Raw genomic sequence first — 49,313 nt, 5'->3', positions numbered from 1 at the left:
TCTGTTTTTGATTGTTGCAGTGCTAAAATTGTTGGTTGGCATATGTCTAAAACTATTGATGCTGATTTGGCTCTTCAGGCCGTAAAGAATGCTGTAAGCAATCAAGATCCAAATACTAAAGGACTTATAATTCATAGTGATTTAGGGTCACAATATACAAGCAATAAATTTGAGAAATATCTGGAGAAATTGTCTATAAAACATTCATATAGTAAAAAAGGCTATCCTTATGATAATGCACCAATGGAATCTTTTCATTCTTGCTTTAAAAAGGAAGATGAAAAAATGAATAAATATATTGATTTTAAAGATGCAAAGATATCAATATTTGAGTATATTGAAAGTTGGTATAACAGAAAAAGAATTCATAGCAGAATTGGTTATATGACTCCACAAGCTTATGAAGATCTTATTACACAATCTGCTTAAAAAACTAAAAAAATGTGTCTACTATATTGACATAGGTCCATTCTTATAAATGAATATTGCAAGCCTAAACACGTAAAGTCATGGTTAGAAGCTCAAAGAATAAATAAAATCTCTAAAGAAATGGTAGAAAATAAGGAAAGGAGCTATTTACATTATGGATACCAAAGAATTACTTGAAATGTTAAAGAATTTAAATAATAATTTTGATAATACTGCTAATCATTATGAAGAAATAAATGAATATAAATTTAACAATATAATTGAACACGGAAAATATGAAAAAATTAATAATAACAAAAATAAATTAAATAAATTAAATGAATTATTTAACTATTTATCAAAAGATGCAATAAAAGATTCTGAATTAAATGAAATAAATGAATTTTTTAGACATTATTCAGTACGAAAGAATTATGATTTTGATTTGATTTCAAAATTGTTTAGTTATGTTAGTGATATTATTGATGATTTGCTATGGGTAGATCAAGAAATAGAACCTTATCTTAAGGACCTAACTTGCTATTCAAATCTTGAATTAAAAAATAGATATACCAATGATATGTATTATAAAATAACTGTTAATTATGTTTATTCTGCTGTTTATGTCAAACTAGAAAGTTATGGAACTTATAATTGTTCTGTAAGAAATGGAACTATTAATATGAATAATTATTATTCTAATAACTTGGTTATGTATGGTTTTTATCCATTTATATTGACTAATCTGTTTGATTCAATATTTGATAGCTTTGCAAAACTCCACTGTATTTTTATAAGATACATTGAATATACTAAAAAAAGATTATTTAATAACTTAGATGATTGTTATAAATTTTTCTTGCAAGACAATGGATATTTAAATTTTTTAGCAGCTGCTCAATATATTAAAGAAACTTTAGATACAAGTAATAACTATTCATTTAAAAAAGCACTTGATTATGAAGAGATAGGTTATATGCTAGCAAAGATAGCTAATTTGGATATATTAAAAAACATCCCAATCTTTGGTTCTAGTTGGAATATAAAAAAAACAGTAGAAAGAGAATTTATTATGTGTGTTCAGGATGCATTAAAAACAAAATTATTTAATAAACTCAATAATTTAGATACTATAAGTAATGTTGCTAAAAAAACAAATAAAGTAGAAGGAACTATAAAGCATGCATGTCAAAAGCAACGACTTATAAATGTAAAAAAGATAGGCAATACTTGGCTGGTTGATCCTGATGAAGTTAGCAAAAAAATATATAATCATTATTCTACAGATAAAAAGCTTGAACGTTTAATGTTAAGTTGTAAAAAAACAAAAATATAGAAAAATTAAGTAATTAGCGTTTCTAAAAGATTATATTTTTTAATAATCAAACGTCCGTAAGAGGCCCTTTAAAAATTAATTGTCCTTTTACGGACTGAAGATTTTTTCGCTTTCACAAAAATCAAATGCAGTTATATCAATGGTTTCAAGGCAATTATATTAATAATATGTCCGATAAAGGCCAAAATCATTAAAAATTAAAATAATTAATATTCTATTTCATTTCTGTTAATATGTTGGTAATTCTATTGAATAATTTCCATAAAATGATATTCTAAAATTATAACTGTGAGATAAAAAGGGATGAGATTATTATGAGTAAAAATGTAAATAAATTAGTTGCTATTATGACTGTCGGAGCTGTATTAACAGCACCAATGATTGCTAGTGCTAAAACTGTTGCTAGAACAGAAGAAACTACAGTTGCTACTTCAACTCCTAGTGAAGAAAAAGGAATAATGACTTGCTATTTTGTAAATGATGTGGTATTATGCAAGAGTGTTGTTGATAATACAGTAAATCCTACTAAATTCTGGAACAATAAAACTGGAGAAGTATTTGAATCATATAGAGGTAAATCTATAAATGATTTAGTTCCTGAAGGATACAAATTTGTAAGATGGGAAGATACAACCCCAGATGCTCCAGAAGGTAAAGTACATCAAGTTAAAGCAATCCTAGAAAAAGACCAAGACTTTATAGACAAAATGGAAACTTCAATAGACTTCAGTTTAGATGATAGTGTTGATGAATCATATAGACCTGTTTGTGTAAAATACAATGATGCAGTTTCTAAACCAGTATCAATTAAAGTTTTAGTTACTTCAGATAATGGAATTTTTAAAGATGAATACACATTAACTTCTGATGAAAAGTATCGTAATGCATTTGATTCTGATTATAGCTTCAGGGAAGATTTAACTGGAGATGTTTGTGCTTTTTGCATTAGTGCAAAAGTACTACCAGGTAACTATACAGTAAAAGTTGAAGTAACAAATGATTTAGGAAAAGTAACAACTGCTGAAAAAACTTATGCTGCTGAAGAATTAACTAGTGAGGTAGATCCTAATTCTGTTTATCTTGCTGATGCTTCTAAAGAATATTACTTTGGTGATAAAGTTTACCTAACTAATGTTACTAAAGAAAATAGCTGGTTTATTGATAATTTACAACATGATGAAAATGGTTATTATCTAGTTGCAGATGCTAACTTTATTTCTAATTATGCTAATATCGCAACTATGAATTTAGTATTACACCCAGATATGTTTGACCCAGCAACTCAAGTTTGGACTCTTGAAGGAAACTTTGGAGCAGTTTGTACTAGAGACTTAAAAGTTCATAACATTTCTAGAGATGGTAAATCAGTAGCTTTCGGTGAATTACCTAAACAAGAAGAACCAGAAGTTCCAGTTGAACCAGCAACTAAAACTCCAGAAGAAGAAACTCCAGTTGAACCAGCAACAGAAACTCCAGCTGAAGAACAAGCAACTAAAACTCCAGAAGAAGTTAAACCAGTTGAACCTGCAACTAAAACTCCAGAAGAAGTTAAACCAGCTAAACCTTCTAATACTTCAGATGCATCTAATGTAGTAGTTGCTTTAGTAGGATTAACTCTAGCAGGAGCAGTTGTAGTTAAAACTAAAAAGAATGCTTAAAACATAGAGGATAGGAAACTAATCACAAGTGCTACGCACTAGTGTTTTAGATAAAGAGAAAGGATGATTAGGTATTGATAATATATCTAACCATCTTTTTTATTGAAAAGAATTCTTGATTTAGAAAAAAGATAAGTATATGGAGTAATTTGATTTTAAGCAATACAAATTTAGCCTATATTTTGTCAATTGGATTCTCACAAAAAAAATATTTTGAATTTATTTTAAAACTTACAAGTTATAGTTTTAACAAAAACTTAAAATATTTTTTTCTTTAAAATCGATGTTGTGTCTTTGACATATATATATTGATTAAAATTCCAATAATGAAAATAATACCTATGCAATTTTATATTATTTTTTTTCAATTAAAATCGTTCGTATTTTATTCAAAATGCGAACATAATTTATAAACCTATTGCAAATAGTGCATTTATAAGATATTATAAAATATATAATGCGAACACTTTTTTTAACTTTTCCGAACAAAATTAAATGTTGTTTTGTAATATTTATATCTTGTTAATAATCTTTATTAAATAATAGTAAGGAGTGACATATGTGAATGGTCAAAATTTTATGAATAATAATAACGATAATATAAAAAATTTATTTTCTGAATTTATGGATTTTTATAATAGTGTAAATAATCAGGGAAATGTAACAAAATCTGAAACTCCTAAAAAAAGCAAAAAAGTTAAAGGTATGGCAAAAAGACCTTTGGATGAAAATGAATATAATAAAATTATTGAAATGTTATGCACTGGATTCCAATACACTAAAAATGGGAAGAAGAAAACCTTCAGACCTAAAAAGAATGTCGCATTGGCATTAACCTTAGAAGCAACATGTGGATTTAGAATAAGTGATGTTGTTGCATTAAAAGTAAAAGATTTTATGTCAGATAAAATAGCAATTCATGAGAAGAAAACTAATAAACTTCAATATAGACAATTAAATAGTAATTTAAGAAATTTGATATTAAATTACACAATATCACATAACCTTGCTCCAAATGATTATTTAATTAATTGTACTGAAAGAAATATTCAGAAATGTTTAAAGATTGTAGTTGATGAACTAGGATTGATTAATATAGGCACCCATAGTTTCAGAAAATTCTTTTCTATGAAGGTATATAATGAAACAAAAGATTTATTATTATTACAAACTCTGCTAAATCATAGCAGTATAGCTGTAACCCAAAAATATCTTAGTATAGATCAGAAAAAGGTTGATGATATATCTTCATCAATTGACTTTACCAATACATTTACAAAGTTTGCTCAAAATTAATTGAAATGATATAATGAAAGTGGAATTTTAAAAAAGAAAATTTTTATAAAAAGAAGTATTTATCAATATTTTAAATATTGTAAGTACTTCTTTTTATTTTTCACTAACAATTTGATAAAATTAAATTTTAGTAAATAATCATAAATCTTATAAAAATCATTTAAAACTATGATATAATTATATGTGTTAAAGGATTTTATTTACAAAATCCAAAACCCTAAAAAGGCTCTAAATAGGGGGTAGGTTTTGAAAAAAGCTCTTAAGCCTTGATATTAGTAGGCTGAGCTACTTTTTTGACTTACAATTAAGTGCAAAATATTTAATAAAAAACATCAAAAAAAGCATCTTAAAGAATAGGTTTTGGAAATTGAAAAATCAACCCGCATGAATAGGGGCTTTGAGGGCGAAAAAAATGGTTGCTGTGGAAATGAGTATTGACCTGTTTAAGGGATTGTCACACTGCGTCATACCCATGTGTTAGAACATTATATCCTGTTGTGGAAATGAGTATTGACCTGTTTAAGGGATTGTCACAAAATTGATGTGCTAAAATTTTAATGTGTTATTTTTAGCACGTGGAAATGAGTATTGACCTGTTTAAGGGATTATAAATAATAATAAAGAAATATTTATTAAAAAATTAAGAATAGATATGTTTTTATTTTATAAAATCACTTACTTAGAAAAAAGCTTAGAGTAATCTAGGCCATTTTTATTATTCAAATTATAATTAGTGGTAATTTATGTTATACTAGAATTAATCTATTTTCAGGTGTTATCTATCACAGAAAAAGAAATAATTAATTCAACCCCTGAAGATATTTTATATGAATTTTATAATAGGAAAGGAGATGATATAAGGTGTATGATGAAATTTTAGAAATTATAGATAAGAAAGATAATCAATGTAAAAACATGCTAAATGAATTAGCTCAAGAAACTAAAAAAATAGAAATAAAATTAAGCGAGGATATTTAATTACATGAAGAAATCTACTATAACAAAATCTAATATTTATTTCTTGATTATTCTGATACTTGAAATAACTGTACCGTATATGGTTCTTTATATAAGCTCATTAGCAGGAATAAAAAACTATGCTGCTTTGTTAGCTATGTCTCATTTCTTTAGCTTTATAGTGCCAGCAATAATCTATTTTATTATTACAAAAGAAAATCTAAAAGACGTGTTAAAATTAAATAGAATATCAATAAAACAAATTCTATGTTTAATTCCAATCATATTAGGAAGTTTCTTAATAATGTCAGCTCTTTCTGGTTTATCATCAATGTTCTTTACTAATAATGTTCAAAATGCTTTTCAAAAACTTAATTCCACACCATTTATAGTACTATTTTTAGTATTTGCAGTAATGCCAGCTATTACTGAGGAAATAACAATGCGAGGAATAATTTTAAATGGATATAATAATATTTCAACATTTAAATCTTCTTTAATAGTGGGATTGTTCTTTGGAATATTTCATTTAAATATGCAACAATTTTTCTATACTGCAGTTATAGGATTTATATTTGCATATGTAGTAAGAATAACTAATAGCTTATTTTCTTCAATGATATTACATTGTGGAATTAATGGAATAACTGTAATTTTGCAAAAGCTTGTATATTCAAATAACACCAGTTTAAGCAGCACCACAACTTTTATTAATGGTCAAATAATAGTTCAATTAATTCTTATGTTAACCTTTGGAGCAATAATTACAATTTTATGTTTATTAATGCTGAAGCATTTGCAAGATATAAAAAAGGCTAAAAATAATTCTTTAAAATCATATTAAATAAGTATTGATTTCTTCAATACTTTCTTTTTAAAAAATATTGAAATTTATAGAATAAGCTTTATAATAATATATGTATTCGAGTCTTGAATACTATCTAAAATTCTAAAATTCATTTCAAATGATCTAAATTTATAATCTCAAAAAATATTAAAAATATTATTTAACCTAACCTATGTTCTTAATTTAACCACTTAATAACATGTAATTTCTTGATTATATCTTTATTTCTTTGTAACAGCAAAGTTCTAATATTATCTTACCTTAGAACATTTTGCCTGAATATATAATAAATCTTTATTGAAAAATCCTAAAATTATTTCAATGTAATAGAAATCAATAATGGTATAGTTGTTTTTATATAAATGATTTCATTATTTAAATTTGCAAATAATTTAGATAGTATAAAAGTATCTTGAATACAACATTTTATAAAAAAACAGATAAATTGTTCTACATAGAATAGCAAAAATGGAAAACACATATGAAAAATAAAAAGGTAGCTATATCAATTAAATTGCCAAAGAAAGACACACAAAATTACAAGCAATTTTCATCAAAGAAAAGTTTTATGTGTTGGAAGATTATTTATTTAAAAAATTAATGTAGCAATAGGCACTTCATTATATTTTAACAAAGTGTAAAAATAAATTGGCAAATATGAATATGGTAAATAATTAGTAAAACATAAGATAAAATTACAAAATAAAACAAATTTAGTATTATAATTTAATTGTGTAACATGCTTATTATTCAAGGAAATATTAAACAAAGGGTGAGGATAATGGGAAAAAAATTAAAAATACTTGTTTTAACTGCAACATTAACGTGTTTTGCTAGTAGCTTCGTAAGTGCTGAAACAATAGCTACAGATACTTTAATTCAAAGTGATACTAATGATAAAGTAGAGCAAGCTTCTTATTCAGATGAGTTGACTACTGAGGACGGGTTTAGATATAAAGTAAATAGTGATGAAACTATTACAATTACCGGATATCAAGGAAGTGAAACAGAAATCTCAATTCCAAATAAAATAGATGGCAAAAGTATTACATCAATAGGATTGCATGCTTTTTCTAATTGTAATAATTTAAAAGAAATAAATATTCCTAAAGGAGTAACATCAATAGGAGGATTTGCTTTTAATGGCTGTAGCAGTTTAAGTAAAATAAACATTCCTGAAGGAGTAATATCAATAGGTGGCTGGGCTTTTAATGGCTGTAGCAGTTTAAGTAAAATAAACATTCCTGAAGGAGTAATATCAATAGGTGGCTGGGCTTTTAATGGCTGTAGCAGTTTAAGTGAAATAAATATTCCAGAAAGTGTAACATTGATAGAATATGCTGTTTTCAGTGAATGTAGTAATTTATCAGAAATAACTGTAGATAAAAGAAATAGTAACTATTCATCAGAAGATGGTGTCTTATATAATAGAGAAAAAAGCAAATTGATAAGTTGCCCAGGAAGAAAAAAAGAAATGGCAATTCCAAAAGAAGTAACAGAAATAGAGGGATATGCTTTTTCTGGTTGTAATAATTTAAAAGAAATAAATATTCCTGAAGGAATAACATCAATAGGATTTGGAGCTTTTTCAAAATGTACCAACTTAATTGTGATAAACACAAATGAAAAAAACAAAAACTACTTATCAGAAAATGGTGTTCTATATAATAAAGAAAAAAAAGAATTGATAAGTTGTCCAGGAGGTAAAAAGGAAGTTATAATTCCAAAAGGAGTAACATCAATAAATTCTGTTGCTTTTTTAGGATGTAGTAATTTAAAAGAAATAAATATTCCAGAAGGAGTAACATCAATAGGATTGCATGCTTTTTCTAATTGTAATAATTTAAAAGAAATAAATATTCCAGAAGGAGTAACATTTATAGGAGATTATGCCTTTTCTAATTGTAGTAGTTTAAACAAAATAAATATTCCTAAAGGAATAGAAGAAATAGGAAGCTTTGCTTTTTCTGATTGTAGTAGTTTAAGTACAGTAACTATTCCCGAAGGTATAAAAGTAATAAACAATGGAATCTTCTTTAACTGTAGTGCTTTGAGAGAAATAGGTATTCCTGAAGGAGTAACATCAATAAAATGTTTGGCTTTTTGTCAATGCAGTAATTTAAAAGAAATAAATATTCCAGAAAGCTTAACAAAAATAGAAAGTGATGCTTTTAATGGCTGTATCAGTTTAAAAGAAGTAAAAATCCCAGAAGGAGCAACAACTATAGAAGATGCTGCTTTTAATGGATGTAGTAGTTTAAGTAAGGTAAAAATTCCAGAAGGAGTAAGGTCAATAGGAGAATACGTTTTTGTTGGAAGTGATAATTTAACAATTTATGGAGAAGAAAATTCATATGCACAAGAATATGCCAATAAAAATAACATTCCTTTCAAATTATCCTCAGAATATGATAAAGATGATACTAATACTAAGCCAGATGGCACAGTAACACCACCAAAAGATGATCAAGGTGATAGCAAACCAGAAACTCCTATAACTAAAAAATATACAGTTAAATTCTTAAATGAAGATGGAACTCAAATAGGTGATGTTCAAGAAATAGAAGAAGGTAAATCAGCAGTTGCTCCGGCAAATCCAACTAAAGAAGGATATACATTTAAAGGTTGGGATAAAGATTTTAGTAATATAACTTCTGATATGGAAGTAAAAGCAATATTTGAAAAGAATGCAGAACCGGGTAAAACTGATAAACCAGAAGAACCAGGCGGTATAGTAACACCACCAAAAGATGATCAAGGTGATAGCAAACCAGAAACTCCTATAACTAAAAAATATACAGTTAAATTCTTAAACGAAGATGGAATTCAAATAGGTGATGTTCAAGAAATAGAAGAAGGTAAATCAGCAGTTGCTCCAGCAAATCCAACTAAAGAAGGATATACATTTAAAGGTTGGGATAAAGATTTTAGCAACGTAACTTCTAATATGGAAGTAAAAGCAATATTTGAAAAGAATGCAGAACCGGGCAAAACTGATAAACCAGAAGAACCAAATGGCACAGCAACACCACCAAAAGATAATCAAGGTAGCAATGAACCAACAAATCCTAATCCACCTAAAGGTGATGATGGGACAAATAAAGATACCTCAGATGTTTCAAGTATGGCTGGAATATTTACAATGTTCGCTGGATTAATTGGAACAATTGGCTTTAAGAGAAAAAGAAAATAAATAGATGAAGTTTAAAATGGCCACTGCTTTATGAAAAGTAAAGTAGTGGTTATTTTTTTGCTTAAATTCAGGAACTTTATTTATTATTTTTACAATATACTGTACAATAAAATAAAGTAGTGTATTACAATACAAAGTAAACATATGTAATACGTGGTGTTGTAATGTATTAAAATGAATAAAAATAATAGAGAAAGAGGTGAATTGGCAGAAGTTACGGATGAATGGTACCATCTGCCACTGTATATGAATGAAAATAAGAAAATAATAGCTTCTATGAGATTATCAGAAGAAGATGTAGAAAAATTTAAGAAGTTTGCAGAAGAAAATGGATTTACTCAGCAACAAGCATTTAATAGTCTTATGGCAATAGCAGAATTAGAAAAAGCAAAGAATGTATTAAGTGACAGGGGTAAAGAAATAGATACATTCAGAGAACTAGCTACAAAACTAGTAAATATGTTTGCTAATTCACTAGAAATGAATGTAACAGCAGAAGATACAATAAGGGAAGAATTAAGCAAGGAACTTAAGAGTAAAGATGAAAGTATAATTGTAATGTCTGAACAGATAGAAAAATATAAGGAAGATCATGCTCAAATATCACAGAAAAATAAAGAAATGTCAGATAGAATTAATGAACTTAACAATGAGATAAAAAAACTTCTTAATGATATTAATAATAATGAAAAGCAGATAAATACATTAAATAGCAATAATGAAATGTTACAAGAGCAGTTACAAGAATTTAAACAGTATAAGGAAAGCTATAAGAACCAGCAGACACAAATAAGAGAGCTTACTTCAAAAGTAAATGCTCTTGAAAGTGAAAAGTTATCAATGAAGAATTCAATTGAACTTCTTGATAATATGGCAAAGGCCAATAAAGAACAAATAGAGTTTTATAGAAGTGAACTACAAGCAAAGAAAGGGGAAGTTGCTGAAATAAGAAAGGAAATGGCTGATAATATAAAAGCTATGGAAGAGCAGTACAAAAGCAGGTTAGAAATGGAAATCAATAAGAAGGATTTAGAAATAGCAAAGTTAAAAATAAAAAAATAGATTATATTAAATTTGCCTCAAGCATATGCATTAGATAATATAATTTGATATAATAAATGTATTCTAACAATTCACTATAAAATAAAAGAAAACAAATCATGACTACCCGTTAAACGGGTAGTTTGCTCTGCGCCTATAAGGCTCTGTTACTTGCTGTGCTATTCGCACATTGAACGGTCTGCCGACCGCAGTCCTGTTACCGGCTGCGCCTAAAGGCGCTTATTTTCTGCTTTTATTTACTGGCTCACCCGTAAACGGGTCGATATATTCTTTTAAACTCATTTGTTCATAAGCTATATCTTCTTGTATTTGATTTTTTATATACTCTTCTATAACTTTTTTGTTTCTTCCTACTGTATCAACATAATATCCCTTACACCAAAAATGCCTATTGCCATATTTATATTTCAAATTTGCATGTCTATCAAAAATCATCAACGAACTCTTACCCTTTAAGTATCCCATAAATTGAGCTACACTTAATTTAGGTGGAATACTTACAAGCATATGTATATGATCTGGGCAAGCATTTGCTTCTATAATTTCTACTCCTTTTCTTTCACATAATAATCTAAGTATTCTTCCAATATCAGCTTTTATTTGTCCGTAAATTACTTGTCTCCTATACTTCGGAGCAAACACTATATGATATTTACAATTCCATTTACTATGTGCTAAACTATCAATGTCCATTATTGGACACACCTCCTTGTAATTTATAGTATTGGTCGGCAAACCTACTATTATTTTACATTGGAGGTTTTTTTATTTCTACTTATAGCTAAAAGCTTTTTAGAACCACAGGTCGAACCTGTGGTATTCATTAAATACAACAAATATAACAGAGCAGAGCATTAGCAATAAGCTTTGCTCTGTTATTATATATATAAGCAAATAATGATGATAAAAAATTAATATCTCTTTAAAAGAACATTTACAAAGATTAAAAATATTTAATATCAATTTGTTGAAAAATATGTAATAATTAACTTATAGAATAAATAATAGAAGTTTTAAATACATCAAGTATCAATCACCTTTTTTATTTTTATTATTATGACACTCTTCTATTATAAACAACTTCTGATGTATGAGTTGTCTTGGAGTTGTAAGAAAATGAGAAATCGTTTTCTGCAACTCTTTTTCATTGATTTTTCTTAAATCTAAATTAATTTACTTTTATACGTTTACAGTTTTTTAAAAATGTAATTTATCGAAATTACATTTTTAATATTGTGTTTTGATACATATAATAGTACTCTATTGTTATAGAAAAATAGTAATTTATGAAAGGCTCAAAAATATGGGAAGATTAAGCGAGTTTGTAAAATTTGAAAGTGGTTCACCACAATTTAGAATTAAACAATCTACAGATATAAAAGCTCCAGTTTATACTTATTACAGTCAAACAGATTTATTTGATGATTTATCAGGAATTATTTCAAATGATGACTTAATAAAAAAGCAAATAAAAACTAATGACAGCGTATGTATATTGGCTGAAAGTGACTTAGTATTTAGTTTGATTTCAGGTACTGCAGCTATTGTAAGAAAGACTCATGAAGGATATTTATATACACAAAATTATGTAAAAATGACATCTATTAAAAATATTGATTCTAAATTTTTAGTTTATCTTATTAATGAGAATAGATTTATAAAAAAACAATTATTATCAGGGCTTCAAGGTTCTCAAGTGTTTAAATATACCTTAAGTCAATTAAAAGAACTTAGATTACCTCAAATACCTTCAATAGACAAGCAAAAGATTATTGGAGAAGTATATTTCAAACAATTAAGGCTTAAAGCTCTTAAAAATAGAGTGGCAGAACTAGAAAGCAAATTAATATTGGACAAGCTTAAAAAGGGGATGATGTGAAATGAATGAGGAACAATTTGAAACTGAATTAATTCAGTATATTACAAGTGGTACAATAACCAAACCAGAGCATTTAAGAGGAATAGGTTATTTTGAGAACAGTCATAAGAATGTTGATTATGTTATAAAAACAAAGTTATGGAAATATGAGCCTGACATTAAAACAACTGAGCAGCTTTGGGATAATTTTAAGCATATTCTTGAAAGGCACAACCAAAGTACGCTTGACCATCCATTAAGCGTAGTTGAATTTAATCAGGTAAAGAAAATTATATCTGACATTAAAACACCTTATGAAGCAGGACAATTTTTATATGGACTTAATGGAGTATCACAGATAGAAATTGATTTAGATGATGGCAGACATGTATTTCTTACTGTTTTTGACCAAAAGCAAATAGGCGCAGGAGATACTATATATCAAGTAGTTAATCAAATTGAAAGACCAGCTAAAATTACAGGAAAGCAAAAACGCAGATTTGATACAACACTTCTTATTAATGGACTTCCTATTATACAAATTGAAGAAAAGAGAGATACTATTGATGTTAATGAAGCATTAAATCAAATGGAGCAATATATTGATGAAAATCAGTATACTGATATATTCTCAACTCTTCAAATATTAGTAGCTATAACACCTAATAATGTAAAATATATGGCAAATACTACAGCAGAAAAATTTAATAAGGATTTTGCATTTAACTGGCAGCGTAAAAGTGACAATAAAATTGTACGTAATTGGAAAGAATTTGCTGATTCAATGCTTAGTATTCCTATGGCTCATCAGATGGCTACCAATTATATGATTTTAGATGGTACTAAAAATAACCAAACATTAAAAGTTATGAGACCATATCAGGTATATGCAACACAAAATGTAATTGAAAAGTTAAAGAAAATAGATTTTGAATTAGGAATAAATAAAGTTGGATATATATGGCATACAACAGGTTCAGGAAAAACCATAACAAGCTTTAAAACAGCATGGCTTGCAAGTCGTATGCCTAATGTAGATAAGGTTGTTTTTGTAGTAGACAGAATAGCATTAACAAAACAGACAAATGAAAATTATAGAGCATATGATCCAGATTCTACAGAAGATATTGTTGGAAGTGTACAAGATACTAGCAATACCAACGATTTAAACAGAAAATTAAAAAGCAAAGATAATAATATTATTGTTACTTCTGTTCAGAAATTAGATACTTTAGTAAAACGTAAATCATTTAAAGCTCCAGATAAACGTATTGTATTTATTGTTGATGAAGCACATAGATCAACTGGTGGAGAAGGTTTTGCTAAAATTCAAAAAGCATTTAAAAAATCTGCATGGATTGGTTATACAGGAACACCAATGTTTGATGAAACAACAAAAGGATTAAGAACAGAGGATATTTTTGGACCTTTACTACATGCATACACTATTCGTGAGGCAATTGCAGATGACAATGTTTTAGGATTTAAAGTAGATTTTCAAACAACTATTGATGAAGATCAAATGAAAAAAGAATATTTGCCAGCTTTTTATAGTGAACGTTATCCAAAATGGACTGAAGCTCAAATCCAAAATAAAATTGACAATTTAACTCCTGAAGATATGGATGATGCTATTGAGCCAAGTTTTTATGATGAAAATAAAGACCATATAAAACTAGTAGTTGAAGATATATTTAAAAATTGGCGAAATCGTTCTGGTGATGGCAAGTACAATGCACTTTTTACAACACATGTAGGTGGTAATAGGGCTAGTACACCAATGGCAATGATGTACTTTGATGAATTTCAAAGGGTAAATGCTGAAAATAGAAAAGCAGGTAAATTAACTTTAAAAGTAGCTGTTACATTTAGTTTAAATACATCTAACAATGATACTATGCTTGAAACAAATAAAGGTTTATTTAGAGCTATTGAAAGCTATAATAAAGAATTTGGTACAAGCTTTGGCATGGATGATGTATCAGGATATACTCAAGATGTTACAAGTCGTTTAAACAGAAGTGCCAGAGATAAAAATTTCTTAGATATTGTTATTGTAGTAGATCAGCTTTTAACAGGTTTTGATGCTCCTAAACTTAATACCCTTTATGTAGATAGAACCTTAAAAGGTGCTGGACTTATTCAAGCATATTCAAGAACAAACCGTATTGATGATATGGATGCAAAACCTTGGGGACGTATTGTAAATTACAGATGGCCAGCACAAAATGAAAAGCTTATGAATGATGCTCTTGCAATTTATGCTAATAAGGATTCTGCTAATTTAAGTGATGATGAAAAACGTAAAACTAATGAAAAAGATGGAATTATAGCAAAACCATTTGAAGATGTATTTAAAGAAGTTAAAGATATTGTTGAAAAGTTAGATAATATAACTGAAGGCTTTATAAAAATACCACCTTCAGAAAAGCAAAGAGATCAAATGCTTAACCTATTACGTCAATATAACTCTGGTATGGCTAAATTAAAGCAGTATAATCCAGAGAATGTAGATGGAAATAACATAGGCTTTGATTATAATAATCCAGATGAATTAGTTGAGAAATTAGGAATGACCAGCGAGCAGGAAGTTATGCTTACTACAGTTTTAACAAATGAATTAAAAGAGCATATAGCAAAAGAAAAGAAAATTCCTGTATATGAAATTGATTTAAAAATGATACATGTTAAGGATATAAAGGTTGATTATGATTATTTAACAGAACTTGTGGAAGACTTAATAAATCAGATACATTATGGAAAGACAGAAGAAGCAGAAGTTACAAAGGAAAAAATCAAACAATTTGCTAATGGTTTAGATGATAGAAGTTATGCTACAAAGATTTTAAATGCTTCAGAAGCTATAGTAAATGGATATTTCCCACCAAAAGATGCAGATATAAAATATCCTGTAAAGTTGCATAATACGGAAGAAATTATTCAAGCAGCTAATAATATAAGTATTGATAGAATGCTTTTAGATTTTAGAGTTGACTGGGGAATTACAGATATTATAACAAGCTCACAAATGAGAGAAATGTTTAGCCATCATAAATATGGAATGCAAGATTTAGATGATAATGGTGAAATAAGAGATATAATTGCAAAAGCAAGTGCAAATTATAAATCATTAGCTCATAAAGAGGCTGTACAATCTTTATCAAAGATAAAATATCGTAATAGCTTAAGAGAGGCTATATACAAATTAGCTGATGAACATGTAGAAATTTAATTAGAAAAAGAAAGGAGACTTAGGTATGAACAAAAATAAAAAGAATGTACCTAATATTAGATTCCCGGGGTTTACTGAACCTTGGGAACAGCGTAAGTTAGGGGAATTAGGAAATACATATTCAGGATTATCAGGAAAAACCAAAGGAGATTTTGGACATGGAAAAGCACAATTTGTTACTTATATGAATGTTTTTTCAAATCCTATTGCCAAAAAAGAAATGGTAGAACCTATTGAAATTGATGAAACTCAACATAAAGTTTTATATGGTGATGTTTTATTTACTACTTCATCTGAAACACCTGAAGAAGTTGGAATGTCATCTGTATGGCTTGAAAATACATGTAATACATACCTTAACAGTTTTTGTTTTGGTTATAGACCAACTAGTAAAATTGATTCACATTTTATAGCTTATGTTTTACGTTCAGACTCAATAAGAAAGAAAATAATATTTTTAGCACAAGGAATTTCTCGATATAACATATCAAAGAATAAAATGATGGAGATACAAATTCCAATTCCGAAATTGTCTGAACAAGTTAAATTAGGAAAATATTTTACAAAATTTGATAACCTCATAACTCTTCATCAGCGTAAGCTAGACCATTTAAAAGAGCAAAAAAAAGGGTTATTACAAAAAATGTTTCCTAAAAAAGGAGAAAAAGTTCCAGAGATACGTTTTCCAGGATTTACTGAACCTTGGGAACAGCGTAAGCTTGGAGATGAAGCCATAGAAATTATTGCAGGTGGTGACATTGATAAGGGTAAAGCTTTAGATAATGGTAAATATCCTATATATGCAAATGCCTTAACTAATGATGGAATAGTTGGATTTTATAATGATTTTTATCGTGTAAAAGCACCAGCTGTAACAGTTACTGGACGTGGAGAAGTAGGTCATGCAAAAGCCAGAATGATTGATTTCACACCAGTTGTAAGACTTTTATCAGTTCGTTCAAATCATGATTCCTACTTTTTAGAAAATGCTATAAATAATCATAATGTGATTGTTGAATCTACAGGAGTACCACAATTAACTGTACCTCAATTAGCAAATTATAATATATGTTTTCCTAAAAAAATAGAAGAAGAAATTAAAATTGGAGCATTTTTTAATAAATTAGATAACCTTATCTCCCTTCAACAGCGAAAGATAGACCATTTAAAAGAGCAAAAAAAAGGCTTATTGCAACAAATGTTTGTATAGAAAGGAAGTAAAGAATATGAGTAATAGTGTAGAAACAATAACTAGTAAATTATGGGCTATGGCTAATGAATTAAGAGGAACTATGGATGCCTCAGAATATAAAAATTATATTTTATCATTTATGTTTTATAGATATCTTTCAGAACATCAAGAGCAGTACTTAGTAGATAATGATGTTATTGATGTTTTAGATGGAGAAAGTGTAAATGAAGCTTATTCAAGACAAGCTACAGATGAAGAATTAAATGATTATTTAGAAGATATTTCATCAAGTTTAGGATATGCAATAGCACCAAATGATACATGGGCATCTTTAATTGACAAAATTAATAATTCAGAAGTAATACCTAGTGATTATCAAGCAATATTTGATAATTTTAATAAAAATGCTGAATTAAATAAAGAAGCGTCAAAGGATTTCAGAGGTGTATTTAATGATATTAATTTAGGAGATTCACGTCTTGGAAATTCAACAAATGAAAGAGCAAAATCACTTAATAATATAGTTAAATTAATTAATGGTATTAAATTTAAAGGCGATGACGGCAAAGACATATTAGGTGAAATTTATGAATACTTAATTGGTCAGTTTGCAGCAAGTGCAGGTAAAAAGGGTGGAGAATTCTATACACCACACCAAATAAGTAAAATACTAGCCAAAATAGTTACAAGTGGTATTCAAAAGAAAGATGAATTCTTTTATGTATATGATCCAACAATGGGTTCAGGTTCACTTCTTCTTACTGTAGGACAAGAATTACCAGAAAATACACCAATAAAGTATTTTGGACAGGAATTAAATACAACAACATATAACTTGGCTAGAATGAACCTTATGATGCACAATATATCTTATAATAATATGATGTTAAGCAATGCTGATACATTAGAAACAGATTGGCCAGACGGACCAGATGAAAAGGGAATAGACCATCCACGTACTTTTGATGCTGTTACTGCAAATCCTCCATATTCTGCAAAATGGAACAATAATGAAACAAAATTAAAGGACCCTCGCTTTAGTGATTATGGTAAATTAGCACCAGCTTCAAAAGCAGATTATGCATTTATTTTACACAGTATATATCATTTAAATGAAAATGGAACTATGGCTATTGTACTTCCACATGGAGTATTATTCAGAGGAGCAGCTGAAGGTAAAATAAGACAAACACTTATAGAAAAGAATTATCTTGATACAGTTATAGGATTACCAGCTAATTTATTTTATGGGACAAGTATTCCTACAATAATTCTTGTATTAAAGAAAAATCGTACTACTAAAGATATATTATTTATTGATGCAAGCAAAGAATTTGAAAAAGGAAAAAATCAAAATAATTTAAAAGATGAACATATAGATAAAATTGTAAACACATTTAAAGAACGTAAAGATATAGATAAATATGCTCATGTAGCGTCAATTGAAGAAATAAGAGAGAATGATTTCAACTTAAATATTCCTCGTTATGTAGATACATTTGAGGAAGAAGAACCAGTTAATTTAGATGAAATAAATAAACAGCTAGAACAAGATAACAAAGAAATAGCAGAACTTGAAGCTGAGATTAACGAACAATTGAAGATATTAGGAGTAAAATAAGAGGTAAAAAATTAATTTTTCTTTAAAAAAACATTTACAAAGATTAAAAATATTTAATATCAATTTCTTGAAAAATATGCAATAATTAATTTACAAGATAAATAATAGAAGTTTTAAATACATCATGTATAATACAACCTTCTTTATTTTCACTATGACACTCTTCTATTATAAGCAGCTCCTGATGTATGAGTTGTTTTGGGTTATGAAATCATTTTTCATAACCCTTTTAAATTTATTTATATGATAAATATATAGATGTATAATTATAATTGAAATGCTATTGAAATTATATTTTTAATGAATTATAATAACTCATACGTGTGAATTAATTATCAGGGAGAATGCAGAAAATTGTTCATTTGAATATACATCTCTTATAGCTTCAGTAAAAAAAGATATAGAACATTGGGGGAACACAAAACAATGTTTTTTATACTATGTAGTAGTAGATAATCATATTGTTATTAATGATTATTCACTTGAAAAACCTTCTAATAATACTGAAAGAGTATTAACTGGCACATTAAAACAAGCACTAGATATATTTGAAAATGAAAATAAATTAATTAATTAAAATTTGTAGCTCTTAATTGGAGCTATTTTTTTAGCATATATTATACAAATAGTTGAGGTGCTTGGAATAACAAAAGGCGCTTTATACAGACATTATCAGAATAAAAGAGATATTTTTATTATCTTGCATTATTAATAATGGTGTGTTATATTAGCTAACAAAGAGTAACTAAAAAGATAATAAGGATAGCTTATACTTTTTTAAAAGAAACTGCATTGAATAAAGGACTTGGTGTTTATAATGAAACACATAAGATTTTGTAGATAAACAAGGATATGGATACAACAAAGATAGAGTAAATGAACTATTTGGAGTTTATTTAATAAAAGAATAGGTTAGTAAAAATTTATGGTAGAAATAATATGAGTAAATTTACAGATTTAGCAATGCGAATTCAAAGTATAGCACAGGCTGGACTTGCTTAAGCAGAGATGATTACTATGGCATTAATAAAAAAAGTAAATTTAAATAAGTCTAAAATATATTAGTAATTATGAAAATATAATTGAAATGAGGGATACATATTTTTGAATATATTCTTGCAGATGAAAGTAAAATAAAGTTAATAGCAGATTATATAAAAAATAGTCATATAAACATTGACTATATGAATTTACACTTAGCATATGGTGTGTGTGATTCTAGTAAAAAAATATATATAACATCTATATCTTATATTACTGATTGTATGAAATCAAGAAATGGTGATGGTAATGATACATTATATGCTGTTATTATTAATAACAAATTATATACTGTAAAAATTAAATCATTTGATGATAAAATAATTTTTGTATCTGATCTTAGTGTTTTTAACAATTTAGAGGAAACTGTTAAAAGTGCAATAAGTTATAGTGAAAATAATACAACTTATTATTGGAGGAACAGCGTATTAAAAAAACAAATACATGATTTTGATTTAGATGCATATAATAAAGATTTAATAAAAAAATATATCTTAATAGATAATATATAATAAAAAGAGCTGCAAGTAATTGATAAAAATTATCAACTACTTGCAGCTTTATGGTTATGATCCAGATGAAGTACAAAAAAGAGTGTTAAAAAATCAAGAATTAAAAAGAAGGGCACCAAAGAAAACATCAATTTTTTAATTCTTGGTGAAGGTTTAAATTTATTTGATCTTATTGTAATAGACCTTTTATGGTGGAGAAATTCAAAGAGAATACATTTTTCTTGTGTACCTCAAATAGAAATGTATAAAAATCCAAGAAAGCATATTGAATCATTTTTTAGAGGAATAATTTTTTCATCCTTTTCACTTTTTATTGGTGTATCTGTTGTTGTATTAAGTTTTATATTGAAGCTATCTTTTATTCTGTTGTCTAAGGCCTTTAACCATATATTATCCTTAGCATGCAAATTGGTATAATATGGATCGCGATTATCATCAGGATAGTTGTCAAGGCTTTCAATTGGAACATCTGCTGTGCTTACAATTCCTTGTTTTTTTAATACAGATATTGTACTTGTAAATGTAGCCCCTTGATTTTTACCATTATTGTTGCAAAAATTACATAAAAATGTATATTAACCCTATTTGCAACCATATTATAGTATCATGTTTATTAAAAATTTATAATATATTAAATTACTGTTTACATATTAGATAATATATTTGATTTGAAATTTAATTTTTCACAAAAAAATTCACATTTTGTTAATGTAGAAAAAATAATTTATTATGATTATAAAAGTAAGGGAAAAATAATCTACAAAATAGGCGATAATATGGAATTAAAAATTTTAAAAGATGAAGAAAGAAAAATGAATCAAATTATGTTTTTAGTTAATATAGGTATTCCTATTTTAGTTGATATTATGTATAAACACTATTATTATATTAATTGAAAAAATAAATTTGTAGGGGGGATTTTGTGAATAATGCAAAACAAATGTCAGAATCAATCGAATTAGGAATTGTTTTAGCTATTTCAGGTGGCTTCATGGATGCATATTCATATATGTGCAGAGGTGAAGTATTTGCAAACGCCCAAACAGGAAATATGCTTTTACTTGGTATTAATTTATCTAAGGGCAATTTAAAAATGGCAGCAGAATATTTTTTCCCAGTGATATCATTTGCTATAGGCATAGCATTGGCTTATATTGTAAGAACTCATGTTAAGGAGGAAAATACATTACATTGGCGACAAATTTCAGTATTATGTGAAGCTATAGTGCTTTTAATAGTTAGTTTTATGCCACAAAATTTAAATCTTTTAGCAAATAGTATAACTTCCTTTGCTTGTGGTATCCAGGTGCAAAGTTTTAGAAAGATTCATGGAAATGGTATAGCTACAACAATGTGTATTGGAAATTTAAGAAGTGGTACTGAACATATTTGTAACTATTTATTTAACTCAAAAGATAAAAAAGCTATGGAAAAAGGATTTTTATATTATGGAATTATATTTTCATTTATAATTGGAGCAGTTATAGGTGATTTCTTTGTTGATGTACTTAAAGAAAGGGCAATTATGCTTTGTTCTATAATGCTTATTATATCTTTTATTATGATGTTTGTAGATAAAGAAAAGAATAAGCTAGAAGCTGCTAATTAAAGTATTTTAGTTTTAGGAGTAAAATATGAATAAAATAAATTATCAAAAGGAACTTGACAAACTTATAGATGAATTGCAATTAAAAAATAAGGTGCCTAAATTACTTCTTCATAGTTGCTGTGCACCATGCAGCAGTTATGTTTTAGAATATTTATCAAAATTTTTTAAAATAACAGTTTTTTATTATAATCCTAATATATATCCTTTAGAGGAATATAAAAAAAGACTTGAGGAAGAAAAATATCTTATAAGAAGTATGAAATTTAAAAATGAAGTTAATATAATTGAAGGTGTTTATAATAGTGATAAGTTTTTTGAAATGGCAAAGGGATTAGAAAATTTAAAAGAAGGTGGAGAAAGGTGCTTTAAGTGTTATGAAATGAGATTAAAGGAAACTCTTAAAATTGCACAGGATAATGGATTTGATTACTTCACTACAACCCTTACTATAAGTCCATTTAAAAATGCTCAAAAATTAAATGAAATAGGAAAAAAATTGTCTGAAGGCTCAAGTGTTAAATACTTGTTTTCTGATTTTAAAAAGAAAGAAGGATATAAACGCTCTATAGAATTATCAAAGGAATATAATTTATATAGACAAGATTATTGCGGATGTGTATTTTCAAAAAAACAAAGAGAACAGGAACTCATCAATAGAAATATTTAAAAATAAGTAACATATTGTTTACTAATTGTTAATAGTATTTTTTAAAAAAGGTGCTATAATAAAAATGTAGTAAGAATTAATAAGCTTTTAACAAGCATTACGCTTGTTTTAATAAAAGGGTTGAATTTATGAGATAAAAACACTAGGATGGGTACCTAGTGTTTTTTGTTATATTTATTTTTAAGGAGATTATTTATTATGACTTTACAACAACTTAGATATGTTGTTATGGTAGCAGAAAAAGGAACTATAAGTGAGGCTGCAAAGGCACTGTTTATATCTCAGCCTAGTCTTACTAATGCAATAAAGGAACTTGAAAATGAAATGCAAATAACAATATTTCAAAGAACTAACAAAGGTATAATAGTGTCTAGAGATGGAAATGAGTTTTTAGGTTATGCAAGACAGGTATTAGAGCAAAGTAATTTATTAGAGGAAAGATATTTAGGTGAAAAAAAAGAAAAACCACAATTTTCTGTATCAACACAACATTATTCTTTTGCAGTAAATGCTTTTGTAGATGTAATAAAAAAATATGAAAAAGCTCAATATGATTTTACATTAAGAGAAACTCAAACATATGAGATTATTCAAGATGTAAGTCAATTAAAAAGTGAAATAGGAATTTTATATCTTTCAAATCATAATAAAAGCATACTTATGAAAATAATAAAGCAAAACGGTCTTAAATTTCAATTGTTATTTGTAGCAAAACCTCATGTTTTTATAAGCTCAAAGCATCCACTTTCACAAAAAGAGGTTATTACATTAAAAGATCTTGAAAGTTATCCTTATTTATCTTTTGAACAAGGAGAATATAATTCATTCTATTTTTCAGAAGAAATTTTGAGTACCTTTGATAGAAAGAGAAACATAAAGGTTCGTGATAGAGCTACTTTATTTAATCTTGTAATAGGATTAAATGGTTATACAATTAGTTCTGGAGTTATAAGCAAAGAGCTAAATGGAGACAATATTATATCAAAGCCATTAGATGTGCAGGAATATATGGAAATAGGAATTATCACTAAAAAGGATATGATTATAAGCAAGTATGGTAAAAATTATATTGAAGCTTTAAGAAAATACATAGATGAGCAGAAAATCTAGGTACTTTTTACTTTTTAGGTATAGTTTTTAACTATATTAAACACATATTTTTTTGTATTTTTCATAACTGCCAAATGATTTTATAATAAGTTTAAAGAATTAACAGAAGCAAATTAGAAAAGGTAGGTATGATAAATGAAGAATTCAATAATAGGTTTTCCTAGAGTAGGAAAATTAAGAGAGTTAAAGTTTGCATCAGAAAAATATTTTAGACATGAAATAACTAAAGAAGAATTATTAAAGGTAGCGAAAGATCTTAGAAATGAACATTTTTCTTTTATAAAGAAACAAGGTATAGATTATGTACCATCTAATGATTTTTCTTTTTATGATGGAGTACTTGATACAGCATTTCTTATTAATGCAGTACCAGAGGAATACAAAAAATTAAATCTTGATGATTTAGATACATATTTTGCAGTAGCAAGAGGATATCAAGGAGAAAAAGGTGATGTATGTGCCCTTGCAATGAAAAAATGGTTTAATACAAATTATCACTATATAGTTCCTGAAATTTCAGATGATACAGAGTTAAAGCTTGCTAGTAATAAACCTTTTGAATTATATAAAGAAGCAAAAGAAGCAGGAATAGAAACAAAGCCAGTTGTGGTAGGACCATTTACATTTCTTAAGTTAGCTAAATATCGTGGAAGTAAGACTATTAAGGATTTTGTTTCTTCTGCAGCTGAAGCTTATAAACAAATATTAAAGAAATTCAATGATGAGGGTGTATCATGGGTACAAATAGATGAACCTATTTTAGTTACAGACTTAACAAAAGAAGATATAAATATATTTAAACAATTATATGAAAATATATTAAATGAAAAAGGAAACTTAAAGGTTTTACTTCAAACATATTTTGGTGATGTAAGAGATTGTTACAATGAAGTTGTAAGTTTAAGTTTTGATGGAATAGGATTAGACTTCTTAGAAGGTAAAAAGAATTTTGAATTATTATCAAAAAATAAATTCCCAGAGGATAAAATATTATTTGCAGGGGTTTTAAATGGAAAAAATATATGGAAATGTAATTATAAAAAGACACTAGATTTATTAAATGAAATAAATAAGTATGCAAAAAATGTAGTAATTCAAACATCATGTTCATTACTTCATGTACCTTATACATTAGACAATGAGCAAAAATTAGACAAGGAAGTTAAAAAATATTTTTCATTTGCAGTAGAAAAATTACAAGAACTTAATGAACTTAAAGTATTAGCTGAAGCATCTGATTTAGAGAATGAAAAAGCATTTAAGGATAATCAAGATATATTTACAAAAGAAAGAGTAGGACAAGATAAGGAAGTCCAAAATGCAGTTAAAAATTTAACAGAAGAGGATTTTAATAGAGATACTAAGAGATCTGAAAGAGAAAAAATTCAAAAGGAAGAATTTAAATTACCAATTTTACCTACAACTACAATTGGATCATTCCCTCAAACAAGAGAAGTAAAGAGCAACCGTAGTGCATTTAGAAAGGGAGAAATTGATAAGGCACAATACGATAAAGTTGTATATGGATTTATAGAAAAGTGCATAAAAGATCAAGAAGATATGGGTATTGATGTTTTAGTGCATGGTGAATTTGAAAGAAATGATATGGTAGAATTTTTTGGAGAAAACTTAGCAGGCTATGTATTTACTGAAAAGGCATGGGTTCAATCTTATGGTACAAGATGTGTAAAACCTCCAATTATATTTGGTGATATAAAACGTACAAAGCCTATGACAGTTGATTATATAAAATATGCTCAAAGTCTTACAAATAAGCCAGTTAAGGGAATGCTTACAGGCCCTGTTACAATTCTTAACTGGTCATTCCCAAGAGAAGATATTTCATTAAAGGAAATGGCATATGAAATAGGAATTGCTATAAGAGATGAAGTATGTGACTTAGAAAAGGCAGGAATTAAAATTATCCAAATAGATGAAGCAGCATTAAGAGAAAAATTACCAATACGTAAAGATGAATGGTATAGTGAATATTTAGATTGGGCAATACCAGCATTTAGATTATGTAATTCAAAAATAAAACCTGAAACTCAAATTCATACTCATATGTGTTATAGTGAATTTTCAGATATAATAAAGGCTATAGATAATATGGATGCTGATGTAATATCTTTTGAGGCATCAAGATCAAAGCTTACTATCCTTGATGATTTAAATAAAAATAATTTTGAAACTGAAGTTGGACCAGGAGTATATGATATTCATTCACCAAGAGTTCCATCAGTAGAAGAAATTGTTTCAGCACTCGAAAAAATGCTTAAGAAAATTGATAAAAATAAATTATGGGTTAACCCAGATTGTGGATTAAAAACAAGAGGAATAAAAGAAACTGATGCAAGTCTTAGAAATTTAGTTAAAGCTGCAAAAATTGTTAGAGAAAAATTATAAGAATAGAATAATTAATATTTATATAAAAAATGCGACCTTAAAGGCCGCATTTTTTTTATGCTATTAGAATAATAGGTTAATTAAACGTTGTCATAAACAAAAAAACGGTGTAAAATGAAAATAAAGTAATAAAATTTTAAAGGGGATGTAAGGATGAAAGGTAAAAAGATATTTTCTTTGTTAATTGCAGCAGCTGTAGTTTTTAGCAATGTTACTTTTATGCCTTTTAGTGAACAAGATACATATGCAGCTACAACAACTGAAGGTGATTTTTCATTAACTGGTGATACTTTAACTATTAAAAATGACTCAGATGTAATTGAAATGCAAGTATGTTCATCAGATATCCTTAAGGTTAATTATAAACCTAACGGAGAAGAAGATCCTGAAACAGAAGTTATTGACCCAGATAAAAAGTGGGATACTGGAAATATTATTTCAAGTGATTTGAAATCAGATCCAGCAGTAATTAAAACTGATAATATGACAGTTAAAATAAGTAAAGCTGATTTATCTGTATCAGTTTATAATTCATCAGGAAAATTGCTTCTTAAACAAGATAGCATAAAGGAAGCAAAAAGTGTTTCATTTACACATAATTCAGGAGAAAATTTTTATGGAATATCTGGATATGGCTGTGGAACAAGTGCTAATGATGGTTCACTTAGAAATAATAATAGCTATGATGTAACATGCGCAAGCCAAGGATGGGCAGGTGGCCCATTTACATGGAGTACTGGTGGTTATGGATTACTTGTAGATTCAGATGGTGGTAAAATAACAACTGGTGATACAACTTTAAGTTATTCTGGAATCTCTAAAAAAAATGCAGAATATTTTGTTATTGTAGGTAAACCTACAGAAATTATGAAAGGTTTATCAGAGGTTTCAGGAAGTGCACCAATGTATCCTAAATGGGCAATGGGATTTACTAATACCCAATGGGGCTGGCCAGGTTCAGGTACAGTAGAAGATCAAGTTAAAGATGTTATAGAAACTTACAGATCAAAGAATATTCCAATAGATAATTTCTGCTTTGACTTTGACTGGAAATATTGGGGCGTTCCAGAAATGGATAATGGTGAATTTACATGGAATGGTGACAATTTTCCAAGTGCAGCAAGTGGCAATTTGAAAAAATGGCAAGATGATAATGGAATACATTTTACAGGAATAATAAAGCCTAGAATATTTACAGGAAAAGAAGCAGGAAAAGATACTGCTCAATTTGCTGAAGCAACTAAAAATGGATATGTGTCAAAAACAGCACAAAAAGGTTCTGATTATTGTGCAGGTAAAGATTATGTATCAATAGATTATAGTACTCAAGAAGCTAGGGACTGGTGGTGGAGTAAATACGAAAAATCATTTGATTTAGGACTTCAAGGTTTTTGGAATGATGAAATTGACCATGATAATGGATATGGAAACTTTGGTAATATGAATGCTCAAAGGGCAATATATGAAGGACAAAGAAAATATACAAATGATGGTACTAGAGTATGGTCTATAAATAGAAATTTCTACTTAGGAGCTCAAAGATATTCTTATGGAGTATGGACAGGTGATATAGGCACAGGATTTGCAAGTATGAAAGGACAAGCTGGAAAGATGATTGCAGCAGCAAATCTTGGAGAAACTAAGTGGGGAATGGATACAGGTGGATTTAATGGTGGTGACCCATCACCTGAAAACTATGCAAGATGGATAGAATTTAGTGCATTTACACCAATATTTAGAGTGCATGGTCAAGACTGTAGATCAGCAGAACAAGCACCTAGTACAGGAAGATCTGCTACTCCTCGTTATCCATGGAAATTTGGAGATACTGCAGAAGCTGCAGCTAAAAATGCAATGCAACTTAGATATAGGTTAATACCTTATATATATAAATATGAATATGATGCATCAAATGGTGGTACAGGACTTATAAAACCACTTATGATGATGTATCCAAATGATTCTAATGTATCTTCAGAAGTATATTCATGGATGTTTGGTGATTATATGCTTGTATCACCAGTTTTAGATGAAGGTCAAACATCTAAAGATATTTATTTACCAGCTGGAAAATGGATAGATTATTCAAATGGTAAAGAATATGATGGTGGTCAAACTATAACAATAGATACTGATGCTACTACATGGAAGGATATTCCTATATTTATTAAACAAGGTGCAATAATACCTACTCAACAAGATGTAAATTATGTTGGTGAAAAGAAAATAACAAACATTAATCTTGATGTGTTCCCTGATGCTAAATCATCAAGCTTTGAATATTATGATGATGATGGACAAAGTTATGATTATGAAGATGGAAGTAATTTTTATAAGCAAAACCTAACAGTTTCTCCAAACAGTGCAGGTGATGGTATTACATTCAAAACAGCTAAGAAGGAAGGAACATATGACAGTGATTTAGAAACTTACACAGTTAAACTTCATGTTAAAAATGCAACTTCTGTAACTTGCAATGGAAAAGAACTTAAAAAGAGTGGTACTTTAGCTGGAATAGATACAGCTTCTGCTGGTACTTATTCTGTAGGAACAGATGATTTAGGTGAGGCTGTTTATATAAAAATAGATGCAGGGGATGTTACAACTCTTGATGTAAAGTGTGATGTACCTACAGCAGCACAACAATCTGCTACTGTATATGCTAAAACTTCAGCAGGCTCAGCAGACTTAGAATATAGTACTGATGGTGGTAACACATGGACTAATAAGGAATCTATGACTCAATCTTCTAATGCAGGATATTTACAAGCTGATATTAAGTATATTCCTGAAGGCGGTAATAACGTTAAGGTACGTTGTAATTTAGGTGATAACAATTACTTCCCATCAAAAGATGGTGTTGAATTAGATAGTGAAGAAACTATCTTTACAATTGGAAAAGATGGAAAATTAAAAACTGGTGCACCAGCTTCTAGTACTGCAACTTTATATATAGCTTCAACTGAAAGACCAGCTATTCAAGTGAAAGATGATAGTGGCTGGAGTGATGCAATGCTTCTTGATTCATATGGAACTGAAAAGGGACAATATTCTAAGTCAATATCATATGATGCTGATAATCCAAATGTAACTATTAGATATTCTACTGATAATGGAAAGACTTGGCTTCCATCTGATGATGGTACTACTATAACTACTGGAGACTTTATGAATGATTCTACTGGAAAAATAGTAGCAGGAAGACCAGATTGGGATAACTCAGTTATTCTTTATTATAAAGGTAGTGCAACAAATATTCATTGGAGACCATTAGGCGGTGGTGAAGATACATGGACTAAATCACCTGGAGATGTAATGGAACCAGCTGAAATAGATGGTTATTTAAAAATTACTTTAAATGTTGGAACAGCTACAGGAGCTGAAGTATGCTTTAATAAAAATGGAACTGCCTGGGATAATAATGGTGGTAAAAACTATACTATAAATATGGGTACTAATACTTTTGATAATGGTAAAATATCTGCTGGAGGCCCTAATGGTGGTGGCAGTGGTGAAGTAGTTACAGAAGGATTGACAATTACTTCAAGTATAAAAGGTGGAACTTACAATAAAGAGCAGACACTTAAATTAACTGCATCAGATAAAAATGCAACTATTTACTATACATTAGATGGTTCAGATCCTACAGAATCTAGTAGTGAATATTCAGAACCTATAAAAATTAGTAAAACTACAACAGTTAAATCAATTGCAGTAGATAAAAAAGGAAATAAATCTGCAATTAATATACAAAAGTATGTTATTGATGCTAGTATAATAGATCCACCTGTAGAAGAATTAACTAAAGTTACTCTTGAAGCTAGCAGTAAAAATGTAAATGTTGGAGATAAAATAAAATTAACAGCTACAGCAGATACTGATGATGAATCTGTTAAGTATGAATTTGGTTATTATGATGAAGATAGTGAATGGAATATTTTAAGTGAATATTCTTCAGATAACACATATTCATGGACAGTAAAAGATGAAGGAGAATATAATGTAATTGTAAAGGCAAAATCAGATGATGTAGATGAAATTGAAAGTGAAATTATTAAGATTACAGTTAAGAAGTCAGGAGGACAAACTTATCCTAAATTAAGTAAAGTTACAATAGCATCAAATACACAAACTGTTATAAAAGGTCAAGATGTAAAATTAACAGCTACTGTTAATACAGAAGATCCAACAGTTGAATATTCTTTTGGATATTATGATGATAATAATAAGTGGCATCAATTAAGAGATTATACATCATCACCTTCATATATATGGACTACTACAGATGCAGGTACATTTGAAATTGTTGCTAAGGCTAAATCAGAAGAGGTTTCAGCAATTGATAGTTCTAGTATATCTGTCTTGGTAAATGAACCAGGAGGAGAAAATCCTGATCCTGAAGAATCATTAAAATTAGTTAAAATTGTTTCAAATAAAGATTCTATAAAAGTTGGAGATGTAGTTACATTTACAGCAACTACAAATTATGATGATGGTTCAGTACAATATCAGTTTGGATATTACGATAAAAATAACAATTGGAAGGTTCTTAAGCAATATTCATCAAGCAATGTATTTGAATGGACATCTGGTGAAGTAGGAACATTTGATGTTTATGTAAGGGTAAAGTCAGATAATGTTACAAAACCAATAAAATCAGAAGAATCTGTAAAAGTTACTGTAGCAAATAAAGAAAGTGAAGATCCTAAACCTGATACTTTTGATAATAATAGTTTAGGATTAATAATGGTTTTATTATTGTTATCAGGTGCAACTGTTACATCATTAAGGAAAAATAAAAGAATTTAAAATTAAAAGATAATAAAAATAAAGTGTGTCATTAATTTTAAAGTGGCACACTTTTTTTGTACAAATTAAAACAAAAAATTGTAATGTATTGTAAAAAAACTTGTAAGAAGGTAAAATGGTAGATAGACGTAGTATAAAAAGGAGCATAATAATTTAAGGAGGTAAAGCTAAAAAAATATTTTTTAATTAGGGGGAAATTTAATATGAAATCTAAGAAAATATTTTCGTGGATTATTGCAGCTACTGTTATATTTAGTAATATTACTATTATACCAAGTAATACTGAAATTGCTTATGCCACAAGTAAAGATGGTAACTTTACTTTAAATGGAGACACCTTAACCATTAAAAGTGGTTCAGATGTAATCGATGTACAAGTATGTGAAGACAATATATTAAGGGTCAATTATAAGCCAAATGGTCAGGAAGATGAAGATACAGAAGTTCTTGATTCTAATCAAAAGTGGGGCAAGGCAAAAATAACAAAAAGTGATTTAGACTCAGATACTGTAGTATTAGAAACTGAAGCTATGACAGTAAAAATAGGGAAATCAGATTTATCATTATCAGTATATGATTCTTCTAAAGGTCTTCTTGTTAGACAATCTAAGCTAAGTACCGGTTCAATTTCATTTAGCCATAATTCTGGAGAAAACTTTTATGGAATAACTGGATATTCTAATGGTACAAATGCTACTGATGGAACAATAAGAAATAATGGACAATTTAATGTGGAAAGTGGAAGCCAAGGTTATGCTGGTGGTCCATTTGTTTGGAGTAATGGAGGATATGGATTACTTGTAGATTCTGATGGGGGTAAGATAACAACAGGTGATAATACTTTAGAGTATTCTGGAATATCCAAAAAAGATGCTGAATATTTTATTATAGTTGGTGATCCTGAAACTATAGCAAAAGGTCTTTCAGAAGCTTCTGGAAAAACTCCAATGTACCCTAAATGGGCAATGGGATATACTAATACTCAATGGGGATGGCCAGGAACAGGTACAGTAGAAGATCAAGTTAAAGATGTTATAGAAACTTACAGATCTAAAAATATTCCTATAGATAATTTTTGCTTTGACTTTGACTGGAAAGAATGGGGAAAATTAAGTGACTATGGTGAATTTACATGGGATTCTACAGATTTCCCAAGTGCAGCAAGTGGTGAGTTGAAGAAATGGCAAGAAGAAAATGGTATGCATTTTACAGGTATTGTAAAGCCTAGAATATTTACAGGAAAAGAAAATGGAAAAGATACTGCAGAATATGCTGCAATGAAAGCTGGAGGATTTATAAATTCGAGAGGTGAACGTGGTAGTGATTATTGTGCTAGTAAGGATTATGTTCCAATAGATAATTCAACTCAAGCTGGAAGAGACTTTTGGTGGGATTGTACAAGTAGAGCATTTGAGAAAGGATTATACGGATATTGGAATGATGAAATAGATCATTGTAATGGTTTTGGAAATTATGATAACCTTTATCTTCAAAAAGCTCAATATGAAGGTCAAAGAAAATATACAAAGGACCAAACTAGAGTATGGTCTATAAACAGAAGTTTCTATTTAGGTGCTCAAAAGTATGCTTATGGTGTATGGACAGGTGATATAGCTTCAGGATATGAAACGATGAAAGGACAAGCAGGTAAGCTTATTGCAGCAGTAAATTTAGGCCAAAATAAATGGGGAATGGATACTGGAGGATTTACTCAAGATCCAGTTGATGATGAAAACTATGCAAGATGGATTGAATTTAGTGCATTTACTCCAATATTTAGAACACATGGTGAGTGTTGTGCTAAGAGTGATTCTGTACCAAGATATGGTGGTGCTAAAGTAGGAAAAGATAGAAAAACTCGTTATCCTTGGGTATATGGAACTACAGCAGAAGCAGCAGCAAAGGATGTTATGCAACTTAGATATAGACTTGTTCCTTATATTTATAAATATGAGCATGATGCATATGAAGGAGGAACTGGTATTGTAAAAACTTTAATGATGCAATATCCTAATGATCCTAATGTATCACAAGAAATGTATTCTTGGATGTTTGGTGATTATATGCTTGTTTCACCAGTACTTGATAAAGGACAAACTGAAAAAGAAATTTATTTACCTGCAGGAAAATGGATTAATTATGCAGATGGAACAGAATACGAAGGTGGTCAAAAAATCACAGTAAAAACAGATGATAAAACATGGAAAGACGTACCACTATTTATAAAAGAAGGAGCAATTATTCCTTCACAAAAGAATATTAATTCAATTGCAAAGGATACAGCAGATGTAGATCAAATTAATTTAAATGTATTCCCATCAGCAAAGAAGACAACATTTGAATACTATGATGATGATGGAGAAACTTATGATTATGAAGAAAATAGCAATGTATTTAAACAAGAATTGTCAGTAGCTCCAAATGGTAGCGGTATATCATTTAAAACAGCTAAAAAAGAAGGAACTTATGAAACACCTGTAAAATCATATGTTGTAAAACTTCATGCAAAAAATATAGGTGATGTTACTTGTAATGGAAAGTCACTTACTAAGGTAGCAACTTTAGAAGGTATAGAAAATGCAAAAGAGGGAAGTTATGCTATTGGTAAGGATACTTATGGAGAAGCTGTGTATGTAAAAATTGCAGCAGGTGATGTTAATACTATTGATGTTGAGTGTGATACTCCAGAAGCACCAGAGCAATCTGCTACAGTATATGCTAAAACTTCAGCTGGTTCTGCTGATTATGAATACAGTACAGATGATGGAGAAACTTGGAGTAAAGGTGAAGCAATGACTCAATCATCTAATTCTGGTTACTTACAAGCAAACTTTAAGTATAAATTAACATCTGGTGAAAATGTAAAATTCCGTTATAAAGTTGATGGAACATATTATCCATCTAAAGAAGGTGTAGAACTTTCAAATGAAAAGGATAAGTTTACAATAGGAAAAGATGGTAGTGTTAAAAATGGTGCACCATCTGTAACTAGTGCTAATATTTATATAGAATCAAACAAAACACCAGTAATTCAAGTTAAAGATGATATGGGGTGGGGAGATGCAATTCCTCTTGATGTATATGGTACTGAATCTGGACAATATGCAAAAACTATATCTTATGATTCTGATAATGATAGTGTTTCTGTAAGATATTCAACAGATGGTGGGAAGACTTGGCTTCCTTCTGAAGATGGTTCAAATGTTACTGCAGGTGACTTTATGGTAGATGGAAAAAATATAGTAGCTGGAAGACCAAATTGGGATAACTCAGTTATTCTTTATTATAAAGGTAGTGCAACAAATATTCATTGGAGACCATTAGGTGGCGGTGAAGATACATGGACTAAGTCTCCTGGAGATGTAATGGAACCAGCTGAAATAGATGGTTATTTAAAAATTACTTTAAATGTTGGAACAGCTACAGGAGCTGAAGTATGCTTTAATAAAAATGGAACTGCCTGGGATAATAATGGTGGTAAAAACTATACTATAAATATGGGTACTAATACTTTTGATAATGGTAAAATATCTGCTGGAGGCCCTAATGGTGGTGGCAGTGGTGAAGTAGTTACAGAAGGATTGACAATTACTTCAAGTATAAAAGGTGGAACTTACAATAAAGAGCAGACACTTAAATTAACTGCATCAGATAAAAATGCAACTATTTACTATACATTAGATGGTTCAGATCCTACAGAATCTAGTAGTGAATATTCAGAACCTATAAAAATTAATAAAACTACTACAGTTAAATCAATTGCAGTAGATAAAAAAGGAAATAAATCTGCAATTAACATGCAAAAATATGTTATTGATACTAGTATAGTAGATCCAGAGGACCCAGATACACCAGAGGATCCAGATACACCAGAGGATCCAGATACACCAGAGGACCCAGATACACCAGAGGATCCAGATACTCCAACAGAAGATGAACTAAGTGAAGTTACTCTTAAGGCTAGTAGTAAAAATGTAAAGGTTGGAGATAAAATAAAATTAACAGCTACAGCAGATACTGATGATGCATCTGTTAAATATGAATTTGGTTATTATGATGAAGACAATGATTGGAATACTTTAAGAAAATATTCTTCATCTAACACATATTCATGGACAGTAAAAGAGGCTGGAAAATATAATGTAGTTGTAAAAGCAAAATCAGATAATGTTGATGAAATTGAAAGTAATGTTTGTACAATAACAGTAAAAGAAGAATCAGATGTTCCAGAAGATGAAAAATTAGAATCAGTTGAACTTTCTGTTAATAAAACTTCTGTTAAGGTAGGAGATAAGATTGTTCTTATAGCAACTTCCAACTATGATGATGGTTCTAATATATATCAATTTGGATACTATGATTCAAAAAATAACTGGACAAGTATAAATTCTTATTCAAGTGATGATACTTTTGCATGGACTCCTGAAAAGGAAGGAACATATAACCTTTGTGTAAGAGTAAAATCAGATGATGTTACTTCTGCAATTAAAAGTGATAAAATTAAAGTTAAGGTTTCTGCAAAAAGTGATGATCCAAGTGAACCATCAAGTGGAGATACAAACAAAGTATTAGGCTTAATTGCTGTTATGTCAGTAGCAGCTATAACATTATTTAGAAGAAAGAAAAATGCATAAATAAATATTATTTTTAGTCTGCTTTAAAAAACAGTAAAAAATAAAGGCAATATTATTTTGTTTCAGCAATGATATTGCCTTTTATTTTAAGAAAATAATGTATAAGTCTGATATAATATATTTAATAATTATAAAAGGGGAGAAAATATGGATATAATAATTGAAAATAGCAATCTTAAGGTTAAAGCTAATACTCATGGTGGTGAAATGATTTCACTTATTGGAAAAAAGTCGAATCAAGAATACATATGGAGAGGATTACCTTTTTGGTGGAAGATATATTGCCCAACTCTTTTCCCTGTTATAGGAAAAGTTAAGGGTTTTAAATATAAGTATGATGGAAAAGAATATTTTATGCCAGAGCATGGTTTTGCAAGCAAGGCTAAGTTTAAATTACTTAATAAGTTAGAGGATGAAGTAGCATTCGAACTTAAAAGTAATGAAGAAACAGAAGGAATATATCCTTTTAAGTTTTCATTAATTACAAAGTATAAATTGAAAGATAACAAGGTGATTATTTCATTTAATGTGAATAATTTAGATAGTAAAGATATGTATTTTTCAATAGGATCACATCCAGCTTTTAAATGTCCTATGTACGGAGCAGAGGATTCTTTAGAGGATTACTATATAGAATTTGAAAAAGTAGAAAACACATCTAAAATGGAAATGAATTCAAATGATTTTTTGACTGGTAATAGGATAAAATACTTAGAAAATTCCAAGAGCATAAATATTTCACAAGAAACATTTAAAGATGGAACAATTATTTTAGATAATTTAAAGTCAAATTTTATAGAATTAAAGTCTAAAAAGCACAATAGAAGCATTAAAGTTAATTTTGAAAAATTTAAAATGTTTTCTATATGGGCACCTGATAAAGATGCTAGTTTTGTATGTTTAGAACCATGGATGGGACATGCAGATTATGAAAATTTTAATGGTGAAATTAAAGATAAAGAAGGTGTTATAATGTTAAAGTCTAATGAGCAATTTAATATAAGTTATTATATTGAAATTAATGAATAAAATATTTTCATTGTGTCTTACATATATAAAATGATATAATAATAATGACACTAAATTTTAGTATAAATATACAAATGATATAAAAGAAAGGGGTATTATTAATATGAATTTTTCAAATGGTGATCAAAATTTAGGGCAAAAGTTGGATGTTGTAAACTCAATGTCTGATGGCAATTCAGAATTTCAAATTTTAGAAATTAACAAATTGGAAGGTTCAATGAGCGTAAGCCAGGCTTCTGATTTGCAATTAGCTGAACAAAAAGGCCTTAAAGCTAGGTATGTAAGAATAATAATGAACAATAGTGTAATAAAAACAGAAGCAGGAGCATTATATTATTATATTGGAAATATCGAATCACAAACTAAAGTAGGAGGTGTAGGGGGCTTCTTAAAGAAATCTATAGCTGGTGGCTTAACTGATGAAAAAGCATTAAAGCCTATGTATGGAGGAACTGGAGAAGTATGGCTTGAACCTTCATTTAAGCATTACATACTTTTAGAACTTAAAAATGAAGAAATTATAGTAGATAAAGGAATGTTTTATTGTTGTTCTGGTGGAGTAGATGTTAGAACAGTATCTCAAAAAAATATAAGTTCTGCACTTCTTGGGGGAGAAGGAATATTCCAAATAGGACTTAGCGGTACAGGTGTTGTAGTTTTAGAATCATTAGTTCCAAAAAATGAAATAATAAGATATGATATAAATCAAGGACAAGTAATAAAGGTAGATGGAAATTTTGCTATTGCAAGAACAGCTGGAATTCAATTCTCAGTAACTAAATCTGATAAGGGATTATTTGCTAGTGCAATGAATGGAGAAGGATTGTTAAATACATTTACAGGACAAGGTTCTGTATGGCTTGCACCAACAATACCTGTTTATAGTAGAATAAATATGGGGCTTGCAGGAATGCTTAATAATGCTTCATCTAATAATAAGTAAAAGCAGTATGGAGAATAAAATTTCTTTTGAAATTTTATTCTCTTTTTTAAAATAGTGATTTTAGTATTTTGACAAAATTTTCAATATAGTATCCATACAGATCAAATTGCAGCAGTAGTAGAAGAAAATTCTGTTATGGCAGAAGAAAGTTCTGCTAGTAGTGAAGAACTTGAATCACAGGCAGCTCGTTTACAAGAATTGATTGCAGTATTTAAATTATATGTTAAAGAATTGAATTAACTTATTCACGTTTAACATTGTAATGAATATAAGAAAAAATATTAGATGTAAGTTTATATAAATAAGCAAAGTGTGTTGTTTTGTGTAAATTAATCATGAAACAACGCACTTTTTATATTTTTATTGCTAAAATAAGTATAAAGTTTTAGAATAATTTATATGAAATACTTTTATAAATATATAATCCAAAAAAGTCATTTGAAAGGTCGTAGATAAAATGTCAAGTTATAGTGTATTTTTACCAAGTTATAGTGTAGGAATTGATTGTTATAAGGAAATACCATATGTTACAAGAAAATATGGTAAAAAAGCAGTTGTTATAGGTGGTAAAACTGCTATGAAAAAGGCTAAGGATAAGATTCTTGAGGGAATAAAAAATTCTGATATAGAAATACTAGATTTTGTATGGTTTGGTGGAGATTCATCTTATGAAAATGTTGAAATGCTAAAGAAAAATCCAAAGGTAATGGAAGCTGATATGCTTTTTGCAGTAGGCGGTGGACGTGCCTGTGATACAGTTAAGACTTTAGCTGATATGGAAGATAAGCCATTTTTTACTTTCCCAACATTAGCATCTAACTGTGCATCATGTACAGCTATCACTGTTATCTATAACAGTAATGGGGCATTTAAAGAATACTATTATATGAAGCAACCTGCATATCATACATTTATTAATACAAGTATTATTGCAGATTCGCCTAAAAAGCTATTTTGGGCTGGAATAGGAGATGCTTTGTCAAAAGAATGTGAAGTACTATTTGCAAGTAGAGATAAGTTTATGTACCATACTCCATTAATGGGTGCATGTATAGCAAAGATGTGTACAGATCCATTAGTTCAATATGGTAAAAAAGCTCTAGAAGATTGTGAAAAGTGTAATCCTTCTTTTGAACTTGAACAGGTAGCTCTTGATATTATTATATCTACAGGAATTGTTTCAAATTTTGCAACACATGAAGCACAAAAGGACCCTAAGGATAATTATTATTATAATAGTTCTCTTGCTCATTGTGTATATTATGGTTCATCATTAATTCCAGAATGTGAAAAGCACTTACATGGAGAAATAGTTTCTTTTGGAGTTTTATGTCTTTTAACATATGATAATCAAATTGAACAAAGAGATAGAATACTAGAATTTAACAAGAGTATTGGCCTTCCAATAACATTAGAGGAAATTGGAATGACAAAGGAGGATTTACCTAAGGTAGCTAAGAAAGCTTCAACAGTTGTTGAATGGAGCTATGTACCAGGTAATCCAACAGAAGAAAAATTTATTAAAGCTATTTTAGATACTAACGAAGCAGGACTTAAAGCAAAATAGTATAAATAATTATTCATTATGGTATAATCATTATTATTTAAAATAATAATAGGTGGTATGTAATGAAAGAAATAAAGCTTATAGTTAAAAATGAATATGTAAAAAAGTATCAAAATAAGTATCCTTTAATATTAGAGGAAGCTGTTAAAAATCCAGGAGCACTACAAAATGAAGGTGATATTGTAGTGCTTTTAGATGATAAGCAAAATTTTATAGGTAGAGGATATTATGGAAAGCAAAACAAAGGTTGTGGCTGGATTTTAAGTAATAGTAAAAAGAGCAATTTTGATTTTAAATTCTTTTATGATAAATTAAGAAATGCCTTTTCTAAAAGACTTAAATTTTATCACTCAAGAAGTACTAATGCCTTCAGGGTATTTAATGGTGAAGGAGATGGAATTGGTGGTCTTACAATTGACTATTTTGATGAATATTATCTTATAACATGGTATAGCAGAGGAATTTACAAATTTAAAGACCATATAATTAAAAGTATAAAAGCTCTTGTTTCTTTTGATGGTATATATGAAAAGAAAAGATTTGATAACAATGGAATGGTAATAGAAGAAGATAGTTTTTATATAGGAAAAAGAGCAAAGGAACCTATTATAGTTAAAGAAAACAATGTAAATTTTGCAGTGTATTTAAATGATGGAGCTATGGTTGGTGTATTTTTAGATCAAAAGGATGTAAGAAAATCTATAAGAGATCATTATTCTAAAGGCAAAAGAGTTTTAAATACATTTTCTTATACAGGTGCTTTTTCTATGGCAGCTGCAAAAGGTGGTGCTATAACTACAAGTGTTGACCTTGCAAGTAGAAGTCTTGAAAAAACAACTGAAAATTTTAAAATAAATAATATAGATGTAAACAATCATCAAATTATAGTACAAGATGTGTTTTTATATTTTAAAGAAGCAAAAAAGCAAAATAAGAAATTTGATGTTGTAATTTTAGATCCACCAAGTTTTGCTACGTCAAAAGAAAATAAATTTAGCGCATCAAAAGATTATAAAAATTTAGTAAAATCAGCTATAGATATTACTGAAGCAGGAGGAGTTATTGTATGCTCTACTAATTGTGCTTCGTTTAATATGGATAAATTTAAAAGATTTATAGATGAAGCTTTTATAGAAAAGGAAAAGCATTATGGAATATTAGAAGAACATACTTTGCCAGATGATTTTGTAGTTACTGATAAATTTAAAGAAGGAAATTATCTTAAAGTTGTTTTTGTTAAGATATTAAGCTAAATAGTTTTATTTTTTGCAGATGTCGAATTTTATGGTATAATTCACAAAGGTGACAAAAATATATATTTAGAAAGGATTTTGTATAATGATAAAGGAACAGATTTGCATTTTAATTACTATTGTAGCTTATCTTCTAATTGTTCTTGGAATAGGAGTTTATTGTTCTAAAAAGAATAATTCTGTAGATGATTTTTATTTAGGTGGAAGAAAGCTTGGACCATTTGTAACAGCAATGAGTGCAGAAGCATCAGATATGAGTAGTTGGCTTCTTATGGGACTTCCAGGAGTTGCATATCTTTCTGGAATAGCTGATGCATCATGGACTGCCATTGGTTTAGCAATTGGAACATATGTAAATTGGCTTATAGTAGCAAAAAGAATTAGATGCTATTCTCATATAGCAGGAAATTCAATAACTATACCAGATTTTTTCTCTAGAAGATATAGAGATAATAAAAATATTCTAATGTGTATTTCAGCAGTTATAATTATAATATTCTTTATTCCATATACAGCTTCAGGTTTTGCAGCATGTGGTAAGCTTTTTAGCAGTCTTTTTGGAATAGATTATGTATTAGCCATGATAATAAGTGCTATAGTTATTTTAGGATATACAACAATGGGAGGCTTTTTAGCTGCTAGTACAACAGATTTTATTCAAAGTATTATAATGACAATTGCCTTAATTGTTGTATTAGTATTTGGTATACATTCTGCTGGAGGTATGGATGCAGTAATAAGTAATGCTCAAAGTTTACCAGGATATTTAAACTTAACAGAAACAATTAATTCAGCAACTGGTGTTTCTTCAAGTTATGGAATAGTTACAATAATATCAACACTTGCATGGGGCCTTGGATATTTTGGTATGCCACATATATTACTTCGTTTTATGGCTATTGAAGATAAAGATAAATTAAAATTATCAAGACGTATTGCTTCAGGCTGGGTAGTAGTTTCATTAGCAGTTGCTGTATTTATTGGTGTAATAGGACTTGCTATGTCAAAGGCAGGTGTAATACCTGTACTTGAAGGTTCAAATTCAGAAACTATTATTGTAAAAATTGCGGATGCATTAAGCCATAATGGTATATTTGCAGCACTTGTTGCAGGAATAATATTGGCTGGAATTTTGGCATCAACTATGTCAACAGCAGATTCACAACTTCTTGCAGCTTCATCAAGTGTTTCACAAAATATCTTTAGAGGTGTATTAAAAATAGATATTTCAGAAAAAACAGCTCTTATAATTGCTCGTATTTCTGTTGTTATTATATCTATAATTGCTATATTTATAGCAATAGATCCTAATAGTTCTGTATTTAATATAGTATCATTTGCTTGGGCTGGATTTGGTGCAGCCTTTGGACCAGTTGTATTATTTGCGCTATTTTGGAGACGTTCAAATAAGTGGGGAGCATTTGCAGGAATGTTATCTGGTGGAGTAATGGTATTTGTATGGAAATATTTAATAAAACCTATTGGTGGTATATTTAATATTTATGAACTATTGCCAGCATTTATAGTTGCATGTATTGCAATAATAGTTGTAAGTTTAATTACAGAAGCGCCATCAGAAGAAATTACAAAAGAATTTGATGAAGTAAAGGCTAAAATGGCTAATAATAAATAAAAAAAATAAAGACTCATGATTTTAATTAATCATGAGTCTTTATTTTTTTATTTAAAATATATTTAACATAGATTTAACGAAAGAAGGTCTTTGAAATTAACATTGTTTCTATATATTAATTACTGTAATAAAAATATATTTGGAGGCAAGAAAAATGAAAAAGATTTTATGTACATTATTAAGTTCTGCAATTTTAATGGGGGCTCTTGCAGGATGTGGAAGCAGTTCAGGCTCAGGAAGTGGAAGTAGTAATAATGGATTTGATAAACAAAATGAAATAACAGTTGTATCAAGAGAAGATGGTTCAGGAACAAGAGGAGCTTTTATTGAACTTTTTGGAGTTGAAGAAAATAAGGTTGATAAAACAACAGAGAATGCAAGTATAACAAATAATACATCTGTAATGATGACAACTGTTCAAGGAGATAAATATGCCATTGGTTATGCATCTCTTGGTTCATTAAATGATAGTGTAAAGAAAATAAAAGTAGATGGAGTAGAAGCTACAGCAGAAAATATAAAAAGTGGCAGCTATAAAATAGCAAGACCCTTTAACATTGCAGTAAAAGATAATTTAAGTGAAGTTTCAAAAGATTTTATTGACTATATATTAAGTAAAGAAGGACAAGATGTTGTTGAGAAAAATGGTTATATAAAAGTAGATGATGCAAAAGCATATGAAGGTAAAAAACCTTCAGGAAAAGTTGTTGTTGCAGGTTCATCATCAGTATCACCAGTAATGGAAAAATTAAAAGAAGCATATTTAGCTGTTAATACTAATGCTGAAATAGAAATACAAACAAGTGATTCAACAACTGGAGTAACCGGCGCAATAGATGGAATATGTGATATTGGAATGGCTTCAAGAGACTTAAAAGATAGTGAAACATCTAAAGGTGTAAAAGCAATAAAAATAGCTATGGATGGAATTGCAATAATAGTTAATAAGGATAATGATATTGAAGATATATCAAAAGATGCAGTCAAAAAAATTTATACTGGCGATATAACAGAATGGTCAGAAGTAAAATAGTGTAAAGAAAAATTAGCGATATTTAAACTTAATTTAACATAGAATTAACATAAGACTATCATGGAATTAACTTTCTTATTATATATTAAATTCGAGAGGTAAAACTTTTTATACGGAGGCAATATATAATGAAAAAAGTATTAGGAATCTTTAGTGGGATAGTCTTTATGTCTTATGTTTTTGTTCTGACAGGTTGTAGCAAACAAGATAAATTTTCTAATATAAATCCTGTTACAGTAGTATCAAGAGAAGATGGATCTGGAACAAGAGGAGCATTTGTTGAACTTTTTGGAGTTGAAGAGAAAGATTCAAATGGAAATAAGAATGATAATACTACAGTAGAAGCAAGTATTACAAATAACACATCTGTTATGATGACAACAGTTCAAAGTGATATATATGCAATTGGATATACATCTCTTGGAGCATTGAATGATAGTGTTAGAGCATTAAAGATTGATGGAGTAGAACCTACTGCAAAAAATATAAAAAATAACACTTATAAATTATCACGACCTTTTAATGTAGTCATATCTAAAGAAACAACTAAAGAGGCTCAGGATTTTATAGATTTTATATTAAGTTCTGATGGACAAGCTATAGTTTCTAATAGTGGGTATGTACCAGTAGAAAGTGAAAATGAGTATGAAAAGAAAGATCTTTCAGGAAAAGTAGTAATTGCAGGCTCATCATCAGTGTCACCAGTAATGGAAAAACTTAAAGAAGAGTATGAAAAAATTAATCAAGGTGTAAAGATAGAAATTCAAACAAGCGATTCTACAACAGGAATAACAAGTGTTAAAGAAGGTATATGTAATATAGGAATGACGTCAAGAGATTTAACAGATAACGAATCATTAAGTGGCATTAAATCTTTAAAAATAGCTATGGATGGAATTGTTGTTATTGTTAATAAAGACAATGATTATGAAAATTTATCATCAGAGGATGTAAAAAAAATATATATAGGTGATGCTCTTCATTGGGCTGATTTTTAAAATCATAAAAAATAATTATCAAGATATTTTATAAAAATTTCTTGATAAAGGAGAAGCGTATGGGAAAATTTAAAGAAAAAATAATGAAAAACGTATTTTTAGCAGCAGCATGTACATCCATTGTAGCAGTACTTTTAATATGCGTATTTCTATTTTACAATGGTATACCTGCTATGAAGGAAATTGGTTTTTTGAATTTCTTGACAGGTACAACATGGAAACCTAAAAATGACGTTTATGGAATACTTCCTATGATACTTGGAAGTATATATGTAACAATAGGAGCAATAATAATTGGAGTACCTATTGGAATACTTACAGCAGTATTTATGGCAAGGTTTTGTCCTAAGAAATTTCATAAAGTAATAAAACCTGCAATAGATTTACTTGCAGGAATTCCATCAGTAATTTATGGATTTTTTGGACTTACAGTTCTTGTGCCATTTATAAGAAATTATATTGGCGGTAATGGTAGTGGAATACTTACAGCATCAGTTCTTCTTGGAATTATGATACTTCCAACTATTATTAGTGTATCAGAAGCATCTATTAATTCAGTACCAAACAGTTATTATGAAGGTGCTTTAGCACTTGGTGCAACTCACGAAAGAAGTGTATTTTGTGCAGTACTTCCAGCTGCTAAATCTGGAATAATGGCTGGTGTAATACTAGGAATAGGAAGAGCTATAGGTGAAACAATGGCAGTAATTATGGTTGCTGGAAATCAGGCAAGAATTCCAACAGATATATTAAAGGGTGTAAGAACACTTACTGCAAATATAGTACTTGAAATGGGATATGCTACAGATTTACACAGAGAAGCATTAATTGCAACGGGCGTTGTATTATTTATCTTTATCCTTATTATAAATTTTGCATTTGCAATGGTTAAAAGGAGGCAGAAAAATTAATGGAGCATGTTAATGAAAAAGTTGAAATTAAGCAGATTAATAAGCATACTCTTAAGCAAAAATTAATGTCATACAAAAGAACACCAGGGTCATTTATAGTGTTACTTTTGGTATTATTATCTGCAATTATTACAATAGGTGTTCTTGGATTTTTAATAGCATATATATTAATTAAAGGTGTGCCATATTTAACTGGAAGCTTATTTTCATTTACATATACATCAGATAATGTTTCAATGATGCCTTCAATAATTAATACTATATTAATTACATTTTTGTCAATAATAATAGCAGTGCCTATTGGAATGTTTTCTGCTATATATATGGTCGAATATGCAAAGAAAGGTAATAAAATAGTAGCAGCAGTAAGGCTTACAGCGGAGACATTAACAGGAATACCATCAATAGTATATGGACTTTTTGGAATGTTATTTTTTGTAACAACATTAAAACTTGGTTATTCTATTCTTGCTGGTGCATTTACTTTAGCTATTATGGTTTTACCAGTAATTATGAGAACTACAGAAGAGGCACTTCTTTCCGTACCTGATTCTTATAGGGAAGGAAGCTTTGGACTTGGAGCAGGAAGACTTAGAACAGTGTTTAGAGTTGTTCTTCCTAGTGCAATTCCAGGAATTTTATCAGGAATTGTATTATCAGTAGGAAGAATAGTTGGTGAAACAGCAGCTCTTATTTATACAGCAGGAACTGTAGCAAATCTTCCAAGCAGTCTTTTATCTTCAGGAAGAACACTTTCTGTTCATATGTATTCACTTTCAAGTGAAGGACTTCATACAAATGAAGCTTATGCAACAGCAGTTGTTTTGTTAGTGATAGTAATGATTTTAAATTTTGTATCATCTTTTATTGCAAAGAAGATAGGTAAAAAAGGAGAATAGTATGGATAAATTTAACGTAAAAAACTTAGATTTATATTATGGCGACTTTAAGGCGTTAAAAGATATAAATATAGATATTAAGTCAAATGAAATAACAGCATTTATCGGACCATCTGGATGTGGTAAATCTACTTTCTTAAAAACATTAAATAGAATGAATGATTTAGTTGAAGGATGTAAAATAGTTGGAAAAGTAAACCTTGATAATGAGGACATATATGGAAATATGGATGTTAATGTTCTTAGAAAAAGAGTAGGAATGGTTTTTCAGAAACCTAACCCATTTCCAATGAGTATATATGATAATATAGCTTTTGGACCAAGAACACATGGTATAAAATCTAAGGCAAAATTAGATGAAATAGTAGAAAGATCATTAAGAGGTGCAGCAATTTGGGATGAACTTAAAGACAGATTAAAAAAGAGTGCTCTTGGTTTATCTGGTGGTCAGCAACAAAGACTTTGCATCGCAAGGGCACTTGCAGTAGAACCTGAAGTAATTCTTATGGATGAACCAACATCAGCTCTTGATCCTATTTCTACATCTAAAATTGAAGATTTAGTAATAGAATTAAAAGAAAAATATACTATAGTAATGGTTACTCATAATATGCAACAAGCTACTAGAATATCTGACAAAACTGCATTTTTCTTAATGGGACAAATTGTAGAATATGATGAAACAGAAAAATTGTTCTCTATGCCAAGAGATAAGAGAACAGAGGATTATATAACAGGGAGGTTCGGTTAAAATGAGAAACAGATTTGACAGACAATTAAAGCAGTTAAATGATGAACTAATTGAAATGGGAGATTTAATACAGGATGCTATAAGAAATGCTGTATCTGCACTTATTACAAGAGATGCTGAAAAAGCAAAGGTAGTTATTAAGTCTGACAATGATATAGATGATAAAGAAAGAGAAATAGAAGCGTTATGCTTAAAACTTTTAATGCAGCAGCAACCAGTAGCTAAAGATTTACGAATAATATCATCAGCTCTTAAAATGGTTACTGACATGGAAAGAATAGGTGATCAAGCTAGTGATATTGCTGAAATAACAGTTACTTTAAGTCAGTTTGAATATATAAAAAAACTTGACCATATAGAGCAAATGGCAAAGGAAACAATGCTTATGCTTATGAACTGTTTAGAGGCTTTTGTAAATAGAGACATAGATATGGCCCATAAGGTAATATCACATGATGATATTGTTGACGAGTTATTTGCAAAGGTAAAAAGAGAATTAGTTCTTTTAATAAATGAAGATGTAAACAATGGTGAACAAGCGGAAGATTTCTTAATGATTGCTAAATATTTTGAGCGTATAGGAGACCATGCAACAAATATTGCTGAGTGGGTAATATTTTCTATAAGTGGTGAGCATGAATAAATTCTATGATTTTTGTAAGGCCTAATTTTAAAGAATTAGGTCTTATTTATGATATAAACACTAAATAGTGTTAAAATATATAAAAAGGAAATAATATGAGGTGAAAAAAATTGGCATCAATATATGTTGTTGAAGATGATGAAAATATAAGGGAGATAGAAACATTTGCACTAAAAAATAGTGGATATACTGTAACTGCTTTTGAATGTGCAAAGGATTTTTACAGTAAAATTGCATCTAAAGTACCTAATCTTGTTATTTTAGATATTATGCTTCCAGATGAAGATGGACTTGAAATTTTAAGAAAGCTTAGAAATAGACCTGAAACAAAAAAAATGCCTATAATTCTTGTTACTGCAAAAACAACAGAAATAGATAAGGTTAAAGGATTAGATTTAGGAGCTGATGATTATTTAACTAAGCCTTTTGGCGTCATGGAAATGGTATCTAGGGTAAAAGCACTTTTAAGAAGAAGCATAGATATGTCAGAAGAAAAATTCTTGTCTTATGGAAGTATATTTATTGATAATGAAAAAAGAGCAGTATATGTTAATGATGAACTTATAGATTTAACATATAAGGAATATGAACTTTTAAAGCTTCTTATGATTAATGTAGGAATTGTTCTTAAACGAGAAGTTATAATGGACAAGATATGGGGAGGGAATTTTGAAACTGAATCAAGAACAATGGATGTACATATGAGAACACTAAGACACAAATTAAAAGAAGCAGGATCAGAAATTAAAACAGTAAGAAATGTTGGTTACATAATGGGGAATAATTAATTATGCTAAAAAAAATTAAAGACTTTATAGGATTTAATAATTCTATAGGAAAGACAATGAAAAGAAAAATAAATTTCCAATTACTTCTTATTGCAATTATTGCAATAGTATGTACAATAATGGCTAGTCTTATAATATATTATGATGCATTTAGAAATCAAGTATTAGAAGACTTGCGAGGATATGCTCATATTCTTGAAAAGTATGATATATATGAGGGTACACATGAAAAATATTATGACCCTGATACAGATAATTTAAGGATTACTGTTATTAATCAGGATGGAACTGTTATTTTTGATAGTAAAGCTGAAACTAGTGATATGGAAAATCACTTAACTAGGCCAGAAATTGCAAATGCTATTTCAAATGGAGAAGGACAATCTATAAGAAAATCAAAAACAAGTTCAAAAAATACATTTTATGTGGCAGTTAAATTAGATAATGGGTCAGTACTTAGAGTGGCAAAGGAATCCAATAGCAGTTTAGGATTATTTATAAAAATTATTCCAATAATTATTGTTATAATTATTTTATTAATTATATTATGCATAATTCTTGCACATTATTTTACAAGGAGTATAGTAAAGCCTATTGAAGAAATGACAGATAATATTGATAATTATACAGCTAATTCATCCTATAAAGAACTTGAACCGTTTTTTGATAGAATAAAAAACCAGCATAAAGATATATTAAAAAGTGTAATGATAAGGCAAGATTTTACAGCAAATGTATCTCATGAATTAAAGACACCTTTAACTTCAATATCCGGATATTCAGAAATAATACAAAATAAAATGGCAACTGAAGATGAAGTAGTAGAATTTGCAAAGAAAATTAACAAGAGTTCAAAGAGACTTTTGACTTTAATTAATGATATTATAAAACTTTCTGAATTAGATTCAACAGATTTAGAGGTGCCTTTTAGTAAAGTTAATTTAAATGTGGCAGCAGAAAAATGCGTAAGTGCATTAGAGGTAAATGCAGAAAAACATAATGTAACATTAGTTGAAACTGGGGAAAGTAATTGCTATATTTATGGCAATATTGAACTTATTAATGAGATAATATACAATTTAACAGATAATGCCATAAGATATAATAATGAAGGTGGAACTGTTAAGGTATTTGTATATTCTAATGAAGATAAGGTTATTTTAGAAGTAAAGGATAATGGCATAGGTATACCTAAGGAGCATCAGGATAGAATTTTTGAAAGGTTTTATAGGGTAGATAAGAGCAGATCGAAACTTACAGGTGGTACAGGATTAGGTCTTGCTATAGTAAAACATATAGTTGCAAAACATGATGCGAAAATTGAAATAGAAAGTGAAGTCGGAAAAGGAACTATTATAAAAGTTATCTTTAAAAAGGTAAATAATTAATTTTTTGTATTTGAAGTAATATTATAAAA

Annotated in this window: 33 protein-coding genes; 32 read left to right on the top strand and 1 reads right to left on the bottom strand. The window is 28.7% G+C overall.

Going from position 1 to position 49,313, the window contains the following annotated elements:
- The 7 genes from ACTNAO_RS03735 to ACTNAO_RS03705 all read left to right on the top strand — a co-directional run.
- A partial coding sequence (locus ACTNAO_RS03735; RefSeq protein ID WP_441048048.1) for an IS3 family transposase occupies nucleotides 1-429 on the top strand: 429 nt, incomplete at its 5' end.
- Nucleotides 430-583: 154 nt separating this feature from the next.
- Nucleotides 584-1,744: a hypothetical protein gene (locus tag ACTNAO_RS03730; RefSeq protein ID WP_441026304.1), complete on the top strand. Its 1,161-nt coding sequence runs from the start codon at nucleotides 584-586 to the stop codon at nucleotides 1,742-1,744.
- A 314-nt stretch (nucleotides 1,745-2,058) separates the two neighbouring features.
- Complete coding sequence (locus tag ACTNAO_RS03725; RefSeq protein WP_441026302.1) at nucleotides 2,059-3,402, top strand: hypothetical protein; 1,344 nt, start codon at nucleotides 2,059-2,061, stop codon at nucleotides 3,400-3,402.
- Nucleotides 3,403-3,963: 561 nt separating this feature from the next.
- The gene (locus ACTNAO_RS03720) at nucleotides 3,964-4,698 is read left to right on the top strand and encodes a tyrosine-type recombinase/integrase (RefSeq protein ID WP_441026301.1); all 735 of its coding nucleotides are present in this window, start codon (nucleotides 3,964-3,966) and stop codon (nucleotides 4,696-4,698) included.
- A 982-nt stretch (nucleotides 4,699-5,680) separates the two neighbouring features.
- Nucleotides 5,681-6,499, top strand: a complete 819-nt coding sequence (locus ACTNAO_RS03715) for a lysostaphin resistance A-like protein (RefSeq protein WP_441026299.1) — start codon at nucleotides 5,681-5,683, stop codon at nucleotides 6,497-6,499.
- Nucleotides 6,500-7,283: 784 nt separating this feature from the next.
- The gene (locus ACTNAO_RS03710) at nucleotides 7,284-9,695 is read left to right on the top strand and encodes a leucine-rich repeat protein (RefSeq protein WP_441026297.1); all 2,412 of its coding nucleotides are present in this window, start codon (nucleotides 7,284-7,286) and stop codon (nucleotides 9,693-9,695) included.
- 174 nt (nucleotides 9,696-9,869) lie between these two features.
- Nucleotides 9,870-10,757, top strand: coding sequence for a hypothetical protein (locus ACTNAO_RS03705; protein ID WP_441026295.1), 888 nt, complete (start codon nucleotides 9,870-9,872; stop codon nucleotides 10,755-10,757).
- Between the two features lie 219 nt (nucleotides 10,758-10,976).
- Here the strand turns inward: ACTNAO_RS03705 and tnpA are convergent, their stop codons facing one another.
- A complete protein-coding gene (gene tnpA, locus ACTNAO_RS03700) occupies nucleotides 10,977-11,450 on the bottom strand; it encodes an IS200/IS605 family transposase (RefSeq protein WP_441026294.1) in 474 nt (157 codons plus the stop codon).
- 610 nt (nucleotides 11,451-12,060) lie between these two features.
- On the opposite strand from tnpA, the gene ACTNAO_RS03695 reads away from it, so the two are divergent.
- The 25 genes from ACTNAO_RS03695 (at nucleotide 12,061) to ACTNAO_RS03575 (ending at nucleotide 49,284) form a co-directional block, all read left to right on the top strand.
- Nucleotides 12,061-12,636 carry a restriction endonuclease subunit S gene (locus tag ACTNAO_RS03695; protein WP_441026292.1) on the top strand — a complete coding sequence of 192 codons (576 nt, stop codon included), beginning with the start codon at nucleotides 12,061-12,063 and terminating at the stop codon, nucleotides 12,634-12,636.
- A gap of 1 nt (nucleotide 12,637) precedes the next feature.
- Nucleotides 12,638-15,847: a type I restriction endonuclease subunit R gene (locus ACTNAO_RS03690; protein ID WP_441026291.1), complete on the top strand. Its 3,210-nt coding sequence runs from the start codon at nucleotides 12,638-12,640 to the stop codon at nucleotides 15,845-15,847.
- A 25-nt stretch (nucleotides 15,848-15,872) separates the two neighbouring features.
- Nucleotides 15,873-17,057, top strand: a complete 1,185-nt coding sequence (locus ACTNAO_RS03685) for a restriction endonuclease subunit S (RefSeq protein WP_441026290.1) — start codon at nucleotides 15,873-15,875, stop codon at nucleotides 17,055-17,057.
- A gap of 16 nt (nucleotides 17,058-17,073) precedes the next feature.
- Complete coding sequence (locus ACTNAO_RS03680) at nucleotides 17,074-18,660, top strand: type I restriction-modification system subunit M (RefSeq protein WP_441026288.1); 1,587 nt, start codon at nucleotides 17,074-17,076, stop codon at nucleotides 18,658-18,660.
- Nucleotides 18,661-19,252: 592 nt separating this feature from the next.
- Nucleotides 19,253-19,372, top strand: a complete 120-nt coding sequence (locus ACTNAO_RS03675) for a TetR family transcriptional regulator (protein WP_441026308.1) — start codon at nucleotides 19,253-19,255, stop codon at nucleotides 19,370-19,372.
- Between the two features lie 472 nt (nucleotides 19,373-19,844).
- Nucleotides 19,845-20,213 carry a hypothetical protein gene (locus ACTNAO_RS03670; RefSeq protein WP_441026286.1) on the top strand — a complete coding sequence of 123 codons (369 nt, stop codon included), beginning with the start codon at nucleotides 19,845-19,847 and terminating at the stop codon, nucleotides 20,211-20,213.
- A gap of 922 nt (nucleotides 20,214-21,135) precedes the next feature.
- The gene (locus ACTNAO_RS03665) at nucleotides 21,136-21,822 is read left to right on the top strand and encodes a YoaK family protein (protein ID WP_441026284.1); all 687 of its coding nucleotides are present in this window, start codon (nucleotides 21,136-21,138) and stop codon (nucleotides 21,820-21,822) included.
- A 25-nt stretch (nucleotides 21,823-21,847) separates the two neighbouring features.
- The gene (locus ACTNAO_RS03660) at nucleotides 21,848-22,489 is read left to right on the top strand and encodes an epoxyqueuosine reductase QueH (RefSeq protein WP_441026282.1); all 642 of its coding nucleotides are present in this window, start codon (nucleotides 21,848-21,850) and stop codon (nucleotides 22,487-22,489) included.
- Between the two features lie 198 nt (nucleotides 22,490-22,687).
- Nucleotides 22,688-23,599: a LysR family transcriptional regulator gene (locus ACTNAO_RS03655; protein ID WP_441026280.1), complete on the top strand. Its 912-nt coding sequence runs from the start codon at nucleotides 22,688-22,690 to the stop codon at nucleotides 23,597-23,599.
- 135 nt (nucleotides 23,600-23,734) lie between these two features.
- Nucleotides 23,735-26,005: a 5-methyltetrahydropteroyltriglutamate--homocysteine S-methyltransferase gene (gene metE / locus ACTNAO_RS03650; protein ID WP_441026278.1), complete on the top strand. Its 2,271-nt coding sequence runs from the start codon at nucleotides 23,735-23,737 to the stop codon at nucleotides 26,003-26,005.
- 153 nt (nucleotides 26,006-26,158) lie between these two features.
- On the top strand, nucleotides 26,159-30,814 hold the full coding sequence (locus ACTNAO_RS03645; RefSeq protein ID WP_441026277.1) for a TIM-barrel domain-containing protein: 4,656 nt from the start codon (nucleotides 26,159-26,161) through the stop codon (nucleotides 30,812-30,814).
- Between the two features lie 203 nt (nucleotides 30,815-31,017).
- Nucleotides 31,018-35,448 carry a TIM-barrel domain-containing protein gene (locus ACTNAO_RS03640; RefSeq protein ID WP_441026275.1) on the top strand — a complete coding sequence of 1,477 codons (4,431 nt, stop codon included), beginning with the start codon at nucleotides 31,018-31,020 and terminating at the stop codon, nucleotides 35,446-35,448.
- 147 nt (nucleotides 35,449-35,595) lie between these two features.
- Complete coding sequence (locus ACTNAO_RS03635; protein ID WP_441026273.1) at nucleotides 35,596-36,477, top strand: aldose 1-epimerase family protein; 882 nt, start codon at nucleotides 35,596-35,598, stop codon at nucleotides 36,475-36,477.
- A 103-nt stretch (nucleotides 36,478-36,580) separates the two neighbouring features.
- Entirely contained in the window at nucleotides 36,581-37,420 is an 840-nt protein-coding gene (locus ACTNAO_RS03630; RefSeq protein WP_441026272.1) for an AIM24 family protein, read from the top strand.
- 457 nt (nucleotides 37,421-37,877) lie between these two features.
- On the top strand, nucleotides 37,878-38,987 hold the full coding sequence (locus ACTNAO_RS03625) for an iron-containing alcohol dehydrogenase family protein (RefSeq protein ID WP_441026270.1): 1,110 nt from the start codon (nucleotides 37,878-37,880) through the stop codon (nucleotides 38,985-38,987).
- 62 nt (nucleotides 38,988-39,049) lie between these two features.
- Nucleotides 39,050-40,240: a class I SAM-dependent rRNA methyltransferase gene (locus tag ACTNAO_RS03620; protein WP_441026268.1), complete on the top strand. Its 1,191-nt coding sequence runs from the start codon at nucleotides 39,050-39,052 to the stop codon at nucleotides 40,238-40,240.
- Between the two features lie 85 nt (nucleotides 40,241-40,325).
- A complete protein-coding gene (gene putP / locus ACTNAO_RS03615; protein WP_441026266.1) occupies nucleotides 40,326-41,873 on the top strand; it encodes a sodium/proline symporter PutP in 1,548 nt (515 codons plus the stop codon).
- Between the two features lie 154 nt (nucleotides 41,874-42,027).
- Nucleotides 42,028-42,906: a substrate-binding domain-containing protein gene (locus tag ACTNAO_RS03610; protein ID WP_441026264.1), complete on the top strand. Its 879-nt coding sequence runs from the start codon at nucleotides 42,028-42,030 to the stop codon at nucleotides 42,904-42,906.
- Nucleotides 42,907-43,034: 128 nt separating this feature from the next.
- The gene (locus ACTNAO_RS03605; RefSeq protein WP_441026262.1) at nucleotides 43,035-43,904 is read left to right on the top strand and encodes a substrate-binding domain-containing protein; all 870 of its coding nucleotides are present in this window, start codon (nucleotides 43,035-43,037) and stop codon (nucleotides 43,902-43,904) included.
- A 59-nt stretch (nucleotides 43,905-43,963) separates the two neighbouring features.
- Nucleotides 43,964-44,815, top strand: a complete 852-nt coding sequence (gene pstC / locus ACTNAO_RS03600; protein ID WP_441026260.1) for a phosphate ABC transporter permease subunit PstC — start codon at nucleotides 43,964-43,966, stop codon at nucleotides 44,813-44,815.
- Nucleotides 44,815-45,714 (top strand): phosphate ABC transporter permease PstA, encoded by a 900-nt coding sequence (gene pstA, locus ACTNAO_RS03595; RefSeq protein ID WP_441026258.1) that lies wholly within the window; start codon nucleotides 44,815-44,817, stop codon nucleotides 45,712-45,714. Before pstC ends, pstA begins: the two co-directional genes overlap by 1 nt.
- A gap of 1 nt (nucleotide 45,715) precedes the next feature.
- Nucleotides 45,716-46,465 carry a phosphate ABC transporter ATP-binding protein PstB gene (gene pstB, locus ACTNAO_RS03590; RefSeq protein ID WP_441026256.1) on the top strand — a complete coding sequence of 250 codons (750 nt, stop codon included), beginning with the start codon at nucleotides 45,716-45,718 and terminating at the stop codon, nucleotides 46,463-46,465.
- A 1-nt stretch (nucleotide 46,466) separates the two neighbouring features.
- Nucleotides 46,467-47,108 (top strand): phosphate signaling complex protein PhoU, encoded by a 642-nt coding sequence (gene phoU / locus ACTNAO_RS03585; RefSeq protein ID WP_441026254.1) that lies wholly within the window; start codon nucleotides 46,467-46,469, stop codon nucleotides 47,106-47,108.
- Nucleotides 47,109-47,218: 110 nt separating this feature from the next.
- Nucleotides 47,219-47,896: a response regulator transcription factor gene (locus ACTNAO_RS03580; protein ID WP_441026252.1), complete on the top strand. Its 678-nt coding sequence runs from the start codon at nucleotides 47,219-47,221 to the stop codon at nucleotides 47,894-47,896.
- A gap of 2 nt (nucleotides 47,897-47,898) precedes the next feature.
- Complete coding sequence (locus ACTNAO_RS03575; protein WP_441026250.1) at nucleotides 47,899-49,284, top strand: ATP-binding protein; 1,386 nt, start codon at nucleotides 47,899-47,901, stop codon at nucleotides 49,282-49,284.
- Nucleotides 49,285-49,313 lie beyond the last annotated feature (29 nt).

Origin of the sequence: Clostridium sp. HCP1S3_C6 (assembly GCF_052066735.1) — a bacterium.
In the GTDB taxonomy this organism is placed as follows: domain Bacteria; phylum Bacillota; class Clostridia; order Clostridiales; family Clostridiaceae; genus Clostridium.
The sequence above is the reverse complement of the archived record's forward strand: the minus strand, read 5'-3'. Positions and strand labels throughout refer to the sequence as shown.

Bases quoted from the DNA above. Each gene is read 5' to 3' on its own strand.
- ACTNAO_RS03730 (WP_441026304.1), top strand. From the start codon at position 584: ATGGATACCAAAGAATTACTTGAAATGTTAAAGAATTTAAATAATAAT.
- ACTNAO_RS03725 (WP_441026302.1), top strand. From the start codon at position 2,059: ATGAGTAAAAATGTAAATAAATTAGTTGCTATTATGACTGTCGGAGCT.
- ACTNAO_RS03715 (WP_441026299.1), top strand. From the start codon at position 5,681: ATGAAGAAATCTACTATAACAAAATCTAATATTTATTTCTTGATTATT.
- ACTNAO_RS03710 (WP_441026297.1), top strand. From the start codon at position 7,284: ATGGGAAAAAAATTAAAAATACTTGTTTTAACTGCAACATTAACGTGT.
- ACTNAO_RS03705 (WP_441026295.1), top strand. From the start codon at position 9,870: ATGAATAAAAATAATAGAGAAAGAGGTGAATTGGCAGAAGTTACGGAT.
- tnpA (WP_441026294.1), bottom strand. From the start codon at position 11,450: ATGGACATTGATAGTTTAGCACATAGTAAATGGAATTGTAAATATCAT.
- ACTNAO_RS03695 (WP_441026292.1), top strand. From the start codon at position 12,061: ATGGGAAGATTAAGCGAGTTTGTAAAATTTGAAAGTGGTTCACCACAA.
- ACTNAO_RS03690 (WP_441026291.1), top strand. From the start codon at position 12,638: ATGAATGAGGAACAATTTGAAACTGAATTAATTCAGTATATTACAAGT.
- ACTNAO_RS03685 (WP_441026290.1), top strand. From the start codon at position 15,873: ATGAACAAAAATAAAAAGAATGTACCTAATATTAGATTCCCGGGGTTT.
- ACTNAO_RS03680 (WP_441026288.1), top strand. From the start codon at position 17,074: ATGAGTAATAGTGTAGAAACAATAACTAGTAAATTATGGGCTATGGCT.
- ACTNAO_RS03670 (WP_441026286.1), top strand. From the start codon at position 19,845: ATGAATTTACACTTAGCATATGGTGTGTGTGATTCTAGTAAAAAAATA.
- ACTNAO_RS03660 (WP_441026282.1), top strand. From the start codon at position 21,848: ATGAATAAAATAAATTATCAAAAGGAACTTGACAAACTTATAGATGAA.
- ACTNAO_RS03655 (WP_441026280.1), top strand. From the start codon at position 22,688: ATGACTTTACAACAACTTAGATATGTTGTTATGGTAGCAGAAAAAGGA.
- metE (WP_441026278.1), top strand. From the start codon at position 23,735: ATGAAGAATTCAATAATAGGTTTTCCTAGAGTAGGAAAATTAAGAGAG.
- ACTNAO_RS03645 (WP_441026277.1), top strand. From the start codon at position 26,159: ATGAAAGGTAAAAAGATATTTTCTTTGTTAATTGCAGCAGCTGTAGTT.
- ACTNAO_RS03640 (WP_441026275.1), top strand. From the start codon at position 31,018: ATGAAATCTAAGAAAATATTTTCGTGGATTATTGCAGCTACTGTTATA.
- ACTNAO_RS03635 (WP_441026273.1), top strand. From the start codon at position 35,596: ATGGATATAATAATTGAAAATAGCAATCTTAAGGTTAAAGCTAATACT.
- ACTNAO_RS03630 (WP_441026272.1), top strand. From the start codon at position 36,581: ATGAATTTTTCAAATGGTGATCAAAATTTAGGGCAAAAGTTGGATGTT.
- ACTNAO_RS03625 (WP_441026270.1), top strand. From the start codon at position 37,878: ATGTCAAGTTATAGTGTATTTTTACCAAGTTATAGTGTAGGAATTGAT.
- ACTNAO_RS03620 (WP_441026268.1), top strand. From the start codon at position 39,050: ATGAAAGAAATAAAGCTTATAGTTAAAAATGAATATGTAAAAAAGTAT.
- putP (WP_441026266.1), top strand. From the start codon at position 40,326: ATGATAAAGGAACAGATTTGCATTTTAATTACTATTGTAGCTTATCTT.
- ACTNAO_RS03610 (WP_441026264.1), top strand. From the start codon at position 42,028: ATGAAAAAGATTTTATGTACATTATTAAGTTCTGCAATTTTAATGGGG.
- ACTNAO_RS03605 (WP_441026262.1), top strand. From the start codon at position 43,035: ATGAAAAAAGTATTAGGAATCTTTAGTGGGATAGTCTTTATGTCTTAT.
- pstC (WP_441026260.1), top strand. From the start codon at position 43,964: ATGGGAAAATTTAAAGAAAAAATAATGAAAAACGTATTTTTAGCAGCA.
- pstA (WP_441026258.1), top strand. From the start codon at position 44,815: ATGGAGCATGTTAATGAAAAAGTTGAAATTAAGCAGATTAATAAGCAT.
- pstB (WP_441026256.1), top strand. From the start codon at position 45,716: ATGGATAAATTTAACGTAAAAAACTTAGATTTATATTATGGCGACTTT.
- phoU (WP_441026254.1), top strand. From the start codon at position 46,467: ATGAGAAACAGATTTGACAGACAATTAAAGCAGTTAAATGATGAACTA.
- ACTNAO_RS03575 (WP_441026250.1), top strand. From the start codon at position 47,899: ATGCTAAAAAAAATTAAAGACTTTATAGGATTTAATAATTCTATAGGA.